The following is a 56,058-nucleotide window of genomic DNA, read 5'->3' as shown; positions in this document are numbered from 1 at the left end:
GACCTTTTTACTCTCTGGTGGAACGACTTAGACCTTTTTGAAGATCAACGAGCCGTTAGTACCGCCAAAGCCGAAGGAGTTACACAGCGTATACTCCATTCCGTTAACCTGACGAGCTTCGTGAGGCACAAAGTCCAGGTCGCAACCTTCATCCGGGTTATCCAGGTTGATGGTTGGCGGAACAGCCTGGTCGCGCAGCGCCAGGATAGAGAAAATGGACTCTACCGCGCCCGCAGCACCCAGCAAGTGGCCCGTCATGGATTTCGTCGAGCTGACCAGCACACGGCTTGCCGCATCGCCAAAGACAGATTTTACCGCCTGAGTTTCCGCTTTATCGCCTGCCGGCGTAGACGTACCGTGGGCGTTGACGTAACCAATCTGACCCGGCTCAATGGCAGCATCACGCAGCGCATTGACCATCGCCAGCGCGGCGCCCGCGCCGTTTTCCGGCGGTGACGTCATGTGATAAGCATCGCTGCTCATCCCGAAGCCAACGATTTCGGCATAAATTTTCGCGCCGCGCGCTTTTGCATGTTCGTACTCTTCCAGTACCACCATGCCCGCGCCATCGCCGAGAACAAAACCGTCACGCTCTTTATCCCACGGGCGGCTGGCCGCTTGCGGGTTATCATTACGTGTAGACAGCGCACGCGCTGCGCCAAAGCCACCGACACCCAGCGGCGTACTGGCTTTTTCCGCACCACCCGCTACCATCGCGTCCGCATCGCCGTATGCAATGATACGCGCGGCATGACCGATGTTATGTACGCCTGAGGTGCAGGCGGTAGCGATAGAGATGCTTGGCCCACGCAGGCCGTACATGATGGTCAGGTGACCTGCCACCATGTTAACAATCGTCGACGGAACAAAGAACGGGCTGATCTTACGCGGCCCACCGTTCACCAGGGAACTGTGGTTTTCTTCGATCAGTCCGAGACCGCCGATACCAGAGCCGATAGCGGCGCCAATACGGGCTGCGTTCTCTTCCGTTACTTCAAGGCCAGAATCCTGCATGGCCTGAACGCCAGCGACAATTCCATATTGAATGAAGGCATCCATCTTGCGCTGTTCTTTGCGCGAGATGATGTCGTCACAGTTAAAATCCTTTACTAAGCCAGCAAATTTCGTTGCATAGGCGCTAGTATCGAAATGGTCGATCAGGCTGATGCCACTCTGACCGGCAAGGAGAGCTTTCCAGGTAGACTCTACGGTATTGCCGACAGGAGACAACATGCCCAGTCCGGTCACAACTACACGACGCTTAGACACGTTTGTCCTCCAGGGAGGGAAAATGATTCTAGTGGGACAAAAAGATAAAACTCAGGCGGTCGAATGACCGCCTGGAGATGTTCACTTACGCCTGGTGACCGTTGATATAATCAATGGCAGCCTGAACGGTGGTGATTTTCTCAGCTTCTTCGTCCGGAATCTCAGTATCAAACTCTTCTTCCAGAGCCATTACCAGCTCAACGGTGTCAAGAGAATCTGCGCCCAGGTCTTCAACGAAAGAAGCATTGTTGGTAACTTCTTCCTGCTTAACGCCCAGCTGCTCGCCGATAATTTTCTTAACGCGTTCTTCGATAGTGCTCATACTCTTAAATTTCCTATCAAAACTCGCTTTCGCGATGGTTTTCGTAGTGTATAAAATGTTGAAAAATTTGCAACTAAATCCCGGCAGTTCTTACCACGATTTTACGTTATTTTGAGGCCAAGACCTACAATAACGCAAATATTTTTCGTGGTTAAACCATATACATTCCGCCGTTGACGTGCAGAGTCTCACCAGTGATGTAACTTGCTTCGTCAGAGGCTAAAAATGCAACCGCACTGGCGATTTCCTGAGCGCCGCCGAGGCGACCCGCAGGAACCTGCGCCAGAATACCCGCACGCTGATCATCAGACAGCGCACGCGTCATGTCCGTTTCAATAAAGCCCGGAGCCACAACATTGACAGTAATCCCACGCGACGCAACTTCACGCGCCAGTGATTTACTGAAGCCAATCAGACCCGCTTTCGCCGCAGCGTAGTTGGCCTGACCCGCATTTCCCATGGTACCAACCACAGAACCGATAGTGATAATACGTCCATGACGTTTTTTCATCATAGCGCGCATTACCGCTTTTGACAGACGGAAAACAGATGACAGATTGGTTTCGAGAATATCGTTCCACTCATCATCTTTCATTCGCATCAGCAGATTATCGCGAGTGATACCGGCATTATTGACCAGGATATCAACTTCACCAAATTCTGCGCGAATATTTTCCAGAACAGATTCAATAGATGCCGGATCGGTCACATTCAACATCAGACCTTTACCGTTCGCACCTAAGTATTCGCTAATGGCCTGAGCGCCATTTTCGCTGGTAGCAGTACCGATGACTTTCGCGCCACGGGCAACGAGCGTCTCAGCAATTGCGCGGCCAATGCCACGGCTTGCACCGGTAACCAGCGCGACTTTTCCTTCAAAACTCATGGTTTTCCTCTTTTATTGCTCAAGCGCCGCTGACAGTGCCGCCGGTTCGTTTAGCGCCGAGGCCGTCAGGGTGTCAACAATACGTTTAGTCAGACCAGTGAGGACTTTACCTGGACCCACTTCATAAAGGTGTTCAACACCTTGTGCTGCGATAAATTCTACACTCTTCGTCCACTGCACCGGGTTGTACAGCTGGCGTACCAGCGCATCACGGATAGCGTTAGCGTCGGTTTCACACTTCACGTCAACGTTATTCACAACCGGTACGGTCGGGGCATTGAAGGTGATTTTCGCTAATTCAACCGCCAGCTTATCCGCCGCAGGTTTCATCAGCGCACAGTGTGACGGCACGCTTACCGGCAGCGGCAGCGCACGTTTTGCGCCAGCGGCTTTACAGGCTGCGCCCGCACGTTCAACTGCGTCTTTATGCCCGGCGATAACCACCTGGCCCGGAGAGTTAAAGTTCACTGGAGAAACCACCTGGCCTTCAGCCGCCTCTTCACACGCTTTGGCGATGGACGCATCATCCAGACCGATGATCGCCGCCATTGCGCCGGTGCCTTCCGGCACAGCTTCCTGCATGAACTTGCCGCGCAGTTCAACCAGACGAACCGCGTCGGCGAAATCGATGACGCCAGCACATACCAGCGCGGAGTATTCCCCCAGGCTGTGTCCCGCCATCAGCGCAGGCGCTTTACCGCCCTGCTGCTGCCATACGCGATACAGCGCAACGGAAGCGGCCAGCAATGCTGGCTGAGTCTGCCAGGTCTTATTCAGTTCTTCCGCAGGCCCTTGCTGCGTCAGCGCCCACAGATCATAACCCAGCGCCGCAGAAGCTTCAGCAAAGGTTTCTTCTACGATCGGGTAGCTGGCTGCCATTTCAGACAACATCCCAACCGTCTGGGAACCCTGCCCCGGGAACACAAAAGCAAATTGCGTCATGTTTAAATCCTTATACTAGAAACGAACCAGCGCGGAGCCCCAGGTGAATCCACCCCCGAAGGCCTCAAGCAATACCAACTGCCCGGCTTTAATCCGCCCGTCGCGCACGGCTTCGTCCAGCGCGCACGGCACAGAGGCCGCAGAGGTGTTGCCGTGTCTGTCCAGCGTAACCACCACATTATCCATCGACATACCCAGCTTTTTCGCTGTCGCGCTGATGATGCGCAGGTTAGCCTGGTGCGGAACCAGCCAGTCCAGAGCGGAACGATCCAGATTATTCGCCGCCAGCGTCTCGTCAACGATGTGTGCCAGTTCAGTTACCGCCACTTTAAACACCTCGTTGCCCGCCATCGTCAGATAAATCGGATTTTCTGGATTGACGCGATCGGCGTTTGGCAGCGTCAGCAACTCACCGTAGCTGCCGTCTGCATGAAGATGCGTCGAAATAATGCCTGGTTCTTCGGATGCGCTCAGAACCGCTGCGCCCGCGCCGTCACCAAAGATAATGATCGTCCCGCGATCGGTGGGATCGCAGGTGCGCGCCAGGACATCGGAACCGATGACCAGCGCATATTTAACGGCGCCTGATTTTACATACTGATCGGCAACGCTTAACGCGTAGGTAAAACCGGCGCAGGCCGCTGCAACGTCAAACGCCGGGCAGCCTTTAATGCCCAGCATACTCTGAATCTGGCATGCTGCGCTTGGGAAAGCATGTGTTGCTGACGTGGTCGCCACCACAATCAAGCCAATCTGGTCTTTATTGATGCCCGCCATTTCAAGCGCGCGGTTTGCGGCTGTATAGCCCATCGTCGCGACTGTTTCGTTTGGCGCTGCAATATGGCGTTCACGGATGCCTGTACGCGTGACAATCCACTCGTCAGACGTCTCTACCATCTTTTCCAAATCGGCGTTAGTACGCACTTGTTCAGGCAGATAGCTGCCAGTACCAATAATCTTTGTATACATGTACGCTCAGTCACTTTTCGGTTATATACCACCGCGTGCAAACTGCTGGTATGTTGGTTGCGCTCAGGTTACACCGTTAATTGTGCACCCGTGAGTGTCCGTTTTTGCCACCTTCCAACAGTTCGAATCCGGCTGGGTATACAGATTCCAGGCGAGCGGCAATTCGCTGAGGAACTTGTCGCTGCACCGCCTGCACTGCCTGTTCAATCGCGACGGCAAATGCTCGCTGATTGGCCGCACCATGACTTTTAATCACCGTGCCACGCAATCCTAACAGACAGGCGCCATTATACTGGTCGGGGTTGAGGTGACTGAATCGCCTCGTCAGGCTTTTTTGTAACCAACGTTTTAATAACAGCAGCCACCACGACCGTTTTTTACTCTCACCCTGAGATTTCAGCAGTGAAAGGAACATCCTGACAACCCCTTCCATTGTCTTTAATGTGACATTACCTGTAAATCCATCACATACCAGCACATCAGTTTTTCCCGTCAATAATTCATTGGCTTCAAGATAACCAATGTAATTGATGGAAGGGACTGTTTTGAGCAACGCAGAGGCATCACGAATACTGTCGAGACCTTTGGTTTCTTCTTCACCAATATTGAGCAACGCCACGCGGGGATTGGTTATCCCAATCACCTCTTCCGCCATCACGGACCCCATCACGGCAAACTGCACCAACATGGTACTGTCACAATCGACGTTGGCGCCTAAATCCAGCACCACCGTTTTTCCTTTCTGCTGATGCGGTAAAACCGTCATCAACGCAGGACGCTCAATGCCCTCAAGGGGTTTGAGCAATAATTTCGCAAGTCCCATGAGCGCGCCCGTATTACCGGCGCTCACACAGGCTTCGGCTCGACCTTCTTTCACGAGCTCCAGGGCCACACGCATTGAGCTGCCGCGACTGGCGCGGATAGCCTGCGAAGGCCGGGCATCACTGGCAATAACTGACTGTGCAGGGATAATCTGCAGACGCGAACGTTGTTCAAAGTCAGCTTTGGCAAGTAATGGCGTGATGGTATCGGGATCCCCGACTAAAAGAAGTGTGAGTTGCGAATTAGAATTCAGTGCCTGCAGTGCTGCAGGCACTGTCACGGAAGGGCCGAAATCTCCCCCCATGACATCTAACGCCAGGGTTAGACGTGTCAAGGTATCGTCGCTGCCCGGTTTGGTGTTTCCCCGCTTACGCGGGGAAATCCTCACTAAGCTTCATCACGCTTGCGCGTGATTACTTAGCGATGACCTTACGGCCGCGGTAGTAACCGTCGGCAGTGATGTGGTGACGCAGGTGTTTTTCACCAGAAGTTTTGTCTACAGACAGGCTGGTGACTGCGGTCAGAGCGTCATGAGAACGACGCATGCCACGTTTGGAACGGGTTGGTTTATTCTGTTGTACGGCCATGGACCTTACTCCTCAATTACTTACGCTTTAAGCTGGCTAATACGGCAAATGGGTTTGGTTTTTGCGCTTCATCAGGCAGTTCACCAAAGACCATGTCCGCCTCGGACACTTCACAGTGTTCAGAATCATGCACCGGAACTACCGGCAAGGAGAGGATGATTTCATCTTCAACCATTGCAAGCAGATCGATTTCACCGAATTCGTTAACCTCAATCGGCTCATACGCTTCCGGGAGTGCTTCAGCCTGTTCGTCAGAACGAACCGGACTAAAACAATACGTTGTGTGAACCTGATGGGTAAACGGCTTCCCGCAACGCTGGCATTCGAGCGATACCGTCACCTTCGCATCACCCGTAATAACGGCGAGACGTTGGTTATCGATAGCGAACGACATGGAGCATTCCACATCACTGTCCACACTGACTACAGAATCGGCGACGCGCTCTACCAGATCAGAAGTATAGATACCTTCATAATCGAGGCGTTTTTGAGCCGTACGAACCGGATCAAGAGTCAGGGGTAATTTTACCTTTTGCATAGGGCGCGCATATTAACTTTGTAACGTCATAGAGTCAAAGAAAAAGGCAGCCTGCGGTTGCCTTTTGCCAATAATTCGCACACATTGCGGGTTACAGACTTATTTTCGCTCAAACCGTGACTGTATGTCATGCTTGAAGGACGAAGAGCATAGTTTAAGATGGCTCTCATTAATACGCTATATCTGAGGGAAAAAAATATGCCCCGTCTCATCCTTGCTTCTACCTCTCCCTGGCGTCGCGCGCTGCTCGAAAAACTGGCGATCCCTTTCGAGTGCGCGGCTCCCGAGGTTGACGAAACGCCTATGTCTGGCGAAGCGCCGCGCCATTTGGTCTCTCGCCTCGCACAGGCGAAAGCGCAATCGCTCGCCCACCGTTTCCCCGATCATCTGATTATTGGCTCCGATCAAATTTGCGTTCTGGATGGCGAAATTACCGGCAAACCGTTAACCGAAGAAAAAGCGCGCCAGCAATTAACCAAAGCCAGCGGTAATATTGTGACGTTTTATACCGGACTGGCGCTTTATAATTCTGCAACCGGACATTTACAAACGGAAGTCGAACCGTTTGATGTGCATTTCCGCCATTTAAGCGAAACAGAAATAGAGGACTATGTCCGCAAAGAGCGTCCATTGCATTGTGCCGGAAGTTTTAAAAGCGAAGGTCTTGGCATTGCCCTTTTCGAGCGCCTGGAGGGGCGAGATCCCAATACGCTTATTGGGCTACCGCTAATTGCGCTGTGCCAGATGCTGCGCCGGGAAGAGATGAACCCGCTGATGGCATAGTGGATGCGTCTGATGGCGACGCTAAAACATCTTATCAGGCCCACAGCGGAGCAATGCCCGTAGGCCTGATAAGCACAGCGCCATCAGGCGTAAAGATGCCGGATGATGACGTAAACGTCTTATCCGGCCTACAGGTTTAGCGCGATAATATCGCAACGCGCATCAGGCTTTGTTACGTAACACCTGAAGGCAATGCTTGAGTTGGTTATCCATCGGCGCTTCGATACGCATCACCTCGCCAGTCCCCGGATGAGTAAACTTCAGCGCAGCCGCGTGCAGAAAAAGCCGTGACAGCCCCGTTCCCGCAAGCTGCTTATCAAATTCGCGATCGCCGTAACGATCGTCAAACGCGATCGGATGGCCCGCATGCAGCGTATGCACACGAATCTGATGCGTACGTCCCGTCACCGGGCTACAGCGCACCAGCGTCGCAAACGCATAGCGCTCTTCAACTTTAAAGCGCGTTTCGGAGGGTTTTCCTTCCTGACTCACACGTACAATACGTTCGCCGCTTTGCAGAATATTCTTTAATAAAGGCGCCTGTACCGATTTAACATGCGACTGCCACTGGCCGCGAACCAGCGCCAGATAATCTTTCTGCATCCCCTTCTCACGCAGTTGCTCATGCAAAGAACGCAGCGCTGAGCGTTTTTTCGCAACCAGCAGTACGCCAGAGGTATCGCGGTCAAGACGATGCACCAGTTCCAGGAAACGCGCTTCTGGCCGCAACGCGCGCAGCCCCTCGATAACGCCGAAGCTCAACCCGCTTCCGCCATGCACCGCCGTGCCGGAAGGTTTGTTCAGCACCAGGATATGGTCATCTTCATACAAAATGACATCGGCCAGCGCCGCCACTTTTTGCAGATGCGGCGAAACGGCCTCTTCTTCGCGTTCGGCGACGCGTACCGGCGGAATACGCACTTCATCCCCGGCTTCGAGCTTATATTCCGGTTTGATGCGTTTTTTGTTCACCCGCACTTCGCCTTTACGCAAAATGCGGTAAATCATGCTTTTCGGTACGCCTTTGAGTTGCGTGCGCAAAAAGTTATCGATGCGTTGCCCCGCTTCGTCGGCAGTAATGGCAACTATTTTTACGGATGGAGTCTCAGTTTTCATGGGGGCCGATTCTAAATAGCCATAAGGATTAGCGCCACTCATTTTTCTATGCTTATATTTACTTCTATATCCTGTTACTCACGTTCAACATGACCAATTTGCTGGTTATTAAACCAATCGCCATGAGGAAGTGAAAAAACTGTGAGTAACCGGGTGATAAATGGTAAAAGTCATCTTGCTATAACAAGGTTAGCAGTGGAATAATGTAACCGTTTCCGTGTCGAACCTTGTTAAAACAAGAAATTTTACGGAATGACCCATTTTGCCAGACAGATCATCAACGCAGCAATGGCGTAAGACGTATTGATTTTTCAGGCAGTTAGCGGGCTGCGGGTTGCAGTCCTTACCGGTATATGTTCTATGTACTACGCGTTGCAGAAAGGCGGCAAATCTGGGAATCCCCAGGAGCTTATGCCCGGGTGAGCAGATAAAGCCAACGCATCTGCGGCGTGAAAGACGATGAACATAATGGAATCTTCTCTGGAGAGTAACTCCCAGGCTGTTCCCCTGATAATTGCGCTGTATTTCCGTATGAAATACAGGCAACCGACACTCTGCGCCTCTTTGAGCAGACGATAACCGTGAGGTTGGCGACGCGAATAGACACGAGGCCATCGGTTCACACCCGGAAAGGCATTACTATGCCCGCAGCTTAGTCGTCAATGTAAGAATAATGAGTAAGTTACGATGAAAAGAATGTTAATCAACGCAACTCAGCAGGAAGAGTTGCGTGTTGCCCTTGTAGATGGGCAGCGCCTGTACGACCTGGACATTGAGAGTCCAGGACACGAGCAGAAAAAAGCGAACATCTATAAAGGCAAAATTACCCGTATCGAACCGAGTCTGGAAGCGGCTTTTGTTGATTACGGCGCTGAACGTCACGGTTTCCTCCCGTTAAAAGAAATTGCCCGCGAATATTTCCCCGCCAACTACAACGCCCACGGCCGTCCAAACATTAAAGATGTGTTGCGCGAAGGTCAGGAAGTGATTGTTCAGATTGATAAAGAAGAACGCGGCAACAAAGGCGCTGCGCTGACGACGTTTATCAGTCTGGCAGGGAGCTATCTGGTTTTAATGCCGAACAACCCGCGCGCGGGCGGCATCTCCCGTCGCATTGAAGGCGACGATCGCACCGAATTAAAAGAAGCGCTGGCAAGCCTCGAACTGCCTGACGGCATGGGGCTTATCGTGCGTACCGCAGGCGTCGGCAAATCCGCCGAAGCGTTGCAGTGGGACCTGAGCTTCCGCCTGAAACACTGGGAAGCGATTCAGAAAGCCGCTGAAAGCCGCCCTGCTCCATTCCTGATCCATCAGGAAAGCAACGTTATCGTCCGCGCATTCCGTGACTACTTACGTCAGGATATCGGCGAAATTCTTATCGATAATCCGAAAGTGCTTGAGCTGGCGCGCCAGCACATCGCGGCGTTGGGTCGCCCGGATTTCAGCAGCAAGATTAAGCTTTACACCGGCGAGATTCCGCTGTTCAGCCACTACCAGATTGAGTCGCAAATTGAATCCGCCTTCCAGCGTGAAGTGCGTCTGCCTTCCGGCGGCTCTATCGTTATCGACACAACCGAAGCGTTAACCGCGATTGATATTAACTCCGCGCGTGCCACACGCGGCGGCGATATCGAAGAAACCGCGTTTAACACAAACCTGGAAGCGGCCGATGAAATTGCTCGCCAGTTGCGCTTGCGCGACCTCGGCGGCCTGATCGTTATCGACTTCATCGACATGACGCCAGTACGCCACCAGCGTGCGGTGGAAAACCGTCTGCGCGAAGCGGTACGTCAGGATCGTGCGCGTATCCAGATTAGCCATATTTCTCGTTTTGGCCTGCTGGAGATGTCCCGCCAGCGTCTCAGCCCGTCTCTGGGCGAGTCCAGCCATCACGTCTGCCCACGCTGTAGCGGCACCGGCACCGTCCGCGACAACGAATCGCTCTCCCTGTCTATTTTGCGTCTGATTGAAGAAGAAGCGCTGAAAGAGAATACCCAGGAAGTTCACGCCATTGTTCCGGTTCCGATCGCCTCTTACCTGCTTAACGAAAAGCGCACCGCGGTTAATGCTATTGAGACTCGTCAGGATGGCGTGCGCTGCGTGATCGTACCAAACGATCAGATGGAAACGCCGCACTACTCCGTTCTGCGCGTACGTAAAGGGGAAGAAACGCCAACTCTGAGCTACATGCTGCCGAAACTGCATGAAGAAGCGATGGCGTTGCCTTCTGAAGAAGAGTACGCCGAGCGTAAACGCCCTGAGCAGCCAGCACTGGCGACCTTCGCGATGCCGGAAGTGCCGCCTGCGCCGACGCCAGCAGAACCTGCGGTGAAAGCAGCGACGGCAGCACCGAAAGCCGTTGCCACTGCGCCTGCACAACCAGGTCTGCTTACCCGCTTCTTCGGCGCGCTGAAAAACATGTTCAGCGGCAGCGAAGTCGCTAAGCCGGTTGAACAACCTGCACCGAAAGCAGAGGAAAAACCGGAGCGTCAACAGGATCGTCGTAAGTCTCGCCAGAATAATCGCCGCGACCGTAACGATCGCCGTGACAACCGTGATAATCGCGACAACCGCGCTGAAGGCGGTGAAAACCGTGATGACAACCGTCGTAACCGTCGTCAGGCGCAGCAGCAGAACGCAGAAGCGCGTGACAACCGCCAGCAGTCTAACGACGTTGCCGATAAGGCGAAGTCCGGTGACGAGCAGCAGACGCCGCGTCGTGAACGCAACCGTCGTCGCAACGATGAAAAACGTCAGGCACAGCAAGAAGTCAAGGCGCTGAATCTGGATGAGCAACCGGCTCAGGAGACGGAACAGGAAGAACGCGTTCGTCAGGCGCAGCCTCGCCGTAAACAGCGTCAGCTGAGCCAGAAAGTTCGTTACACAGACTCCGCAACCTCTGAAGCAGAAGCTGTCGCAACGCCAGTCGTCGAAGACGCTGTCGCCACCCAGCCTGCTACGCAAAGCGCGCCTGCTCAGCGTACTGAACTGGCGAAAGTCGACCTGCCAGCGATCGCAGACGTTGCGCCAGCAGAGCAGGAAGAAAACGGCGAAGCGCGTGATAACGCAGGAATGCCGCGTCGCTCCCGTCGTTCTCCTCGCCACCTGCGCGTCAGCGGCCAGCGTCGTCGTCGCTACCGCGATGAGCGTTACCCGCTTCAATCGCCAATGCCGTTAACCGTCGCTTGCGCTTCACCGGAAATGGCGTCTGGCAAAGTGTGGATTCGCTACCCTGTCGCCCGTTCTCAGGATACGCAGGTTGAAGCACAGCGCGAAGAAGAGGCCGTACAAGCTCAGCCGGTTGCAGTAGAGCCGCAGGTCATCGCTGCCGCAGCCGAACAGGTTGTAGACGCACCGGTTCAAACTGAAACCGTTGTCGCTGAACCTCAGCCCGCTACTGTGGAAACAACGCATCCTGAAGTAATTGCCACCCCGGTTGAAGAACAACCTCAGGTGATTGCAGAGGCTGACGTCCCTGTTGCGCAGGAAGTCGCTGCACAAGCGGAACCTGTCGCTGACGTTCAGGAAACCACGACGGCTGAAGAATCCGCTGACGTTGTCATCGCCGAACCGGAAGAGATCGTTGAAGAGATCGTTAAAGAAACGGTTGAACCTGTCGTGGTTGCCGCTGAACCGGAAGAGATTGTCGCTGCGCCTGTCGCCGTTGCAGTTGCTGAAACCGTGTCAGAAAGCGCGGTAACCACCGGGGAGAAACCCGTCAGCCACGCCAGTGCGCCGATGACCCGCGCGCCTGCGCCGGAATATGTCCCGGAAGCGCCACATCACAGCGACTGGCAGCGCCCTGCCTTCATCTTTGAAGGTAAAGGTGCGGCAGGTGGTCATAGCGCAACGCATCAGGCCGCCGCACCAGCCACGCGCCCGCAGCCTGTAGAATAAGCTGAACGCAATGTTAAAGATAAGCCGACCTGCGGGTCGGCTTTTTTGTACCTGCAATCGGTGCCCGTTATCTGTTTTCCGGGCAAAAAAATGCCCGCTCCGGGGTGAAGGGAGCGGGCAGACAAAACATACCCAGTTTCATGATATGTTTCAAAACATGTGCTATCTGTTCAACTGAAACAGAGACATTCCTTGCATATCGCTAAACGCTTTATAGGACGCCTGTAACGCAGCCTGTTGCATTACATACGACGAGATAGCCGCGTTCCAGTCCACATCGACCAGATTACTCATCTGCTGTGCCTGACCCAGCGCGCGCTCGCTTCCCAATGAATCCAGGGAATCCAGCTCACTCAATTGCGTTCCCAGTTCCGCACGAACGGTCAGGACGTTATTAAGGGAGTTTTTCAGGCCACGGTTTGTTTTATCAATCGCCGCAGCAGCTTCCGCCTTCTTCACATCATCGTCAGCAACCGGCGTTTTCAGCGCTGCAATGGCTGTATCCAGCATCGCAAACAGGCTGGTTTCTGAAGCGCTGTTGTCGGGTTCCGGTACGGCATTACTGGTAATACGATTAAAAATCTGATCGCCCGTATGACCAATCACCATCGTACGCGAAGCATCAACCTGCTGGGTGATGTTTTCAGTGCCACCGCTATAGTCGCCATTTGCCTGATCAAACGGCGCTTTTTCAGTTTTATAGCCTGCGAAAATGTAACGACCGTTGCCGTCGGTGCTGTTGGCCAGATTCATTAACTGATCGCGAACCCCCTGTAGATCGCTCGCCAGCGAGGCGCGGTCATCATCGCTTAAGGTGCCGTTAGCGGCGTAAACGATTTTTTCCTGCGCAGTTTGAATTGCAGCTGTCACCTGACTTAGCACGTTTTCTTCCAGCGACACTTTCTGAGTGGCAAAGGTACGTGCCAGCGCATACTGACTGTTCTGAGCCTGGGCCTGAGCGAGTACGATAGCCTGAGAAGCGGCAATAGGATCGTCAGACGGATTAATCACGCGCTTACCGGTGGACATCTGCTCACCGTACTTCATCCATTCAGCCTGGGAATTGGTGATACCACGCATATTCTGCTGGTACATCATCTGGGTACTGATACGCATTTATCCTCCTCTCCCTTAGCGAATGCCCAACAGCGCATCAAACAGCGTATTCGCGGTTTGCAGCACCTGGGCGTTCGCCAGGTAGTACTGCTGATAGCGTTGCAGGTTGCCGTATTCTTCATCAAGGTTAACGCCGGAAATCGATTGCTGCTGGTTGTACAACTGCGTCACGACATTGCCCTGCGCCGTGCTGCTGGTTTTCAACGTGGCGGTTTTGTTCCCCACATCGCTGACCATCGTCGCATAAGCATCATTAAAGGACTTATTGCCTACCGTTTTCTGGGTTTGTAAATCCAGCAGCGCCTGACCGTTACGGTTATCGCTCCCACCCGCATCGGGATCGGAAGCCATCGCAATTTTGGATTCATCGGTCACCAGCACGTTCATGTTCACAATGGCATCGCTGACCGGTTTCAGGGTAAAGCTGTCATTCGCATTTGCCCCTGCCCCGACCGTCACTTCCAGCCCGTCAAACGTCAGTTTCCCGTTGGTTTCAACCGCCTTAAAGCTGGTGTTGTCTGACAAGCGCGTGACCTGCCAGTCCTGACCATCAAATACCAGCTTATAATTGGTAGCCTGTACCGCGGAACTGTCGGTGACTTCCGCAGACAAGGTTCCGCTACCCGTATTTTTCGCATTACTCAATACGGACGGTTTACCGATGGAAAAGAAGTCCTCGCCCTGATCGCCATTGGCATCATATCCCTGTTTATGCTGGGCATTAAACGCTTCGGCAAAGGCCAGCGCCAGCTGGTTGAGGGTATTGCGAGTCTGATCCAGATCCTGAGAGCGGAACGTCAGCAACCCGCCAAGCGAGCCGCTATTGAGCAATTTTTCCGGGATTTCAACGTTTCCGGCAGTCGCATCAACATAGGCGACCGTGGTGCGTGACGGATCGGCGCTGGACGGCACCGCTGCCAGTTGACGGGCGCTGCTGCCCTGCACCAGGGTATAGCCATTCGCCATCGTCAGGTTATAGGTGCCGCCGTCCTGGACGCTAACTTCCACACCGACAATCTGGTTCAGCTCACTCACCAGTTGGTCGCGCTGGTCGAGAAGATCGTTCGGTGAAGCGCCCGCGCCCACCCCGGTCAGACGGGAAATCTGATCGTTCAGGCTGGCGATTTGCTTCGCGTAATTGTTGATCTGCTCAACGCTGGAGCCAATGGCGATATTGACCTGCTTATCCTGATCGCGCAGGTACTGATCGGTCGTTTTAAACTGGTTTACCAGGCCGTCGGCTTTACCGATAAGCGCCTGACGCGCTGCCGGGTCTTCCGCGTTGCTGACCAGCGTTTGCAGGCTGGTGAAGAAACCTTGCAGAGAGGTCGAAATCGAGCTGGTGGTACTGGAGAGCAGGTTATCAATTTTCGACATTTGCTCATAACGCGTAGTCAAACCGCTGCTCTGATTCTGCGCCGCGCGTAACTGATTGGTAATAAAAGAATCATACTCACGCTGTACGCCAGAAACGTAGACGCCATTACCGACCCAACCGCCCGCTCCCAGCGTACTGTTGGCTTGCGCCATAATCGTCGTCTGTCGGGTGTATCCGGCAACGTTATAGCTGGAGATGTTATTACTGGCAGTATTTAACGCAGCCTGGGCTGCGCTAAGTCCGCTCATGGCGTTGTTAATTAAGCTGGACATGGAGGTTCCTTGTAATCCTTCAATACTGGTTATTATCGGCAGCAGGTTTCTGGACTTGAGCTATTTAAAAGAGATTGTCGAGATTCGCGCTGTACGTTTTACTCACCTTGTCGCTCATGGATTTCAGCTGTTGAATCATGCTGGTTAATTTACGCGCATAGTCAGGATCGGTCGCATAACCGGCGTTTTGTAACGCCTGTGCGCCCTGTTCAGCGGTAGATGCGGCGGTCACCGCGGCATAGCGCGGGTTACGGGTCAGCAGCCCCACATAATCCGATAGCGCCTCCAGATAGGAGCTATAAACACGGAATTTCGCTTTTACCTTCTTCGCTTCGCCGTTCTCATATTCGGTGGTAGTAATCTCTGTTACCGGCCCCTTCCAGTTTGACGAGGCCTTAATGCCAAACAGGTTAAAGCTCGGCTCGCCATTTTCACGGCGGATCTGTCGCTGACCCCATCCCGACTCCAGCGCCGCCTGCGCCAGAATCAGATGATGCGGCACGCCGCTTTGTTCACTTGCCAGGCGTGCCGGAAGCGAAAGCTGGGCCAGGAAGTCTTTGCTGTCGCCGGACAGCGGCTCATCATTATTTTCCGGCGCTTTTGGCATCGCCTTACGCACCAACTGTGTCAGCGCCTGATTTTGATAGCTGGTCACCGTTTCCAGAGGGAACTTCATTGGTACCTGCGGCGCTTCTTCCGCAGGCTGCGTCTGCCCCTCGGTCATCTGCCTGACCATCATCTCCGCCAGTCCCAACCCTTTACCGGCGGTCATCTGCTGCGCAATCTGCTGGTCATACATGCTGGTGTACAGTCGCGTTTGATCGCTGCTGAATATGCCGTCTTTCGGCAGCGCTTCACGCATGCTTTTCAGCATCATCTGCACAAACATCCCTTCAACCTGACGAGCGACCGGGCGGATATTCGCCGCCGGATCTTGCCCCGCTTTGGCTTTCAGCTCATTGAGCGATTGCGCATCCCAGGCCGCGCTGGCCAACAGTTTGCTGTCACCAATCATCAGATAATTTCCAGTTTGGCGCGCAGACAACCCGCGCTCTGCATGGATTGCAGGATGGACATCAGATCCATCGGCGTGGCGCCCAGCGCATTCAGCGCGCGGACGACGTTGTTCAGGTTGGCGCTGGAACGGACGCTTTGCAGCGAACCGCCGCTCTGACGTAAATCAATCTGCGTTTGTGGCGTGACGACCGTCTGCCCCCCGCCAAACGGCGTGTCCGGCTGGCTGACGTTCGCCTGGCGATTCACCGTTACGGACAAATTGCCTTGCGCGACGGCGCAGCTGTCCAGCGTCACTTCACGGTTCATCACCACGGAACCGGTACGGGAGTTAATCACCACCTTCGCGTCCTGTGGTGTGACGTTCACCTCCAGATTCTGGATATCCGCGAGGAAACGGACCTGCGAGCTGTTGCCGCTGGGTACGCGAACCTGAATCGTGCGCGCATCCAGCGCGGTCGCACTGCCATAGCCACGGGCGCGGTTGATGGTGTCAGTGATCTGCTGCGCCATTGCGAAGTCTTCGTTGTTCAGTTGCAGATTGAGGGTATTTCCGCCGCCAAACTGGCTGGGCAGCTCGCGTTCAATAATTGCGCCATTGGTGATACGCCCGCCATTGAGCTGGTTAACCTGTACGCTGCTGCCGCCCGCAGACGCCCCTGCGCCGCCGACTAAAATATTTCCCTGCGCCAGGGCATACACCTGGCTATCGACCCCTTTCAGCGGCGTCATCAGCAATGTACCGCCGCGCAGACTTTTCGCGTTCCCCATTGAGGACACCACCACGTCGATCGTTTGCCCCTGGCGACCGAATGCCGGAAATTGCGCAGTGACCATTACCGCCGCAACGTTTTTCAACTGCATATTGGTGCCCGTCGGGACGGTGATCCCCAACTGAGACAGCATGTTATTCAGCGTCTGGGTGGTAAAGGGCGTCTGGGTCGTCTGGTCGCCCGTCCCGTCCAGGCCGACCACCAGCCCGTAACCAATCAGCGAGTTTTCCCGCACCCCCTGCACGCTGGTCAGATCCCGAATACGATCGGCATGCGCCAGGGTGGTTGCCAGTATCAGTACAATTCCAACAAGAGATTTAAACACTGGAGACCTCGCTTACATCGGCGACAAGTTAAGGAAGAAACGTTGCAGCCAACCCATATTTTGCGCCTCGTTGATATAGCCGTTGCCGACATATTCAATGCGCGCATCCGCAACCTGTGTTGACGGAACGGAGTTGCTGCCGCTGATGGTGCGTGGGTTCACGACCCCGGAGAAGCGGATGAACTCAGTGCCCTGATTAATGGCGATCTGTTTTTCACCCACGACGTGTAAATTGCCATTTGCCAGTACCTGATCGACGGTCACGGTCAGCGTGCCGCTAAAGGTATTGCTGGCGTTCGCGCCGCCTTTACCGTTGAAGGAGTTCCCGCCAGAGGCTTCCATATCTGCACGCGCGTTGCCGAACAATCCCTGCAAATAACGAGGAACCGTATCAAAGCCGAAGTTGGTTTTACCGTCACGGCTGGCATTGGCGGAGGAGCTCTTACTGGCGCTGACGTTTTCCTGCAATACAATCGTCAGCGTATCGCCGATATTGCGTGGACGTCGGTCTTCAAACAGCGGCTGATAGCCATAGTTGATCGGCTGCGCAGACTGAAAAATGGAACCATTCGCCACCGGAGTCGGGCCCGGTATGGGCTGTGCAGTGGTCGCGCCCTGCACGAGCGGTGTGGAAGGTATCCAGGCACATCCTGTCAGTGAAACCACCAGCAGGGCCATAATCGGGTAATGGTGCGCAGCGTATTTTTGCATTGCCTTCATCTTCAAAATCAGTGTGCCGGTGAGGTTTCCCTCACCGGACGACACTTAGAGTTGCGTCAGTTTTTGCAGCATCTGATCGGTAGTCGATACCGCTTTGCTGTTAATTTCGTAAGCGCGCTGAACCTGGATCATATTCACCAGTTCTTCCGCCACGTTTACGTTAGAGGTTTCGACATAGCCCTGATACAGCAAACCCGCACCGTTAAGCCCTGGCGTACTCTCATTCGGCGCACCCGAGGATTGCGTTTCGGTGTACAGGTTTTCACCAATGCTTTCCAGACCCGTATCGTTCATGAACGTGGTCAGGTTAAGCTGCCCCACCTGTACCGGCGCGGCCTGCCCCTGCTGAGTTACGCTTACTACGCCATCGCGACCCACGGTGATGCTCAGCGAGTTCGCCGGAATGGTGATCGCTGGCTGTACCTGGAAGCCGCCCGCCGTGACCAGTTGGCCGTTCTGATCCACCTGGAAAGAACCGTCACGGGTATAAGCAGAAGTGCCATCCGGCAGCATCACCTGGAAGAAGCCCTGCCCTTTGATGGCGACATCTTTACTGTTGTTGGTCTGAGACAGGTTGCCCTGACTATGCAGACGCTCGGTGGCGACCGGGCGAACGCCCGTACCGATTTGCAGACCAGAAGGTAAGGTCGTCTGTTCTGACGACTGCGCGCCAGGCTGACGAATCGTCTGGTACAGCAGGTCTTCAAACACCGCGCGTTGACGCTTAAAACCATTGGTGCTGACGTTTGCCAGGTTGTTGGCAATCACATCCATGTTGGTTTGCTGCGCGTCCAGGCCGGTTTTGGCGATCCATAATGAACTGATCATAAAATGTCCTGTATTAACTCATCGACAGCAGTTGGTTAGCGCGCCCGGCATTGTCATCCACGCTGCTGATAACCTTCATCTGCATTTCAAAACGGCGGGCGTTAGCGATCATATCGCTCATGGCGGACACCGCATTCACGTTACTGCCCTCCAGTACGCCAGACATCACGCGAATGGACGGGTCAGCCTGCAACACCGGGCCACGCGCAGCCTGTGTCGCCGCGCTTAAACGGAACATACCGTCATCGCCGCGTTGCACTTCGCTGCCAAGCGCTTTCACCAGCTTCAGACGTCCTACCGGTGCGACGGTATTGGCCGGATCGCCAGGGTTAAGCGCAGAGATAGTCCCGTCTGCCGCGATGGTAATTTCTGAACCTTCAGGAACGGCAATCGGCCCGGCTTCACCGATAACCGGATGCCCCTGAATTGTCAGTTGTCCGGTTGGGTCCACCTGAATGCTGCCGTTACGGGTGTATCCCTCGTTACCATCAGCGGTCTGAACAACCAGCCAGCCATCCTGTTGCAGCGCCACATCCAGCGGGCGCGAGGTGTAATCCATCTGCCCGGGCGTCATATCGGCTCCCGGCGTGGACGCAGCCACCAGCGTACGCGTCGGTAAAGAGAGACCTTCCACCGGCACAGCGCGCAACGCATTAAGTTGCGCACGAAAACCAGGCGTGGAGGCGTTCGCCAGGTTGCTGGCCGTCACCGCTTGTTGATTAAGCGTCTGACTGGCCGCGCCCATGGCGGTATATATTGCGTGATCCATTAAGCCATCCCGTCAGGCGCTTAGCGCAGGTTAACCAGGGTGTTGAGGATCTGATCCTGGGTTTTGATGGTCTGCGCGTTTGACTGATAGTTACGCTGCGCGACGATCATATTCACCAGCTCTTTACTCAAATCCACGTTTGAGGATTCCAGCGCGCCGTTGGTCAACTTACCGAAGTTACCCGTACCCGCCGTACCAAGCAGCGCAACGCCTGAAGCCTGCGTCGCCGCCCAGACGTTATCGCCCTGAGAAGCCAGACCTTCATTGTTGGCGAAGTTAGCCAGCACGATCTGCCCCAGAACCTGCGTTTGTTCGTTGGAATAGTTACCCACTACGGTGCCGTCATCGTTGATCTGATAGCTCACCAGATCGCCCGGCTTATAGCCGTTCTGGTTGGTCGCGACGATATTGTTCGCACCGGTGTTCTGCTGCATAGAATTCAGGAAGCTCAGGGAGAAAGTAGCCGGTACCGCGCCGTTAATCGCTTCCGTAGTGATGTTAATTTGTGGCTGTGCGTTCGCAGGGCCTTCAATTAACGTGCCTGGATTACTCGAATCATCAATATAGTTATTAACGGAAGTCAGCGTACCGTTGCTGCTAAAATTCATTACCGCCGCTTTCGTAACCGCTGCTCCTGCAACGCTGGAGTCTTGGGTGTATACATCCCATTTATTGGCAGCAGTTTTGACATAATAAACGTTCATGTCATGGGCATTACCCTGGCTATCAAAGACCGTTATGGTGCCCTTTTTGTTGTAGGAATCCGCATCGCTCGGATCAAACGGTGACTTAGACGGCAGTTCATCCGTTGAGTTAAGGTTGATCTGCATAGACGCCGTGGTGGTCGCCTGTGCGGCCATCAGGGTGTTCGGGATGGTGATCGGGCCTGGGTTGGCACCCTGCTGGATCGTCGGCGGCGTTCCGGTTGCCGGATAGCCGGTCAGTTGCAGCCCCTGCATGTTAACCAGATTGCGGTTCTCATCCAGTTTGAACTGACCGTTACGGCTGTAGAAAACGGAGCCGTTGCTGTCTACCAGACGGAAGAAACCGTTCTGGCTAATCGCGACATCCAGGCCACGCCCGGTGTTGGTGGTAGTGCCGTCGGTAAAGTCCTGGGTAATCCCGGCGACTTTAACGCCCAGGCCCACTTTGGAGCCCGCGAACATATCAGCAAAAGACGCCGTACCGGATTTAAACCCGTAGGTGGCGGAGTTGGCGATGTTATTACCAATAACATCGAGGTTGGTCGCTGCTGCGTTCAGACCGCTGACCGCTTGAGAAAAGGCCATGACTTACTCCTGATAAGTGTAAAGGCTTAAATGATCTGCCGTACTTCGTCGAGTGTGGTGGTTCCGTAGGTCCCTAAATCCAGGGTATTACCGCTACTGTTGCGGATAACCCCCTGAACCAGCGCAAACTGAAGCGGTTGCGCCACAAGCTGCGTACTGCCGTTGCTGGCGGCGATCGCGACGTTATAGGAACCGTTTGGCGCGCTTGTGCCATCCTCCAACGTACCGTCCCAGGTAAAGGTATGAACGCCAGCCTTCAGCTCGCCGATATTGATCGTGCGCACCACCTTGCCGTCTTTGTCGGTAATGGTGGCGGTGACTTTATCCGCTGCCTGCTGCAACTCCACGCCAAACGGCGTCGTGGTGATGGTCGCGCCCTCTTCGGTGCCCGTACCGGCCAGAATGGTGGTGCCGGGGATCATGACGCCATGACCAATCAGGGTGCTGGCCTGTAGCGACTGGCTGTTGTCGATCTGCCCGGAAATCGCGCCCAGCGTGGTGTTCAGTTTTTCAATTCCGCTAACGGTGCTGATCTGCGCCAGTTGCGTGGTCAGCTCGTTGTTTTGCAGTGGGTTGGTCGGGTCCTGATTCTTCAACTGCGCGACCAGCAATGTCAGGAAGCTGCTTTGTAAATCACTCGCGCTGCTTCCCGTCAGCGAACTGCCACTGCTGGTGGATGCGACTCCCGAGTTGGTCGAGTCATTCATATTTACGGCAATAGACATACGCGCCTCCTTTACTGGCCTAATGTCAGCGTTTTAAGCATCATGCTTTTCACGGTATTAAGAACTTCGACGTTTGCCTGATAGCTGCGCGAGGCTGACATGGTGTTGACCATTTCACCGACCACGTCCACATTAGGCATTTTTACGTACCCATTGGCGTCCGCCAGCGGGTTGCCAGGCTCATACACCAGTTTGTCCGGCGCCTGACTTTCAATGACGTCCGCCACTTTTACCCCACCGGTTGCCGCCCCTGGTGCCGCGTCTACCTGAAAGACCACCTGTTTAGCGCGATACGGTTGACCGTCCGGCCCGGTGACGCTATCGGCGTTCGCCAGGTTACTGGCCGCCACGTTAAGACGTTTGGACTGCGCGGTGAGCGCCGACCCGGCAATATCAAAAATGTTTAACAGCGCCACGAATTAGTTTCCTCCCTGTAGCACATTCATCATGCCTTTGATTTGTCCACCCAACACGGTGAGGCCCGTCTGGTATTTCAGACTGTTATCCGCAAACTGCGTACGCTCGCGGTCCATATCGACGGTATTGCCATCAAGGGACGGCTGGTCAGGAATACGGTAGAGCAGATCCACCGAAGGAGACGCGACGGTCTGGGCCGGAATGTGTTGTGCAGAGGTGAGCTTCAACGCGATTCCGCCGGTTTCTTCCCGGCCACGCACCATGACTTTTTTGAGTTCGCTGGCGAAATCCATATCACGCGCCTGATACCCAGGGGTGTCGGCGTTAGCGATATTGGCGGCCAACACCTCCTGGCGTTGAGCGCGCAGATTCAGCGCTTCCTGTTGAAAACGTAAGGCGGCATCGAGCTTATCGAGCATATCTCCTCCGCAAATGACAAAATTCAGCCGACAGCTTAAATCCCATCACGCGCGCGTTATCGCCGGAATAAACGCAAAATGCGTCGCTATTTGTTGCGTTGATGCTTGTGGTACGCAGGTAGAATCCTGTCATTGCTTAAACTGGCGGGAAGTGACGATGCAAACGTTAAAACGTGGAATAGCGCTGCTGGCGCTGCTGTTCAGCCCCCTGACGATGGCCCAGGATCTGAATGTCCAGTTAACGGACTGGTTTTCTCAGCGTCTGGCAGGGTTCAGCGATGACGTCGTCGTCACGATCCGCACGTCGCCCAATCTGTTGCCGAATTGCGAACAGCCCGCGCTGAGCGTAACCGGAAGTGCGAAGTTATGGGGGCATGTGAACGTACTGGCGCGCTGCGCGAACGAAAAGCGCTACCTACAGGTAAATGTACAGGCAACGGGGAATTACGTTGTTGCCGCGGCCCCCGTCGCCCGTGGCGGTGCGCTTGGCCCGGCTAACATCACGCTAAAACGCGGACGGCTGGATCAGCTTCCCCCGCGAACCGTCCTGGACATCAACCAGATTCAGGACGCTGTCAGCTTGCGCGACCTCGTTCCCGGGCAGCCAATACAGCTCAGTATGTTGCGCCAGGCATGGCGGATAAAAGCCGGTCAGCGCGTTCTGGTGGTGGCGAGCGGCGACGGATTTAGCGTCAATGCGGAAGGCCAGGCATTGAACAATGCCGCCGTCGCGCAAAACGCGCGCGTACGCATGTTGTCAGGCCAGGTCGTGAGTGGAACCGTCGATCCTGATGGGAATATTCTTATTAATCTATAATGAGTTAAAGATTTTGTAGTGGCTGCCGATAAATAATCAACCAATGATGATAGCTGGCTGCTACAGCGTAACCCCTCGATGAGGATAAATAAATGAGCATTGACCGTACCTCACCTTTGAAGCCCGTTAGCACTGTCCAACCGCGCGAAACCAGCGATGCGCCGGTACAAAAAGCGCGTCAGGAAAAAGCGTCAACCACGACCAGTACCAGTGTGAAGTTAAGCGATGCTCAGGCGAAACTGATGCAACCCGGCACCGGCGATATCAATATGGAGCGCGTGGAAGCCCTGAAAACGGCGATTCGTAACGGTGAGTTGAAGATGGACACCGGTAAAATTGCAGACTCGCTGATCCGCGAGGCGCAGAGCTACTTACAGAGTAAATAAGCGTATGACTCGTCTGTCAGAAATTCTGGATCATATGACGGCTGTCCTCAATGACCTGAAAAAGGTGATGGATGCCGAGCAGCAGCAGCTCTCCGTAGGTCACATTAACGGTAGCCAGTTACAGCGTATTACAGAAGAAAAAAGCTCTTTACTGGCGACGCTGGATTATCTGGAGCAGCAGCGCCGTCTTGAACAAGATGCGCAGCGTAACGTTAATGATGATGTCGCCAGACGCTGGCAGGCGATTACGGAAAAAACGCAGCATTTACGCGATCTCAACCAACATAATGGTTGGCTGCTGGAAGGGCAGATTGAACGGAATCATCAGGCGCTCGACATGCTGAAACCGCATCAGGAACCGACGCTGTATGGCGCGAACGGTCAAACCGCCTCTCCCCACCGTGGTGGGAAAAAAATCTCTATCTGATTGCCGGATGGCGGCTACGCCTTATCCGGCCTACACGATCACAGAACAACTCGTATGCCCGGTAAGCGGCAGCGCCACCGGGCGATTTGCCGGATAGAGGCTCTATGCCGTCCGGCGAGTAAATTCCTTCACTTTAAAGCCCAACACCGCCAGCGCAGCGAAATAGGCGGCAATCCCCACAACCACAACCGCCATCAGTCGGGCCAGACGCCACAGCATTGTCCCTTCTGACCACTCAGGCATAATATGCAACATGCCAACCAGCGCGGCGGACATCACCAGCACGGAAATCACCAGGCGAGTCAGGAACCACGTCCAGCCCGGCTGCGGAGTAAAGATTTTCTGTTTGCGCAGTTGCCAGTATAGCAGCGACGCATTCAGACACGCCGCCAGACCAATAGACAGCGACAGACCGGCATGCTTCAACGGCCCGATAAACGCCAGGTTCATCAACTGAGTCATGATCAGCGTCACAATGGCGATTCTGACCGGCGTTTTGATATCCTGGCGCGAGTAAAATCCCGGAGCCAAAACTTTCACTACGATTAAACCAATCAGACCAACGGAATAGGCCACCAGCGCGCGCTGGGTCATCGACGCATCAAAGGCGGTGAATTTGCCGTACTGGAACAGCGATACCGTCAGCGGTTTGGCCAGAATGCCCAGCGCGACGGCGCTCGGCAACGCCAGCAGAAAACACAGACGCAGCCCCCAGTCCATCAGACGGCAATACTCATCATGATTGCCGCTGGCAAAACTTTTAGACAGCGAAGGCAGCAAAATGGTGCCCAGCGCCACGCCCAGAACCCCTGACGGAAACTCCATCAGTCGGTCAGCATAATACATCCAGGAGACCGAACCGGAAGCCAGAAACGAGGCGAAAATGGTGTTGATGATCAGAGATATCTGGCTTACCGAAACGCCGAGGATCGCCGGGCCCATTTGCTTCACAACGCGCATCGCGCCTGCGTCACGGAAATTGATGCGCGGCAATACCAGCATCCCAATTTTCTTCAGATGAGGAAGCTGGTAAACCAGTTGCAGCACGCCGCCCACCGTCACCGCCCAGGCCAGCGCCAGTACGGGAGGATTAAAATACGGCGCGGCAAACAGCGCAAAGCCGATCATACTGATGTTCAGAAATGTGGGCGCAAACGCAGGAATCGAGAAACGGTTCCAGGTGTTGAGGATCGCGCCCACCAGCGAGGCCAGCGAAATCAGCAGAATATACGGAAAGGTGATTTGCAGCAGTTTGGTGGTCAGGGCGAATTTATCAGCGGTATCAGCAAAACCCGGCGCGGTTACCATAATCACCCACGGCGCGGCGAGCATACCGGCCACCGTCACCACGGCTAACGCCAGGGTCAGCAGGCCGGAGACATAGGCGACAAAAACCCGGGTCGCCTCTTCGCCCTGCTTGCTCTTGTATTCTGCAAGGATCGGCACAAACGCCTGGGAAAATGCCCCTTCGGCAAAAATGCGCCGCAACAGATTCGGTAACTTGAATGCCACGAAAAAGGCGTCGGTCGCCATCCCTGCGCCAAAAATTCTGGCGACAATCGCGTCACGCGCAAAACCAAGCACGCGCGAAAACATGGTCATCGAGCTGACGGCAGCCAGCGATTTTAATAAATTCATCAGTGTTGTATTCCAGACCCTGGAGCAAAACCCTTGCATGGCCGACCGCAGGCCGGATAAAAGCGTTTACGCCGCCATCCGGTAATATCGCTGTGCCTGATAACCACGTAAAAACGTCTTATCAGGCCGACAGAACGATCCACGGTTTGCCATCATTCTCTGTCAGAAAGAGGTGTTATTTTGAGTTGGCATATAGTACCTGGATTATGATGAATTACTACAGCCAGATGTTACAGGGCGTTATTCGCTCATTGCCTCGCGCCAGAGTTTCTCTACGACGCGCTGCGCCAGAATCGCCTGTTCGCCCGCCGTTTCAGGAACCGTCTGATTTTGCACGCATTCAATAAAATGACGGGCGCATCCGGCAAATCCCCGTTGTTCCTGGGTTGTCTGCCAGCCCGGAATGGGTTTATGCACCACGCCCTGACCGCGTTCCTCGCGCCATTCGCGCATGTCCGTCACATCAAACAGGCCGCCGTCCGTCACCGCCTGCACACATTCACGCTGACTCCCGGCGCGACGGTGCATACTGGTGGTGATTTGCAACTGATCCGCCGAAAAATGGTGCTCAGCATACAGCATCTCGCCAAGATCGTTGGTCTGCAACGTGCCGCTGTTCAGTTGCGCCTTGCCGTCCGTCAGCCACAGCGCGGTGTCCACAACGTGCAGGTAGTCATCCAGCAGCGTGAAACGCAAATCATGCGGCCCGACGCTGTCCGTCCGGTGTTTATCCATACGGACAGAAGCGGCGGCGCCCAGTTGCGCTTTCAGATCACGGTAGAGCGGAGCGAAGCGTCGGTTAAACCCGACCATTAGCGTCAAATTTTTGCGCGCGGCCAACGCCACCAACCGTTCCGCATCGCGCAGATTTTCCGCCAGCGGTTTATCGACGCAGACATGAACCCCGGCATTGAGCAGTTCGCTTACCACCTCATAATGCGTCGCCGTGCTGGAGTGGACGAAAATGGCGTCGCAGGTTGACGCCAGCGCTGGCAACGACTCAACGTACGGCATCCGCCAGCTTTCACAAATGCGCAGCGCCTTATCCCGCGAAGGAGACCAGGCCCCCTGTAGCGTCCAGTCGCCGGATGCGCCCAGTACGGGCAACCAGGCTTTTTGGGCGATCCCCCCTAACCCAACAACACCGATACGTAATTTTTTCACGTTAGTCTCCCAGGTGCGCCAGGAGCGAATCGAGGCGCTGTTTCAGTTCCGCGACTTCGCCTTCCAGCGCCTCAACGCGCGCATGCAGATCGCCCGACGCCGCCTGCGGCGCGTCATCTGAACTCACCGGCTCATCGACTTCGCCGCAAAACAGGTGCATATACCGGCTTTCACGCTTACCCGGTTCGCGCGCCAGGCGCACTACGTAAGGGCCGTCGTCACGGGCGGCAAGCTGTTCCAGCGTCGATTCCACTTCTGCCATATCGCTGAATTCATACATGCGGGATGCACGGCTGCGCAGTTCACCTGGCGTCTGGGCGCCGCGCAACAGCAGCGTGGCGATCAGCGCCACCTCCGCCGGACTCAGTTTAAGATTGCCAAACTCGGAGTTGCAGAAGCGCTGTTCATATTTGGTGACGCGATTGCCGAAGCCGCTCACCGTTCGCAGAAAATGGCGTTTCACTAAGTTATCAAGCTGTTCCTGCACCTCATGTTCCGATAAGTTCATTACCGGTTCACGGTTGGTTTTTTGATTGCAGGCGGTAACCACGCCGTTAACCGAGAGCGGGTACTGCTCCGGTGTTGTCACCTGTTTTTCCAGCAGGCAGCCAATCACTCGCGCTTCAGTGGCGGTTAGTTCGTATTTCATCGTCCTCTCCTTAGCGACCGGGGGTCCATTCAGTCGTCGTCAACGCCGTCAGCACATGGTCGCGCCACTGTCCGTCAATCAACAGGTAATCTTTCGCATACCCTTCTTTTTCAAAGCCGAGTCGCGCCAGCAAGTCGCCGCTGCGCTTATTATGCGGCATATAGTTCGCCATAATACGGTGAATATGTTGCGTACGCTGCATATAGCGAATCGCCGAGGTTAAGGCCTCATACATCAGCCCCTGCCCCTGCCACTTTTGTGCGATGGAGTATCCCAGATAACAGGCGTGGAATGAGCCACGCACCACGTTAGAAAAATTGGCCACGCCGATGATCTCTTTCTCTTCCGGGTCGAGCAGCGCGAAATAGAACGCTGAACCCTGTTTATGAAACTCGGCGATCATGCTCAGACGCGCCTGCCAGCCCGAAGGATAGCAGTGGCTTTCATCACGAACGGGTTCCCAGGGTTTTAAAAAATGACGATTTTCCGCGTAATAATCGGCCAGACGCCAGGCATCACGCTCATGTACTAAACGCACAACCAGACGGTCGGTTGTTAAGCGTACTTTTGGCACGTTACTGCGATAGCCAAACATTCTATACTTACTCCTTCCCGTAACGTCTTCACACCCTGATAACGTTACTATACCTGCGCCTGTATGCTCTGTGAAAAGTGCAAATCGTCATTTTTTGGCTTATTCACACATTTTGATGAAAACTCTCTATCAAGATGGACTTTTGATAAAAAAATATTGTCCCGGCAAAGGTGGGAAAAAACGCGCCGACACCGCAGAATAGAAGGTGCTCACCTTTTAAACTCAACAGAATTCGAGTTGCAGGCCGGCGGCAAGCGAATCACTCCCTGAAAGCGCACAGAAATACGTGGCCGGGGAGCGCGAACGCCGCCGACGCGCCTGCGACGTGAAGGATGACGAGTGTCTTTCCCGGGAGGGGAAATGTCGCGTGTCTCGCAGGCCAGGAACCTGGGTAAATATTTCCTGCTCATCGATAATATGCTGGTCGTATTAGGCTTTTTCGTGGTGTTTCCACTGATCTCCATTCGCTTTGTCGACCAGATGGGCTGGGCGGCATTGATGGTCGGCATTGCGCTCGGACTGCGCCAGTTCATCCAGCAAGGGCTGGGCATTTTTGGCGGCGCGATTGCCGACCGTTTTGGCGCGAAGCCAATGATTGTTACCGGGATGCTTATGCGCGCAGCCGGATTCGCGACGATGGGGATCGCCCATGAGCCCTGGCTGCTCTGGTTTTCCTGCTTTCTTTCCGGGCTTGGCGGCACCCTTTTCGATCCGCCGCGCTCTGCGCTGGTCGTCAAGCTGATTCGCCCTGAACAACGCGGTCGTTTCTTTTCGCTGTTGATGATGCAGGACAGCGCGGGCGCCGTGACTGGCGCGCTATTGGGTAGCTGGTTGTTGCAGTATGACTTTCGTCTGGTATGCGCGACGGGGGCGGTACTGTTCGTTTTGTGCGCCGCGTTTAACGCCTGGCTGCTTCCGGCGTGGAAACTGTCAACGGTGAAAATCCCGGTACGCGAGGGCATGGGGCGCGTCATGGCGGACAAGCGGTTCGTGACTTACGTGCTGACCCTGGCGGGATACTACATGCTGGCCGTACAGGTAATGCTGATGCTGCCCATCATGGTCAATGACATCGCGGGATCACCGGCCGCCGTCAAGTGGATGTATGCGATCGAAGCCTGCCTCTCGCTGACGCTGCTCTACCCAATCGCCCGCTGGAGCGAGAAACGTTTTCGCCTCGAGCACCGACTGATGGCCGGACTGCTGCTGATGTCGCTCAGTATGTTGCCTGTCGGGCTGGTCGGTAATTTACAGCAGCTCTTCACGCTCATTTGCACGTTCTATATCGGTTCGGTCATTGCGGAACCGGCGCGTGAAACGCTCAGCGCCTCGCTGGCCGATGCGCGGGCGCGTGGCAGCTATATGGGCTTCAGTCGACTGGGTTTAGCCATTGGCGGCGCGATAGGGTATATCGGCGGAGGATGGTTGTTCGATATGGGGAAAGCGCTGCAACAGCCTGAACTGCCCTGGATGATGCTTGGGGTAATCGGAATCATGACCTTTCTTGCGCTCGGTTGGCAATTCAGCCACAAACGGACGCCACGCGGCATGCTGGAGCCAGGCGCCTGATTTGATACCTGCTTTCATCTCCTCCATACTGAAAGAGAACCGACAGTTAAATGGAGGAGAAACGTGAAGCTTTATATTTACGATCACTGCCCTTTCTGCATCAAAGCCCGCATGATTTTCGGCCTGAAAAATATTCCCGTTGAGCTAAACGTCCTGGCAAACGACGACGACGCAACGCCCACCCGCATGATCGGCAAAAAAATGGCGCCCATTTTGCAAAAGGACGACAGCCGTTATCTGCCCGAAAGTATGGATATCGTCCATTATGTGGACAACCTTGACGGCAAACCCTTGCTGATCGGAAAACAGAACCCCGCGATTGATGAGTGGCTACGCAAAGTTAACGGTTACGCCAATCGCCTGCTCCTTCCGCGTTTCGCAAAATCGGCATTTGATGAGTTTTCCACGCCATCGGCGCGGAAGTACTTCACCGAGAAAAAAGAGGCCATGATTGGCGACTTTGGCGAAAATCTGGCGCATTCCAGCGGGCTCATCAAAAACATCAGCGACGATCTGCGCGCGCTGGATAAATTGATTGTGCAGCCCAATGCCGTGAACGGTGAACTGTCTGAAGACGATATTCATTTGTTCCCGTTATTACGTAACCTGACGCTGGTCGCAGGCATAAACTGGCCAACCCGGGTCGCTGATTACCGTGATAACATGGCAAAACAGACGCAAATCAACCTGTTATCGTCTATGGCCCTCTAATGCTTGTGGGTGGAGGCGCCATGCCGCCACCCTTTCAGTTTTTTCTGCTGGTGCGCGGCGTGCTGGTGCCACATGCTGCTTTGTGTCAGGATTACGACACGGGCATCATGTTGAGGAACCCCATGAAAAAGATTGTCTTTGCCGCTGCATTGTTGGTTAGCGGCCTGTTGGTTGGCTGCAACCAACTCACGCAGTACACGGTAAGCGAGCAAGAAATTAATCAGGCGCTTGAAAAACGGAATAATTTTTCCAAAGACATTGGCTTACCGGGCATCGCGGATGCGCATATTGTACTGACGAATCTCAGCAGCCAGATTGGCCGGGAAGAGCCCAACAAAGTCACGCTAACCGGTGATGCGAACCTGGATATGAGCTCCCTGTTTGGCAGCCAGAAAGCCACCATGAAACTGAAGCTGAAAGCGCTACCGGTCTTTAACAAAGAAAAAGGCGCGATTTATCTGCAAGAAATGGAAGTGGTGGATGCAACCGTAACGCCGGAAAAAATGCAATCGGTGCTGCAAACGCTGATGCCTTACCTGAATCAGTCGTTGCGTAATTATTTTAATCAACAACCGGCCTACGTTTTGCGTGAAGACAGCAGCAAAGGCGAAGCGCTGGCGAAAAAATATGCCAAAGGCATAGAGGTTAAACCGGGCGAAATCATCATCCCGTTCACCGACTAACGCACCAGGGCGCATTTGCGCCCTTTTTTTTCGTGCAAACGAAAACGTTTCCGCTTATCCTTGGTTTCCGGCAAAAATGACTATCCCCCAGCCGGAGCATATTAATGACTGCACCATCCCAGGTTTTAAAGATCCGCCGCCCAGACGACTGGCACGTTCACCTTCGCGATGGCGACATGTTAAAAACTGTCGTGCCTTACACCAGTGAAATTTATGGCCGCGCGATAGTGATGCCGAACCTGGCGCCGCCTGTTACGACGGTCGATGCGGCCATCGCATACCGCCAGCGCATTCTTGATGCCGTTCCTGCCGGGCATGACTTTACCCCACTGATGACCTGCTACTTAACGGATACGCTTGATCCTGATGAGCTTGAGCGCGGATTCCGCGAAGGCGTCTTTACCGCAGCAAAACTCTATCCGGCCAACGCGACCACCAACTCCAGCCACGGCGTCACCTCTGTCGATACGATCATGCCGGTACTGGAGCGCATGGAAAAACTCGGCATGCCGTTGCTGGTACACGGCGAAGTTACCCATGCTGATATCGATATTTTTGACCGCGAAGCACGGTTTATTGAAACGGTGATGGAGCCGCTGCGCCAGCGTCTGACGGCGTTGAAGGTCGTGTTTGAGCACATTACCACCAAAGATGCCGCAGAGTACGTTCGCGACGGCAACGAGCTGTTAGCCGCCACCATCACGCCACAGCATCTGCTGTTTAATCGCAACCATATGCTGGTCGGCGGAATTCGCCCGCATCTGTATTGCCTGCCGATCCTCAAACGTAACGTCCACCAGCAGGCCTTGCGTGAACTGGTCGCCAGCGGATTTAGCCGCGCCTTCCTCGGTACCGACTCCGCGCCGCACGCCCGTCATCGGAAAGAAACCAGCTGCGGCTGCGCAGGCTGCTTTAATGCCCCGACGGCGCTTGGCAGCTACGCTACGGTCTTTGAAGAGATGAACGCCCTCGCGCATTTTGAAGCGTTCTGCTCACTCAATGGGCCACGGTTCTACGGCCTGCCGGTCAATGAAACCTACGTTGAACTGGTACGCGAAGAGCAGCTCGTCCCGGAAAGCATCACGCTTGCCGATGACTCACTGGTGCCCTTCCTGGGCGGCGAGCGCGTACGCTGGTCAGTAAAATAATAAAAAAAATGTGGCCAACTGTTGTAAGCCAGAAAGGTTAACTGTATAAATACACAGTATATTCAACAGGGGGCCATTATGCGTATTGAAGTCACTATAGCGAAAACGTCACCTTTGCCTGCTGGCGCGATTGACGCGCTGGCCGGTGAACTCTCCCGCCGTATCCATCACTCTTTTCCAGATAACGCGGGCAATGTTGTCGTCCGTTATGCCGCAGCCAACAATTTGTCGGTCATTGGCGCGACAAAAGAGGATAAAGAACGCATCAGCGAAATCCTACAGGAAACCTGGGAAAGCGCGGATGACTGGTTCGTCAATGAATAAAAAATGATATGCAGTAATGTTCGTTTTTGCCGGGTCGCCCCGGCTTTTTTATTTGCGCAACTGGTCGCTTTTTAATCCATTACTCAAAATAACTGCACAACATGCCAAAAAAATATGAATGACATGCTGTTTTATTGTGCACATAATTCTTAAAAAGAAGAAATTTATTCTGTCACCCTTTAAATTTCCAGTGAATAGCCTTATTTATTGATATACTGAAGTTGCTTCAGAAAAAAACACGCATTGAACCTCGAAAACCGTTGTCTTGTAACACGTATTAGGGGGCATAATGGAAAAGAATAATGAAGTCATTCAGACTCATCCGCTTGTAGGATGGGACATCAGCACCGTTGACAGCTATGATGCGCTGATGTTGCGTTTGCACTACCAGACCCCGAATCGCCCTGACCCTGATGGGACTGAAGTTGGTCAGACGCTCTGGTTAACCACCGATGTTGCCAGACAATTTATTTCGATATTAGAAGCAGGCATCGCCAAAATTGAATCTGGCGATTACCAGGAAAATGAGTATCGCCGTCATTAACGTGACGCGACCCCTCCACCCAAAGGCACCTTAAAAGGTGCCTTTATCGTTTCATACTCTCAATAATTCCACTGACAGAAAGTCGGCCGACAAACGCGCCGCCGCGACGGCAATCCGAAAGCATGACGAGTATAACTTGTATATCTCAATTCACTTATTTACCCTGCAATAATCGCGATAGCAGAGAGAAGCTGATGAAATACGACTTAATCATTATTGGCAGCGGTTCCGTCGGCGCCGCAGCCGGATATTATGCCACTCGCGCCGGACTGAAGGTTCTGATGACAGATGCCCATATGCCGCCACATCAACAGGGCAGCCATCACGGCGATACCCGGTTAATCCGCCACGCTTATGGCGAGGGTGAGAAATACGTTCCTCTGGTGCTGCGTGCGCAAACGTTATGGGAAGAGCTTTCAACGCATAATGAAGATCCCATCTTCGTCCGCTCCGGCGTCATAAACCTCGGCCCGGCGGACTCGCCATTTCTGGCGAACGTGGCGCATAGCGCACAGCAATGGCAGTTGAACGTTGAGCAACTGGATGCCGCCGCCATCATGGCGCGCTGGCCTGAAATTCGCGTCCCTGACAACTACATTGGCCTGTTCGAAACGGACTCCGGTTTTCTGCGCAGTGAACTGGCGATCAAAACCTGGGTTCGCCTTGCCGAAGAGGCTGGCTGTGCGCAGCTCTTTAACTGCCCCGTCACCGCCCTTCATCACGATAGCGACGGCGTTACCGTTGAAACCGCTGACGGCGAATACCGCGCGAAGAAAGTGTTGATCAGTGCCGGTACATGGGTACAGGCGCTGGTGCCGGAACTCCCCATCCAACCCGTTCGTAAAGTTTTTGCCTGGTATCAGGCTGACGGGCGCTACAGCATGAAAAATAACTTCCCGGCGTTCACTGGAGAACTCCCGAACGGCGATCAGTATTACGGTTTTCCCGCCGAAAACGACGCATTAAAAATAGGAAAACACAACGGTGGTCAGTTGATTCACTCACCGGAAGAGCGCAAGCCGTTTGCCGCCGTCGCCAGCGATGGTTCCGAAGCGTTCCCCTTCTTGCGCACTATCCTGCCCGGCATTGGCTGCTGCCTGAACGGCGCCGCCTGTACCTATGATAATTCCCCGGATGAAGATTTTATTATCGATACATTACCGGGACATGATAATACGCTGATCGTCACCGGTCTGAGCGGCCACGGCTTTAAGTTCGCCTCGGTATTAGGTGAGATTGCCGCCGATTTCGCGCAGGGTAAATCGCCGGCTTTTGACCTGACGCCATTCAAACTGAAGCGCTTTACGCAATAATGACCCAATGGCCTCGCAAACGGGGCCGTTTCTTTTTGAGGAGTCAGGCTGTGCGTCGTATTTTTCACTATCTGATCAATAATATTCGTGAGCATTTTATGCTCTACGTTATTTTATGGTCGCTGCTGGCCATCATGGACATTATTTATATCATGTTCTTTTAATTTATTTCAGCTGACAAAAATTGACAAAACCTGAGATTACTCTAACTTTCATTGTAATAATTTGACCAATAAGAAACCTCCCGCCCTCCTGCCCCATATAGATAAAACCGCTAATCACCTCGAATCTTCTGACGCACAATGACAAATTCAATCAATTTTATTGAAATAAAAACAAATATCGCCAGGATTGTTATTTATTAGTTGCATTAATGTCTCTAACAGGTCATTTTCATTCTCTCCTGAAATATCCATTGGTGTGTTTATGCAATTCAAAAATACTCCTCAGCGCTATGGCGCCATTTCTGTATTGCTTCACTGGCTGGTCGCCATTGTTGTATACGGCATGTTTGCCCTGGGTTTATGGATGGTGACGCTCAGCTATTACGATGGCTGGTATCACCAGGCGCCGGAATTGCATAAAAGTATCGGCATCCTGCTAATGATGGGGCTGGTTATACGTGTTTTCTGGCGTTTCGTCTCACCACCGCCAAAGGCGCTGAAAAGCTATTCACGCCTGACCCGTCTGGGTGCGGCGGTGGGCCACCTTGCGCTGTATCTTCTGCTCTTCGCCATTGTGATCAGCGGCTATCTGATCTCAACCGCCGACGGCAAACCGATCAGCGTGTTTGGGTGGTTTGACGTGCCCGCCACGCTGGCCGACGCGGGCGCTCAGGCCGATCTTGCCGGTAGTCTGCACCTGTGGCTGGCCTGGAGCGTTGTGATTTTGTCCGTTCTGCATGGGCTAATGGCCCTGAAGCACCATTTCATCGATAAAGACGACACCCTGAAGCGTATGCTGGGGAGATCGTCGCCTGACTATGGAGTTGAAAAATGAAAAAAAGCCTGCTGGGACTGACTTTTGCTTCCCTGTTATTCACCACTGGTTCTGCAATCGCGGCAGACTATAAAATTGATAAAGAGGGACAACACGCCTTCGTTAACTTCCGTATCCAGCACCTGGGTTACAGCTGGCTGTACGGGACGTTCAAAGATTTCGACGGAACATTTACCTTCGATGAAAAAAATCCGGCAGCGGATAAAGTGAACGTCACCATTAACACCAACAGCGTTGATACCAACCATGCGGAGCGTGATAAGCACCTGCGTAGCGCTGATTTCCTGAACGTGGCGAAATTCCCGCAGGCGACGTTTACCTCGACCAGCGTGAAAAAAGATGGCGACGAGCTGGATATCACCGGCGACCTGACGCTCAACGGCGTCACCAAACCAGTCACGCTGGAAGCGAAGCTGATCGGCCAGGGTGACGATCCGTGGGGCGGGAAGCGCGCGGGCTTTGAAGCGGAAGGTAAAATTAAGCTGAAAGACTTCAACATCACCACCGACCTCGGCCCTGCATCGCAGGAAGTCGATTTGATTATCTCGGTGGAAGGCGTACAGCAGAAGTAACGAATGCCGGATGGCGGCTTCGCCTTATCCGGCCTACAGCAACGCACATTGTAGACCCGGTAAGCGGAGCGCCTCCGGGCGTAATGCCGGATGGCGCTACGTTATTCCGCCGGGTCGGGAATGCCCAGTTGGGTATTCAGGCGGCCACGCGATTTATTGAAGATTTTATTGCCATTCTCACGGCCAGCACGGCGACGGCGCTGTTCCTCTTCCGGCAAACTGCTCTCTTCACAGCACAGCTCGCTACAGCAGCCTTTAAACTTCTCGGCGCAAGCCGGGCACTGAATAAACAGCAGATGGCAGCCATCATTTTTACAGTTGGTATGGCTGTCGCACGGTGCGCCGCACTGGTGACAATGCGCGATAACCTCATCAGAGATCCGCTCTCCCATACGCTCATCAAACACAAAATTCTTACCGATGAAACGCACCGGCAGTCCCTGCTCGCGCGCCTTACGCGCGTACTCAATGATGCCGCCTTCAATGTGCCACACTTTGTTAAAACCGTTATGCTTCATCCAGGCGCTGGCTTTTTCACAACGAATACCGCCCGTACAATACATGATGATTTTCTTGTCTCTATGCTCCTGCATCATTTCAACAGCTTTCGGCAACTGCTCGCGGAACGTGTCAGCCGGAATTTCCAGCGCATTTTCGAAATGCCCCACTTCATATTCGTAGTGGTTACGCATGTCGATAAACACGGCATCAGGATCGTCCAGCATGGCGTTCACTTCCGCCGCTTTCAGGTACTCGCCAACGTCGCTGGCATCAAAATTCGGATCGTCGATACCATCGGCCACAATCCGCTCGCGTACTTTCATACGCAGCACCCAGAAGGACTTACCGTCATCGTCCAGCGCAATATTCAGACGCAAGCCGTTTAATGCGGGATCAAACGCATACAGCTGCTCACGAAACGCCGCGACCTGACTTTGCGGCACGCTGATCTGTGCGTTAATGCCTTCACGCGCCAGATAAACGCGACCAAAAACATTCAGCGAGGTAAACATCTGGTACAACGCGTCGCGCGTGCTCTGCGGATCGACGATCGTGAAATATTTATAAAAAGAGATGGTCGTGCGCGGCTCCGTTTCAGCTAACATCCGGGCTTTAAGCGCATCGTTCGAAATGCGGTTGTGTAACACTGGCATGGTGTACGTATCCTGCAATCAGTAAAAATGAAATCGGGCGGCATCATAAAGCAAACATCGCCAATTTACATCCACACATTTTGCGCTACATTTCATTCTTCATACTAAGAAATTAACAACAATTGCCGCTTTTATCGTCGTTCTCCAACCACAAATTTTTGCTGTACACGAAAAAATGCGACAATACAGGGAATTGCTCGTTTACAGACAGGATAGAGATGACGAATTTACCTAAGTTCTCCGTTGCGCTACTGCATCCACGTTATTGGTTAACCTGGCTGGGTATTGGTGCTCTTTGGTTGGTCGTGCAATTGCCCTACCCGGTGATTTACAAACTGGGTTGTGCAATGGGACGTCTGGCGTTGCGTTTTATGAAGCGCCGCGCCCGCATCGCCTATCGTAATCTTGAATTGTGCTTTCCGCAGATGAGCGAGCAAGAACGCCACCAGATGGTGGTGAAGAACTTCGAGTCTGTCGGGATGGGCGTGATGGAAACCGGCATGGCCTGGTTCTGGTCCGACCGCCGTATTTCACGCTGGACAGATGTCAGCGGCGTTGAGCATATCCGCGACGTTCAGGCCCGGGAGCGAGGAATTCTGCTGGTTGGCCTGCACTTTCTGACGCTGGAGCTGGGCGCGCGCCAGTTTGGTTTGCAACAGCCTGGCATTGGCGTTTATCGTCCGAATGACAATCCGTTGCTTGACTGGCTACAGACCTGGGGACGTATGCGCTCCAACAAGTCGATGCTCGATCGCAAAGACCTGAAAGGCATGATCAAAGCGCTGAAAAAAGGTGAAGTGGTCTGGTATGCGCCGGATCATGACTATGGCCCGCGCGCCAGCGTGTTTGTCCCGCTGTTTGCCGTGGAACAGGCCGCCACCACGTCAGGAACCTGGATGCTCTCCCGGATGTCCAACGCCTGTCTGGTGCCGTTTGTTCCGCGTCGTAAACCCGATGGCAAAGGCTATGAGCTGATTCTTCTGCCGCCGGAATGCTCACCACCGCTGGATGACGCCGAAACCACCGCGGCCTGGATGAACACGATCGTAGAGAAATGCATCATGATGGCGCCCGAGCAATACATGTGGTTGCATCGCCGTTTCAAAACGCGTCCTGAAGGTATGCCCTCCCGTTACTGATTTATCAGGTGTAGCCGGGCGACGGTTGCACCTTCTCATCGCCTCTTTTAGCTTTAAAAGCTACTCACATTGCCGCCCTCAGCAGGCAGGCGCATAATAAGAGAGTATTGCCTTATTTTTATTCTGATGATAGCGCAAACAGCGCATCACACTGCGGATCGCTATGTCACCCTCTGATGTCCCCATAAACTGGAAACGCAATCTCACCGTAGCCTGGCTGGGCTGTTTTTTGACCGGCGCGGCGTTTAGCCTGGTGATGCCATTTTTACCTCTCTACGTTGAGCAGCTCGGCGTAACGGGCCACAGCGCGCTGAATATGTGGTCGGGGCTGGTTTTCAGTATCACCTTCCTGTTTTCCGCTATTGCCTCGCCTTTTTGGGGCGGGCTGGCCGATCGCAAAGGGCGAAAGATCATGCTGCTGCGCTCAGCCCTCGGCATGGCGATGGTTATGCTGCTGATGGGGCTGGCGCAGAACATCTGGCAGTTTCTGATCCTGCGCGCATTGTTAGGTCTGCTCGGCGGATTTGTGCCAAACGCAAATGCGCTTATCGCCACTCAGGTGCCGCGTAATAAGAGCGGCTGGGCGTTAGGAACGCTTTCTACTGGCGGCGTCAGCGGCGCGTTGCTCGGCCCTCTGGCGGGCGGATTACTTGCCGACCAGTACGGATTACGCCCTGTCTTCTTCATCACCGCCAGCGTGCTGTTGGTCTGTTTCTTACTGACGCTCTTTTTTATTCGCGAGCGTTTTCAGCCTGTCAGCAAAAAGGAGATGTTGCACGTCCGGGAGGTCGTTGGCTCACTAAAAAACCCAAAGCTGGTTTTGAGTCTGTTCGTCACCACGCTGATCATTCAGGTTGCAACCGGATCGATCGCGCCTATTCTGACGTTATATGTGCGAGAGCTAGCCGGTAACGTCAGCAATATCGCATTTATCAGCGGAATGATCGCCTCGGTGCCCGGCGTGGCGGCGTTGCTCAGCGCGCCCCGGCTCGGCAAACTGGGCGATCGCATTGGCCCCGAAAAGATCCTGATTACCGCCCTGATTATCTCTGTCCTGCTGCTGATCCCGATGTCATTCGTACAAACGCCCTGGCAGCTTGGCGTGCTGCGCTTTTTACTTGGCGCGGCGGACGGCGCCCTGCTCCCTGCCGTACAGACTCTGCTGGTCTATAACGCCAGCAATCAGATCGCCGGGCGCATCTTCAGTTACAACCAGTCATTTCGCGATATTGGCAACGTCACAGGCCCGTTAATGGGGGCGGCTATTTCTGCCAGCTACGGTTTTCGCGCCGTGTTTTGCGTCACCGCTGGCGTCGTGTTGTTCAACGCAATTTATTCGTGGAACAGCCTGCGGCGGCGCAGAGAGACCCTCGCGGCAAAATGATTTTTGCGCTTTCATACTTGCAAAACCGGAGAATCAGCTATTCTTTCCCTGAATACCTCATCAAATCAAAGGGAGACAGTGATGACTATGTACGCCACGCTGGAAGAAGCCATTGATGCAGCCCGTGAAGAGTTTCTGGCTGACAACCCGGAACTCGAACAAGATGAAGCCAATGTTCAACAACTCAATATCCAGAAATACGTGCTACAGGATGGCGACATCATGTGGCAAGCCGAGTTTTTTGCCGATGAAGGCGAAGAAGGCGAATGTCTGCCAATGCTGAGTGGCGAAGCGGCGCAAAGCGTCTTTGACGGCGATTATGATGAGATAGAGATTCGTCAGGAGTGGCTGGAAGAGAACACTCTGCATGAGTGGGATGACGGTGAATTTCAGCTCGAGCCGCCTCTGGATACCGAAGAAGGCCAGACTGCGGCGGATGAGTGGGATGAGCGTTAACTACTCATAAGGGCCGTGGTGTATATCCAGCGGCAGCAGCAGCGTATCAAAAACCAGTGAAAACGGCAGATCGAGAACCGTGACATAGCGCCACGCGGAATCCCGGACATCCCACTGCACGCCGGGATAGTATTGATTGCCGTGCCCTTGTCCGGGGATCGTCCTGCTAATGATGCTGCCGCACCCGCTCAGAAGTAGCGCCATTACGCCAACCACGATTATTCGCACCGGATACCTCATTCGTCGTTTTGTTCAGTATAAAAAAATACCGGCAGCAGGCCGGTATTTTCAGATAATTGTCAGCGCATATTTGTCGGCCTGATAAACGCCACGTTTATCAGACCGCTACGGCTTACTTCTTCTGCAACGCCAGTGGGTTCAGGTTGATACCCTGATAGTAGTTAACCCACGATGAATATCTTTCCGGTGAATTCCAGACTCGATAGTGTAAACGCGCCATCGTCACTGGATCGCTCAACAACACCAGACGGCGGTCGCGATTCAGTTTTTCCGGCGTTTCATTCAGCGCCTGCTCCACATGGCGGTCGCGCGCAATCTCCAGCACCTTACTGGCGCGGTGACGGGCCGTAGCCATCGCCGTAGCCAGTGCGTTAAACGACGGATTAAACACCGCGTGCATAAAGCCGTCATCCAGCGTGCGATTGCGGTTCATCGCCAGGTATTTGTCAGTATCCACGAGCACCTGCGGCGGGGAATACTCTTCCGGGATGAGGAACAGTTTCCAGCGTTTGGTGCGCAAGCCCACCGTTGAACGGCTGGAAACCACGGACACAAACGGCGACAGGATCAGCGAGAAGACAATCGGCGCCAGCCAGAACAGGAAACGTAAATCCAGCCAGGCCATGCCAACCGCCCATACCAGGCCGAGCAGCAACTGGGAACCGTGACGCATGAAGGCTTCACCCCACGGGGTAGAGTCATCGTCACGCTGCGGTGAATTCCAGACCACTTCCCAGCCGAGGAATGCGCTCACCACAAACACCGTGTGGAACAACATGCGTACCGGCGCCAGCAGCACAGAGAACAGCACTTCCAGCAGCAGCGACAGCGTTACGCGCACAAATCCGCCATACTCTTTTGTGCCCTTACACCAGATGAGCATAATACTCAGCAGCTTCGGCAGGAACAGCAGCACCATCGTGGATGCAAACAGCGCAATCGCCAGTTCGGGGCGCCACTGCGGCCAGACCGGGAACAGCTGGCGCGGTTGCAGGAAGTATTGCGGTTCGGTCAACGCATGAACTACCTGCAAAGCGGTGGAAAGCGCCAGGAACATAAACCACAGCGGCGCCGACAGGTAAGACATAACCCCCGTCAGGAACACCGCACGGTGAACCGGGTGCATCCCTTTCACCAGGAACAGGCGGAAGTTCATCAGGTTGCCATGACACCAGCGGCGGTCACGCTTAAGTTCATCCAGCAGGTTCGGCGGCAGTTCTTCATACGAACCCGGCAGGTCGTAGGCAATCCAGACGCCCCACCCTGCACGACGCATTAACGCCGCTTCCACGAAGTCATGCGAGAGGATGGAACCCGCGAACGATCCTTCGCCCGGCAGCGGCGCAAGCGCACAGTGTTCGATGAATGGCTTCACGCGAATAATCGCGTTGTGGCCCCAGTAATGCGACTCGCCTAGCTGCCAGAAGTGCAGCCCGGCGGTAAACAGCGGGCCGTACACGCGGGTAGCAAACTGCTGGCAACGCGCATACAGCGTATCCATACCGGACGCTTTCGGCGACGACTGGATGATTCCGGCATTCGGGTTCGCTTCCATCAGACGCACCAGGCCGCTCAGACACTCGCCGGTCATCACCGAGTCAGCGTCCAGCACCACCATGTAGCTGTACTGGTTGCCCCAGCGACGGCAGAAGTCATCGATATTGCCGCTTTTGCGCTTCACACGACGGCGGCGACGGCGATAGAAAATCTGTCCTTCGCCCTGCACTTCAGCAATCAGCTCCATCCACGCTTTTTGTTCCGCCACGCAGATATCGGGGTTGTAGCTATCGCTCAGGATATAGACGTCGAAATGCGCTGCGTTGCCGGTGGCTTTAACCGATTCCCACGTAGCGCGTAGCCCCGCGAACACGCGGTCAACGTCCTCGTTGCAGATAGGCATAATCAACGCGGTACGGTGCTCTGGATTCAGCGGCTCATTTCCCACCGTTGACGCCGAAATACTGTATTTATCGCGGCCAATCAGCAGTTGCAGGAAGCCCATAAGCGCGGTCCAGAACCCCGCAGACACCCAGCAGAACAGCACGGCGAACAGGATCAGGATGCCGGTTTGCAGCACATACGGCAGCAGTTGCATAAAGGAGACCCACAGATCCTGCCCGATCATGTCGGCAGGATTAATGAGCGCCCAGCCCTGATAAGGAAGAATGGTCTTCATATACCAGGTCGCAACCACCGTCTGCGCCAGCGTCAGCAGCAACAGGATGTAGCGGCGGATTGTCCCGACGGTACGCCATTTTTGCTCGTTCTCCTGCTCTTCTTTCGTCAGGCGGGAGAGATAACGCGGCGTCACGTCCCGGCCGCGCAAGCGGTCCCAGAAACGACCCAGCGGGTTGGTGCGCCAGGGATCGGGGAACATAGAAGAACGCGTCGCTTTCGGCATTGCCTGCAACTGATCGCGTCCCTCATCATCCTTAATCAGTTGCCCTTCGGCCAGCGAATCCGGCCAGGCCTGCTCAAGGCGCGCTTTAACAGATCCCTGCGGTGAATCGTCTTCTCGCGAGTAAGCTCGATGCTCAACATCCAGCGCCTCATGGACGGCGCGGATGTCCGTTTTCGGCAGCGCCGCTTTCTCAATGTCTGAAAGCGGCATTGCGTCAATATACTCAGTTGTCTTATTCATTGGCAGGTAACTGGTAGCTCCAGGTTTCACTCAACGGCTGATCGGCATTCACCAACGCAGCACGCATTTCAGTGGTTTTCTTCGCGTCTTTCACTTTTACGCGCAGCGTCAAACGCCAGCCTTTCGTCACCGGGTTATAACGCACTGAGTTCTCAACGATTTCGCCGTTATCGCCAATACTGGTTTGCGCCGTGACAGGGGTATCCTGCGGCAGCTTTTTCATATCTGTGCCGACAAAATCCACGACGAAGGCGATGGTGCCATCAGGCTGGCGAATCAGGTTAGACTGTTTGACATCGCCCGTAGAGCGACGCGTCTGCTGAACCCAGGCATTCTCCGGCGCATGAAGTTTCTCTTCATCGCGGGTAAACGTCATGGTGTACTTGAAGTTCATCTCTTTGCCTGCTTCAGGCAGTTGATCCGGCGTCCAGTAGGCCACGATGTTATCGTTAGTTTCATCGTTGGTCGGAATTTCCACCAGTTCGATTTTCCCTTTGCCCCACTCGCCTTTCGGCGTGATCCAGGCGCTTGGGCGCAGGTCATAGCGATCGTCTAAATCTTCAAAGCGCGAGAACTGGCGGCCGCGTTGCAGCAAGCCGAACCCTTGCGGGTTTTCCATCGCATAGCTGCTCACCGCAAGATGTTTCGGGTTATTCAGCGGGCGCCAGATCCATTCACCGTTGCCCGCATGGATAGACAACCCGTTAGAGTCGTGCAATTCCGGGCGATAGTTGGTTGCCGGAGACGGCTGGTTCGGCCCAAACAGGAACATGCTGGTTAACGGCGCAACGCCCAGTTTACCGACTTTATCACGCAGGTAGACTTTCGACTGAACGTCCACCACGGTGTCACGCCCAGGGATGATGACGAAGCGGTATGCCCCGGTCGCACGCGGGGAATCGAGCAACGCATAGATGGTCAAACGTTTGTCAGTCGGTTTTGGACGCTCAATCCAGAACTCGCGAAAGCGGGGAAATTCCTCACCGGAAGGCAGCGCGGTATCAATCGCCAGACCACGCGCGGAAAGACCATAGACCTGGCCTGCGCCAATGACGCGGAAATAGCTGGCACCGAGCATGCTGACGATTTCATCGTTTTTGTCTTTGCTGTTGATCGGGTACAGCACTTTGAACCCGGCGAAACCGAGGTCTTTGACGGTGTCTTTATCATGCTGAACATCGCCAAAATTGAAATAGTCCGGGTTGTATTTGATTCTTTTTACCGTCGTCGCGGTAACTTCGTTGATCCTGACCGGTGTGTCGAAGTACATACCCTGGTGGTAGAACTCGAGCTTGAATGGGGTCTTGATATTGCTCCAGTACGCTTTATCACGGTTAAACTGGATCTGCTGATAGTCCGCATATTTCATGTCGCGGAAAACGGAGGGCAAGTTACTTTTCGGCGCCTCATAGCCTTTACCGGCTAAGGATTGAGCTTGTTTTGCAACATCATCGATGGTGAACGCCCAACTCGACGATGTGTACAGCGTTAACATTACCGCCGCGCCCAACCAACGCATTTTCATCATTTGTCGTTTATGTTTCATAATAAGTAAGCACTTCCCCCTTTGTGTGCTTATATCGATCCGATCCATTTTAATGGATAATCAGGCAATCCGACAACTGAATCCCGGCTTTGTTCAGCGCGCTGGCTCATGGATTAAGCAGGTTTTGCTCCTGTTTTCACTTTGCGTGCTTATCCTGGAGACAGGTTGTTGGACTTCGTGTAGGGTTGCCCCCGAATGTAAACATTATTCGTCCCAGGGATAAGACGAAAAGTCTGAGAATATGTATCTATCTATGAATCCAGTACCTCCACAGCGTGAATATTTTCTTGACTCCATCCGCGCCTGGCTGATGTTGTTGGGGATCCCCTTTCATATCTCATTGATATATTCAAGCCATACCTGGCATATCAACAGCGCAGAGCCCTCATGGTGGCTGACCCTGTTTAACGATTTTGTCCACGCATTTCGCATGCAGGTCTTTTTTGTTATTTCCGGTTATTTTTCGTACATGTTATTCCTGCGTTATCCATTAAAACGTTGGTGGAAAGTGCGTGTTGAACGCGTAGGTATTCCTATGCTGACGGCCATTCCTTTACTCACCTTGCCGCAATTTATCATGCTGCAATTTGTCAAAGGGAAAACTGAGAACTGGCACACGCTTTCTTTGTATGAGAAATACAATACGCTGGCCTGGGAATTAATTTCTCATCTGTGGTTTTTATTAGTGCTTGTTGTATTAACAACCCTGAGCATGTGGGCATTCAGCCAAATCAAAAAAAGCGCGGAACGCACAACGAAGCCGTTATTCGCCGCCGTTTCGATGACCAAATTGACGCTTATCTTCTTTATCCTTGGCGTCGGTTACGCCGCGCTGAGACGCGCCATTTTTATCATTTATCCCTCTATTCTTAGCGATGGCATGTTCAATTTCGTCGTCATGCAAACGCTGTTTTATCTCCCTTTCTTTATCCTGGGCGCGCTGGCATTCATCAACCCGGCGCTGAAAGCGCTGTTTACCGTACCGTCACGCGGATGCACGCTGGCTGCGGCGCTCGCCTTCGTTGCCTACCTGCTGAACCAGCGTTATGGCAGCGGCGATGCCTGGATGTATGAAACAGAATACGTCATTACCATGCTGATGGGATTGTGGATGGTTAACGTGGTCTTTTCGCTGGGCCACCGTTTACTTAATTTCCAGTCCGCTCGCGTCACCTATTTTGTGAATGCATCGCTTTTCATCTATCTGGTGCATCATCCACTAACGCTGTTTTTCGGCGCGTATATTACGCCGCATATTACGTCGAATCTGCTGGGCTTTTTATGCGGGCTGGTCTTTGTTATCGGTATTGCGCTGGTCCTGTATGAACTGCATTTACGGGTTCCCGTACTGAAATTTTTATTTTCGGGCAAACCTGCGGTTAAACGTGATAACAGCAAGGCTGTCGCCAGTTAAGCTGCCCGCTGAAGGGCGTTAAAGCAGCCATTCGACGGGCAAGACAGACGCCAGTCGCACCAGAACCCGCTTCCAGAATCCTGTGGCGGGTTCTTTTTTCAGTACCACCTCGTCACGCAGGTGGCGATCAACCCAGTTAATTCTTCCCCAACGATCCAGCCGCAGTTGCCAGGCGTCATCACGCTGGCTCTGCATAAAACGGTTATGAATCAGCGTTGCCAGCGTTTCGCTTTCAATCACAAACCCCATTTCGGTATTGAGTAACGTCGATCGGGGATCGAAATTGAGCGAACCGATAAAAACCTTATTCCCGTCAATGCTGAAGGTCTTCGCATGCAGGCTGGAGCCTGAGTTACCGGTTAAACCACGATCGTGAAGTTCAGCCGCATGCCCGTTAGTGGGTTTAAGCTCATAGAGCTCAATGCCGTAGCGCAGAAGTTTTTTACGCCACCGCGCATAGCCCGCATGGACGACCGCCACATCGTTCGCCGCCAGTGAATTGGTAAGAATCGCGATCCTGACCCCTTTTCTCACCAGTTGCAGCAGTTGCGCGACGCCCGCCCGGGTGGGAACAAAATAGGCGGAAATAATGTCGATACGTTCCGTTGGCGACCCCATCACATCGAACAGGCGTTGCGGCAGAAGCGAATGACGCTGCGCTTTCCCCTCGCCTTTTAAAGGATCGTCGCTGAGCAGACGGGTTTTCGCCCATATCAGCGGTAAAGCGCCGCGATCAAGATGGGACATAAAGTGGCTGGTTTTCAGCTTATGCAAATAGCGGCGCGTAATGTCGTCGTTGTACCAGGAATCCGGTAAGTCAATGCGTCGGGTGATTTCCTGCTCAGACAGCGACAACACTTTTTGCAGCGTTGACACCGATTTGCAGTGCCAGTAACGTTCAAAATCATCCGCTACGTCTTTTACGACAGGGCCAATCGCCATCACGTCGAGATCGGAAAACAGCGGCTCTTCACCTGCGCCAAAATAGGCATCGCCAATATTCCGCCCGCCGACAATGGTGACTGCGCCATCTGCCGTATAGCTTTTATTATGCATACGCCGATTAAGCCGGGCAAAGTCGGTTAAATACCCCAGCGCACGCAGCATACGAAAAGAGAAAGGATTAAACAGGCGCACTTCGATATTGGGGTGGCTATCCAGCAGTTGCAGCGTATCATCAAGCCCCGGCGTGTTGTTATCATCCAGCAGCAGGCGAACATGAACGCCGCGCTTTGCCGCCGCCAATAATATCGAAAACAGCAGGCGCCCGGACATGTCGTCCTCCCAGATGTAATACTGCACATCCAGGGTGCGCTCAGCCATTTCCGTTAATCGATAGCGTGCGGCAAAGGCATCCAGGCTGTCATCCAGGGCGAGAATGCCGCATTCGCCGGGATGACGTTCACACAGCGGGGTAACAGCGCGCTCAAGTCGGGTCAACTCACTCATCACCTTGTTGGGTCAGTAATCGCTCGTAAAGTCGGGCAGTTTCTTCATCATAACAGACAAAGTATACCTGCTCAGGTAGCGCGTGGCGGGCAAGAAAATCCGCGACCGTATTGACCGCGATCTCTGCTGCGGCGGGGCGTGGGTAGCCGTAAGCGCCGGTGCTGATCGCCGGAAACGCGACAGACCGGTAGCCATTGGCCAGCACCAGTTGCAAACTGTTGAAATAGGCATCTTCCAGGAGCTGGGATTCGTTGTGATCGCCGCCACGCCAGACGGGCCCCACCGTATGGATCACCGCTTTCGCCGGCAGATTGCCTGCCAGAGTGATGACCGCGTGTCCTGCCGGGCACTCGCCCTGCTGCTGCCTGACTTTTTTGCAGGCTTCCAGTAGCGCCGGACCCGCTGCACGATGAATCGCGCCGTCGACGCCACCGCCCCCCAGTAATGAAGCGTTGGCGGCATTAACAATCACATCTACCGTGAGCTGGGTTATGTCGCCATGTTGTACATGAATACGCGATTTCATAGATCCCCCTTACCTTAACCTATAGCCTAAGTGTACAGCAGGGCTTTCAATGAAATCGCGTTTTTTAATCGAACGATTTTATCTCTGACGTGATGCGTTTATTGGTATTCAATACTCATAATCGCCAGACGTTGTTGCGGATCGAGATAGTTGACTCTCACGGATGCAATTTGTCGAAGGCTTTGCGGGGCGGTTGTAACCTGTTGCAGGGTAAAACGGTTAGTTTTCATCTGGCCATTATTCACGCATGTCATGTCAATATTTTGCTGCCGGGCACTGACCTCACAGGGAGGTTCGACAATCTGACCACGAAAATGAATAACGCCGCCGGTAGTGATTTGTTGAGCTGTAACAGAGGAAGAAAAGAGAATGCAGACGCCAAGGCCTGCTCCGAGGATATTTTTCGAACACAACGCAAACATACAATAGCTCCTCAATGATCAATCATACTTGAAGGATCGGAGTTTTCCTTCCACTGCGACGCTCGCGGTGAACGGAAACGACGTTGTTGCCTCTCTATAATTCATAGAACAGTAATCCATCCCCTGCCACAAACAATCACCAAATAAATCAAATGATTAAGATGATTTCTCAGGAGATGGCCATTGCTGCGACAAATGCAACGACTGCCCGTCGGAAACGGTAACGATAATTTTTACCGAGTCCTCCGGGGAAATATTTAAACTGAGTTTCGTTAAATCAATGGGTTGATTAGCGGGCAAAGAAAGGGTTGTTTTCTGCTGTGTACGGCTTTGCCCTCCTTTCCCATCACGAACGGCAAAAATTTGGACTTCGCACACGCAGGGTTTACTGAGCGTAACCTGGGGGACAATGGTGTAAATTTCACCTTGTTGCGTGGTATTAAATGTAATCTGGCTGGAGAGCGCGGCAAGGAGTAATAGCGTATTCATTATATCCTCACGAAAAAAACAGGGCTTTCGCCCTGTTTATTATGAGTACCCGACCTGAATCAGTACTGGTTAGCCGTGGCGTTGTTGCCGAAGCCGACCTGAGTAACCGATACCTGGGAGTCGGACGCAGTCTGGTTAACCAGCGCGCCGTTGCGGCCACCAAACTGGCTCACAACGATATCAGAGTTTTTGGCATTCCACTGATCGATAGTCGCGCTGTTTCTGTACCCATTCTGGGTCAGGTCAATGCCGCTGTTGTCAGCGCCCTGGCCTACGTCTGCGCCGTTACCATGACCATATTGTTTGATGGACAGATCTGATTTACGAGCATCGCTTTGCAGAGCAAGAGCAGAGTTTGCGCTACCGTACTGGAAAATACTCAGGGTAGATTCAGGGCCGGAATTATTACCGCCATTATTATGACCGCCGCCACCGCCCCACTGCGGAACAACACCTGCCAGAGCACTGCCAGAAACTACGATTGCTGCGAATGCTGCCACTTTTAAAAGTTTCATGGTAAACCCCCATCGGATTGATTTAAAAGTCGTCATGGTATTAACGTTGCGTAACGCGAATAGCCATGCGCGACTGTCTCTGCACTACAACTGCTGTTTTTTGCGTACCGTACTGCGTAATATCTGCTTTATTACCAGAACCTTTCTGAATAATCATTGCAGTATTACCATAAGAGCCTTGCGATATACTTGCATCATTGGCGTAACCCGCCTGATCAATATATGCAAGGTTATAAGCTCCTGACTGGTCAATCTTCGCTCGATTATTTCCGCCTTCTTGTGAAATAACAGATAAAAGTTTTGAGCCGTCCTGGCGTGTTTTTGCACTATTATAAGTGCCCTTTTGACCAATAATGGCTGCCTGATTAAATGAAGACTTGCTTAATTCATTTACCGCAAAATTATATTCCGCATTTGCCAGATCATAACTTGTCGCGGCTGCAATCCCAGGCGCACCCAGTATTGTTAACATCATAAATAACAATTTGTTTTTCATGTTGTCACCCTGGACCTGGTCGTACATTACGTTAATTTAAAAGCATTTCAATTTGACTGTTAACGCGATTCGTTTTTTGTTAACGCCGCGTTACGATGAAGAGTATGTCCGTGGAAACATTTTAAATAACTCACCCGCGAGTGGTATTTTGATATTCAGCGTCACACCAAAGTGCTAATTCACTGTTGACTCCACTGTTATTTACGAAAAATTTATTTTCTTATCTGTAGCGGGCTAAACATTTCTGCCAGTGAGAGGGAAAAACCGTTTTCTGCATATCATTATGAGTTTCTCCGGGCATCACACTGCATCGCCGTCACAACTCGTGACAAACATCATTTTTTTCTCACTAAAAATGTCCAGGCGGCCCTGAGTCGAACGTTTTAAAATTAACTTGTCAGACAAACTCAAAAATAATTTTAAATTATTATTTAAAATCAATCAGTTATTATAATTTGTATGATTTTTTAAATCTATGCAATAACAGCAACATGTACAACTTTTCTATCAAATCTAATCTCTAAAAAATCCACACATTAACATATAAATATATAATTTTACATTTTGTTACAAGTTTAACACTTGCTTTAAGGTTTGTAATGACTAGATTGAAATCAGTTGTAGTCCATCTGTTTTAATATTTTTACCCTTTTTGGGTCGATGTTTTATTTCTACACACAGCAGTGCAACATCTGTCAGTACTTCTGGTGCCTCGTATTTTAGCTGAGGCAGCTGTCAGATGTGCGACTAAAAAAAGTGGGGTTTCATCATGTTTAATGAAGTCCATAGTATTCATGGTCATACATTATTGTTGATCACAAAACCATCTTTGCAGGCCACTGCATTATTGCAGCATTTAAAGCAATCACTGGCTGTTACCGGAAAACTACATAATATTCAACGTTCTCTGGATGATATATCCGCCAGTTGCATTGTTTTACTGGATATGATGGAAGCGGATAAAAAAATTATCCATTACTGGCAAGACAATTTGAGTCGGAAAAACAACAATATCAAGACGTTATTGTTGAATACTCCCGACGACTATCCCTTCCGTGATATTGAAAACTGGCCACATATCAATGGCGTGTTTTACGCAACGGAGGATGAAGAACGTGTCGTTAACGGCTTGCAGGGGATCCTGCGAGGCGAATGCTATTTTTCGCAAAAGCTGGCCAGTTACCTGATCACTCATTCAGGGAACTACCGTTACAACAGCACGGAATCAGCGCTTCTCACTCATCGTGAAAAAGAGATCCTCAATAAACTGCGAATCGGCGCCTCAAACATTGAAATCGCCCGCTCGCTTTTTATCAGCGAGAATACGGTAAAAACACATCTTTATAATCTTTTCAAAAAGATAGCTGTTAAAAACCGTACTCAGGCGGTCTCGTGGGCAAACGATAACCTCAGGCGATAAAGCCATGAAACGCTATCTGACCTGGATTGTGGCAGCAGAATTACTGCTTGCCGCAGGGAATCTTCACGCTGCGGAAGTTGAAGTGGAAGTTCCCGGACTCTTAACTGACCATACCGTCTCATCAGTCGGCCACAATTTTTATCGCGCCTTCAGCGACAAATGGGAAAGTGAGTACACAGGCAATTTGACCATCAATGAAAGACCCAGTGCGCGTTGGGGAAGTTGGATCACGATAACGGTAAATCAGGACGTTATATTCCAGACTTTTTTATTCCCAACGAAAAGAGACTTCGAGCGAACCGTTGACTTCGCGCTGGCGCAAACTGAAGAAGCATTAAATCGTCGGCAAATAGATCAAACGCTATTAAGCACGAGTGATTTAGCGCGCGATGAATTCTAAAATATGATTTAGTCTGGAGGCTGCCATGCGTGTCAAACATGCAGTAGTTATGCTCATGCTTATTTCACCATTAAGTTGGGCCGGAAATATGACATTCCAGTTCCGAAATCCTAATTTTGGTGGAAACCCAAATAACGGCGCATTTTTATTAAATAGCGCTCAGGCACAAAACTCTTATAAGGACCCAAGTTATTACGACGACTTCGGGATTGAAACCCCGTCTGCACTGGATAACTTTACGCAGGCTATTCAATCGCAAATCCTTGGCGGATTGCTGACGAATATTAACACCGGCAAACCAGGCAGAATGGTGACCAATGATTTTATCATTGATATCGCCAACCGGGATGGGCAACTGCGACTTAATGTCACGGACAGGAAAACCGGGAAAACCTCGACGATTGAAGTGTCAGGTTTGCAAACACAGTCAACCGATTTCTAAGCCCCAGCTACCAAAGGACAATAATCATGCAGCGCTTACTTATTTTGGTTGCAGTATGTTTACTGAGCGGATGCTTAACCGCCCCGCCTAAAGAAGCCGCGAAACCGACATTAATGCCTCGTGCGCAAAGCTATAAAGATTTGACGCACCTGCCGATGCCAACGGGTAAGATTTTTGTCTCGGTTTATAATATTCAGGATGAAACGGGCCAGTTTAAACCTTATCCGGCGAGTAACTTCTCGACTGCCGTTCCGCAGAGCGCCACCGCGATGCTGGTAACCGCGCTGAAAGACTCCCGCTGGTTTATCCCGCTAGAGCGTCAGGGACTGCAAAACCTGCTGAACGAACGCAAAATTATTCGCGCAGCGCAGGAAAACGGCACGGTGGCTATCAATAACCGAATCCCGCTTCAGTCCCTCACCGCCGCGAATATCATGGTGGAAGGGTCGATTATCGGTTACGAAAGCAACGTGAAGTCAGGCGGGGTCGGCGCGCGGTACTTCGGTATCGGTGCGGATACGCAGTATCAGCTTGACCAGATTGCGGTAAACCTGCGCGTGGTTAACGTCAGCACCGGCGAGATCCTCTCTTCGGTCAATACCAGCAAGACCATCCTTTCCTATGAAGTGCAGGCCGGGGTGTTCCGCTTTATTGATTACCAGCGACTGCTGGAAGGTGAAATCGGCTACACCTCTAATGAACCGGTGATGCTGTGTCTGATGTCAGCGATTGAAACGGGCGTTATCTTCCTGATTAACGACGGGATCGATCGCGGCCTGTGGGATTTGCAGAACAAAGCGGAGCGTCAGAACGACATTCTGGTGAAATACCGCCACATGTCCGTACCGCCGGAATCCTGATATTTCGCCAACCGTAGAATGCCCGATGGCGCAGACTTATCGGGCCTACAACAGGCAGGATAAGTTTGCGCCATCAGGATTGACATCATATGAGCGTGGGGGAAACCTCACGCTTTTTTATTTGCTGACCGCCGTCGGCGAAGAATCTCTTACCCGACGAGACGCCAGCCACAGCCCGCTATTTTTCATCGCATAGCCAAACACGAGTCCCAGCGCCAGCGAAGGCAGAACCAGTCGCCAGTCCCCCTGCCCTGCAAACGTCGCGCATGCGCCGATAAAGGTGCCAGGCACAAAAGAAAGCAACAGCTGCTTCGCCTGAACGCACATCAAAAACGCGACGATTCCCGTCATAACGTAACTGACGATCTCCAGATGCGGAGCCAGCGCGCTGCCGTGAATAATCACCAGCGCCCACACCACGCCGCTCAGGAGCGTACATGCAGAAATCAATAACCCTTTCAGGCCGCCCTGCGGACAGGCGAAATAGGCCGTACAGCCCAGAAAACCCGCCCAGCTGAGCAGGCCAAGGGAAACGGCCACCCATCCCCAGATACCGGAGAGAATGCCCGTTGTGATTGCAATGGAGATAAGTATATTCATGCCGCGCATCATAGCAGAAAAGCGGCATACGAATGAGATCACGCACACATTTTATGCAAGACAATTAATCACGTTGCACAACAAGGTGACCATGATCACATTTACTCTTCAGCGCCTTCCTGTAACTCATCCCACATTGCGCCGATCGCATCGCGCGTCAACGGCGCCATCGTACGCCAGAATGGCGTCGCGGCATGGGCTTCCACTTTGCCAAGGAAAGTACCGCACCAGGGAAGCAGGTATTCAATAAACAGCGTTTCCAGCGCTTCGCTCTCATCTTCAGCAGACTGATCCTCCAGCCAGGAGGCGGCCAGCAGCAGCGTACCGATATGGTCGGCAGGGGTATCCGCCAACGGCATACCGCGAGCGGAAAGAAACGCGCGAACATCGGACTCCTTCGCCCCTTCCACCCAGGCGCTGCGATAAGGCGACACGGCGCACTCGTCGCCGACAAACAGCGCATTGTAGTCCGCCGCCAGTTGGGTCATGTCGCAACTTTTCTGCAACCGCGCCAGAAGCTCATCCTGCTCCAGCGGCCAGCTTGCCGACAATTTACCCTCGCGGATCAGCGTAAACAGAGGAACCAGCAGAGGGTCCTGCGGTTGGCGGTAATACAGCGATCCCAGCACACGACACAGGATAGAAAACTCATTCATTGATATATTCCAGTTATCAGCAATTAAAGTTCAGCAAACTCCGGGATCGGCGCCATACCGCGCGATTCCAGAAATCTCAGTAAGCGTCCTGGCGAAACGTTTAAAACACGTTCTTCCGGGAAATCCACTTCATCCAGGATCTTCCGGCATTCGGCAAATTCACCGAGTGTAAACGCAGTATGGGAATCCGACCCTAACGCCACCCATCCGCCAGCGTCACGCACGGCTGCGGCCACCGCGCGGCAATTATCTTCACTGCCTTTGCGCGAATGCAGGAATGACGAGTTATTGATTTCCAGCGCCACCTGGTATTTAGCCGCCGCCTGCGCAATCGCGGTGATATCGACAGGATACTTTGGGTTGCCCGGATGGCTGATAATATGCACATTTCCGCTGGCCATCGCGGCAATCATCGCCTGGGTATTGGTCTCTTTATCGTGCGGCGCGAAAACCGGTTCATGGAAACCGGCGATAATCACATCCAGCGAGTTCAGCATCGGGCCCGTGCAGTCAATCTCGCCATCGATATTCTTGATGTTGGCTTCAATACCGCGAAGAATGCCCACCCCGTCAACCAGACGCGGCCAGATACGCATGTTGATAAAGTGCCAGTGATGCGGAGCATCGGCCATATCCGGGCCGTGATCGGTAATGGCAAAGAGCTTAATACCTTTGCGTTTCGCTTCGGCAATATAATCGTGCAAGGTACTGTATGCGTGGGTGCTGGCGACGGTATGCATATGCAAGTCAACGGGATACATAACTCACTCCTGTAGTCGTTTTCCGACAAGGATAGCAGGTATCGTCGCCATTTATTAGTCGAAACCCGGCGCTAACCGGGTTGTCATCAGTAGCCGCGAACGCGATCGACCTGACCCGTCACGGATTCGCCGCGTTCCAGATGCGTAATGGTGCGCGAAATATAGTCCACGGCTTCCGCCGGGCGGGTGACGGCAGCAATGTGCGGCGTCATCGCCACGCGAGGGTGTTGCCAGAGCGGACTCTCTTTTGGCAGCGGCTCGCGACTGAAAACATCCAGCATCGCCCCTTTGAGTTTTTCGCTATTCAACGCGGCAAGCAGATCGTCCTCATTAACATGCACGCCACGCGCCAGGTTAAGCAGGTAAGCGCCATCCCGTAACTGATTGAGCAAGCCGGAATTAATAATGCCCACCGTCTCCGCCGTATTTGGCAGCAGGTTGATCAGCACCCTTGTTTGATTCAGGAATGCGCCTAACTCCTCAGCTCCCGCAAAACTCTCTACGCCAGGCCAGGATTTACGGCTACGGCTCCAGCAGCGAAGCGGGAATCCCCATGCCTGGAGCGCTTCAGCGACTTTGGCGCCCAGCACCCCCGCCCCCATAATACCGACGGTGAATTCATCGCGATCATATTCCGGCAGCGGCTGCCATGTTGACTGGTTTTTCAGCGCCTGATAATCATCGAAACGGCGGAACCAATGCAGCACCTGGCTCACGGCATACTCCTGCATTTGCAGGCCCATGCCGGTATCTTCCAGGCGGAACAACGGGATAGAGGCATCCAGCATTTCCGGGTGCGCTTTGAGCTTACTCAGAATGGAATCCACACCTGCGCCAAGCGCAAATACGGCTTTTAGCTTCCGTCCTTCGAGCATCTCCACCGGCGGATGCCACACGAGCGCATAATCCGCAGGTTCGTTATCACCGGGTTTCCATTCACGAATATTCGCGCCGGGAATCGCCTTTGCCAAAGCGTTAAGCCACCAGGCCGTATCGAAGGTCGGGTGATAGAACATTATCTCCATGTTGACTCCTGAGTGTTGTTGTGCGGAATTTACTCGCACTTATTATCATCATTTTCATAGGGATCATCAGCATAACAAATTTAGAGATGCTGGCAAAAAAAGCAGTTTCCGCTTATTTAAACTGCATGTTGATTGAAGTTTGTGTAATTGCACGATTTTTTAGAAAAGGTGATTGACGCCGGGGGCGTATTTCCCTAAATTAGCGCCCGTTCCAGCAACACTGGAACGACAATATGGTGAGGTGTCCGAGTGGCTGAAGGAGCACGCCTGGAAAGTGTGTATACGGCAACGTATCGGGGGTTCGAATC

General features: G+C 53.2%; 61 protein-coding genes. 23 read left to right on the top strand and 38 right to left on the bottom strand.

Translation table 11 applies throughout. From position 1 onward, the window contains the following. Positions 1-27: 27 nt before the first annotated feature. The 8 genes from fabF to yceD all read right to left on the bottom strand — a co-directional run bounded on the left by fabF (position 28) and on the right by yceD (position 6,335). On the bottom strand, positions 28-1,269 hold the full coding sequence (gene fabF, locus OGX84_RS00960; protein WP_058669004.1) for a beta-ketoacyl-ACP synthase II: 1,242 nt from the start codon (positions 1,267-1,269) through the stop codon (positions 28-30). An 85-nt stretch (positions 1,270-1,354) separates the two neighbouring features. Next, the gene (gene acpP, locus OGX84_RS00955; RefSeq protein ID WP_000103754.1) at positions 1,355-1,591 is read right to left on the bottom strand and encodes an acyl carrier protein; all 237 of its coding nucleotides are present in this window, start codon (positions 1,589-1,591) and stop codon (positions 1,355-1,357) included. A 151-nt stretch (positions 1,592-1,742) separates the two neighbouring features. Next, positions 1,743-2,477: a 3-oxoacyl-ACP reductase FabG gene (fabG, locus tag OGX84_RS00950; RefSeq protein ID WP_012132828.1), complete on the bottom strand. Its 735-nt coding sequence runs from the start codon at positions 2,475-2,477 to the stop codon at positions 1,743-1,745. A gap of 12 nt (positions 2,478-2,489) precedes the next feature. Beyond that, positions 2,490-3,419: an ACP S-malonyltransferase gene (fabD, locus tag OGX84_RS00945; protein ID WP_058669003.1), complete on the bottom strand. Its 930-nt coding sequence runs from the start codon at positions 3,417-3,419 to the stop codon at positions 2,490-2,492. Positions 3,420-3,434: 15 nt separating this feature from the next. After that, entirely contained in the window at positions 3,435-4,388 is a 954-nt protein-coding gene (gene fabH / locus OGX84_RS00940; protein ID WP_275166376.1) for a beta-ketoacyl-ACP synthase III, read from the bottom strand. 76 nt (positions 4,389-4,464) lie between these two features. After that, positions 4,465-5,544 carry a phosphate acyltransferase PlsX gene (gene plsX, locus OGX84_RS00935; protein ID WP_071818860.1) on the bottom strand — a complete coding sequence of 360 codons (1,080 nt, stop codon included), beginning with the start codon at positions 5,542-5,544 and terminating at the stop codon, positions 4,465-4,467. A 79-nt stretch (positions 5,545-5,623) separates the two neighbouring features. Next, a complete protein-coding gene (rpmF, locus tag OGX84_RS00930; RefSeq protein ID WP_000290727.1) occupies positions 5,624-5,797 on the bottom strand; it encodes a 50S ribosomal protein L32 in 174 nt (57 codons plus the stop codon). A gap of 16 nt (positions 5,798-5,813) precedes the next feature. Then, positions 5,814-6,335, bottom strand: a complete 522-nt coding sequence (gene yceD, locus OGX84_RS00925; RefSeq protein WP_012132832.1) for a 23S rRNA accumulation protein YceD — start codon at positions 6,333-6,335, stop codon at positions 5,814-5,816. Between the two features lie 198 nt (positions 6,336-6,533). Here yceD and OGX84_RS00920 point away from each other — a divergent pair, with 198 nt between their 5' ends. Then, positions 6,534-7,118 (top strand): Maf family protein, encoded by a 585-nt coding sequence (locus OGX84_RS00920; RefSeq protein ID WP_012132833.1) that lies wholly within the window; start codon positions 6,534-6,536, stop codon positions 7,116-7,118. A gap of 162 nt (positions 7,119-7,280) precedes the next feature. Here OGX84_RS00920 and rluC read toward each other — a convergent pair whose 3' ends face one another. Then, on the bottom strand, positions 7,281-8,234 hold the full coding sequence (gene rluC, locus OGX84_RS00915) for a 23S rRNA pseudouridine(955/2504/2580) synthase RluC (protein ID WP_012132836.1): 954 nt from the start codon (positions 8,232-8,234) through the stop codon (positions 7,281-7,283). A gap of 687 nt (positions 8,235-8,921) precedes the next feature. On the opposite strand from rluC, the gene rne reads away from it, so the two are divergent. Next, on the top strand, positions 8,922-12,131 hold the full coding sequence (gene rne, locus OGX84_RS00910) for a ribonuclease E (protein WP_286457227.1): 3,210 nt from the start codon (positions 8,922-8,924) through the stop codon (positions 12,129-12,131). A gap of 162 nt (positions 12,132-12,293) precedes the next feature. Here the strand turns inward: rne and flgL are convergent, their stop codons facing one another. The 11 genes from flgL to flgB all read right to left on the bottom strand — a co-directional run bounded on the left by flgL (position 12,294) and on the right by flgB (position 22,176). Beyond that, a complete protein-coding gene (flgL, locus tag OGX84_RS00905; protein ID WP_112002272.1) occupies positions 12,294-13,247 on the bottom strand; it encodes a flagellar hook-associated protein FlgL in 954 nt (317 codons plus the stop codon). A gap of 15 nt (positions 13,248-13,262) precedes the next feature. Then, positions 13,263-14,897, bottom strand: coding sequence for a flagellar hook-associated protein FlgK (gene flgK / locus OGX84_RS00900; protein ID WP_115609388.1), 1,635 nt, complete (start codon positions 14,895-14,897; stop codon positions 13,263-13,265). A gap of 64 nt (positions 14,898-14,961) precedes the next feature. Beyond that, positions 14,962-15,912 carry a flagellar assembly peptidoglycan hydrolase FlgJ gene (flgJ, locus tag OGX84_RS00895; RefSeq protein WP_047457531.1) on the bottom strand — a complete coding sequence of 317 codons (951 nt, stop codon included), beginning with the start codon at positions 15,910-15,912 and terminating at the stop codon, positions 14,962-14,964. Then, the gene (locus OGX84_RS00890; protein WP_012132841.1) at positions 15,912-17,009 is read right to left on the bottom strand and encodes a flagellar basal body P-ring protein FlgI; all 1,098 of its coding nucleotides are present in this window, start codon (positions 17,007-17,009) and stop codon (positions 15,912-15,914) included. Before OGX84_RS00890 ends, flgJ begins: the two co-directional genes overlap by 1 nt. A 12-nt stretch (positions 17,010-17,021) precedes the next feature. Then, positions 17,022-17,720 (bottom strand): flagellar basal body L-ring protein FlgH, encoded by a 699-nt coding sequence (gene flgH / locus OGX84_RS00885; protein WP_024130441.1) that lies wholly within the window; start codon positions 17,718-17,720, stop codon positions 17,022-17,024. 54 nt (positions 17,721-17,774) lie between these two features. Further along, complete coding sequence (gene flgG, locus OGX84_RS00880) at positions 17,775-18,557, bottom strand: flagellar basal-body rod protein FlgG (RefSeq protein ID WP_012132843.1); 783 nt, start codon at positions 18,555-18,557, stop codon at positions 17,775-17,777. Between the two features lie 13 nt (positions 18,558-18,570). Next, positions 18,571-19,326 (bottom strand): flagellar basal-body rod protein FlgF, encoded by a 756-nt coding sequence (gene flgF, locus OGX84_RS00875; RefSeq protein WP_012132844.1) that lies wholly within the window; start codon positions 19,324-19,326, stop codon positions 18,571-18,573. Between the two features lie 20 nt (positions 19,327-19,346). Then, a complete protein-coding gene (flgE, locus tag OGX84_RS00870) occupies positions 19,347-20,615 on the bottom strand; it encodes a flagellar hook protein FlgE (protein WP_286457226.1) in 1,269 nt (422 codons plus the stop codon). Between the two features lie 26 nt (positions 20,616-20,641). Continuing rightward, the gene (flgD, locus tag OGX84_RS00865; RefSeq protein ID WP_012132846.1) at positions 20,642-21,340 is read right to left on the bottom strand and encodes a flagellar hook assembly protein FlgD; all 699 of its coding nucleotides are present in this window, start codon (positions 21,338-21,340) and stop codon (positions 20,642-20,644) included. Positions 21,341-21,351: 11 nt separating this feature from the next. Further along, a complete protein-coding gene (gene flgC / locus OGX84_RS00860; protein WP_012132847.1) occupies positions 21,352-21,756 on the bottom strand; it encodes a flagellar basal body rod protein FlgC in 405 nt (134 codons plus the stop codon). A gap of 3 nt (positions 21,757-21,759) precedes the next feature. After that, on the bottom strand, positions 21,760-22,176 hold the full coding sequence (gene flgB, locus OGX84_RS00855; RefSeq protein WP_012132848.1) for a flagellar basal body rod protein FlgB: 417 nt from the start codon (positions 22,174-22,176) through the stop codon (positions 21,760-21,762). Between the two features lie 157 nt (positions 22,177-22,333). Here flgB and flgA point away from each other — a divergent pair, with 157 nt between their 5' ends. From flgA to flgN, 3 genes are all read left to right on the top strand, one after another. Continuing rightward, complete coding sequence (gene flgA / locus OGX84_RS00850) at positions 22,334-22,993, top strand: flagellar basal body P-ring formation chaperone FlgA (protein WP_112002273.1); 660 nt, start codon at positions 22,334-22,336, stop codon at positions 22,991-22,993. 92 nt (positions 22,994-23,085) lie between these two features. Next, positions 23,086-23,379: a flagellar biosynthesis anti-sigma factor FlgM gene (gene flgM, locus OGX84_RS00845; RefSeq protein ID WP_058668998.1), complete on the top strand. Its 294-nt coding sequence runs from the start codon at positions 23,086-23,088 to the stop codon at positions 23,377-23,379. 4 nt (positions 23,380-23,383) lie between these two features. Next, the gene (flgN, locus tag OGX84_RS00840; RefSeq protein WP_012132851.1) at positions 23,384-23,806 is read left to right on the top strand and encodes a flagella biosynthesis chaperone FlgN; all 423 of its coding nucleotides are present in this window, start codon (positions 23,384-23,386) and stop codon (positions 23,804-23,806) included. 102 nt (positions 23,807-23,908) lie between these two features. Here flgN and murJ read toward each other — a convergent pair whose 3' ends face one another. From murJ to rimJ, 4 genes are all read right to left on the bottom strand, one after another. Beyond that, positions 23,909-25,444, bottom strand: coding sequence for a murein biosynthesis integral membrane protein MurJ (gene murJ / locus OGX84_RS00835; RefSeq protein ID WP_049011711.1), 1,536 nt, complete (start codon positions 25,442-25,444; stop codon positions 23,909-23,911). A 240-nt stretch (positions 25,445-25,684) separates the two neighbouring features. Continuing rightward, the gene (locus OGX84_RS00830) at positions 25,685-26,608 is read right to left on the bottom strand and encodes a Gfo/Idh/MocA family protein (protein WP_112002274.1); all 924 of its coding nucleotides are present in this window, start codon (positions 26,606-26,608) and stop codon (positions 25,685-25,687) included. Position 26,609: 1 nt separating this feature from the next. After that, on the bottom strand, positions 26,610-27,257 hold the full coding sequence (locus OGX84_RS00825) for a YceH family protein (RefSeq protein ID WP_058668996.1): 648 nt from the start codon (positions 27,255-27,257) through the stop codon (positions 26,610-26,612). A gap of 10 nt (positions 27,258-27,267) precedes the next feature. Next, a complete protein-coding gene (gene rimJ, locus OGX84_RS00820; protein ID WP_024130443.1) occupies positions 27,268-27,852 on the bottom strand; it encodes a ribosomal protein S5-alanine N-acetyltransferase in 585 nt (194 codons plus the stop codon). Between the two features lie 360 nt (positions 27,853-28,212). On the opposite strand from rimJ, the gene mdtH reads away from it, so the two are divergent. The 10 genes from mdtH to OGX84_RS00770 all read left to right on the top strand — a co-directional run bounded on the left by mdtH (position 28,213) and on the right by OGX84_RS00770 (position 35,715). After that, a complete protein-coding gene (gene mdtH, locus OGX84_RS00815; RefSeq protein WP_112002275.1) occupies positions 28,213-29,421 on the top strand; it encodes a multidrug efflux MFS transporter MdtH in 1,209 nt (402 codons plus the stop codon). Between the two features lie 63 nt (positions 29,422-29,484). Further along, positions 29,485-30,132: a glutaredoxin 2 gene (gene grxB, locus OGX84_RS00810; protein WP_024130444.1), complete on the top strand. Its 648-nt coding sequence runs from the start codon at positions 29,485-29,487 to the stop codon at positions 30,130-30,132. A gap of 122 nt (positions 30,133-30,254) precedes the next feature. After that, on the top strand, positions 30,255-30,815 hold the full coding sequence (locus OGX84_RS00805) for a lipoprotein (protein ID WP_024130445.1): 561 nt from the start codon (positions 30,255-30,257) through the stop codon (positions 30,813-30,815). A 104-nt stretch (positions 30,816-30,919) separates the two neighbouring features. Then, positions 30,920-31,963 carry a dihydroorotase gene (gene pyrC, locus OGX84_RS00800; protein WP_058668995.1) on the top strand — a complete coding sequence of 348 codons (1,044 nt, stop codon included), beginning with the start codon at positions 30,920-30,922 and terminating at the stop codon, positions 31,961-31,963. A gap of 78 nt (positions 31,964-32,041) precedes the next feature. Beyond that, positions 32,042-32,287, top strand: coding sequence for a DNA damage-inducible protein I (gene dinI / locus OGX84_RS00795; RefSeq protein ID WP_012132864.1), 246 nt, complete (start codon positions 32,042-32,044; stop codon positions 32,285-32,287). 289 nt (positions 32,288-32,576) lie between these two features. Further along, positions 32,577-32,831, top strand: coding sequence for a biofilm formation regulator BssS (bssS, locus tag OGX84_RS00790; protein ID WP_012132867.1), 255 nt, complete (start codon positions 32,577-32,579; stop codon positions 32,829-32,831). 194 nt (positions 32,832-33,025) lie between these two features. Continuing rightward, the gene (gene solA, locus OGX84_RS00785; protein ID WP_112002276.1) at positions 33,026-34,144 is read left to right on the top strand and encodes an N-methyl-L-tryptophan oxidase; all 1,119 of its coding nucleotides are present in this window, start codon (positions 33,026-33,028) and stop codon (positions 34,142-34,144) included. A 50-nt stretch (positions 34,145-34,194) separates the two neighbouring features. Beyond that, positions 34,195-34,308 (top strand): YceO family protein, encoded by a 114-nt coding sequence (locus OGX84_RS00780; RefSeq protein WP_047457560.1) that lies wholly within the window; start codon positions 34,195-34,197, stop codon positions 34,306-34,308. A 262-nt stretch (positions 34,309-34,570) separates the two neighbouring features. After that, positions 34,571-35,143: a cytochrome b gene (locus OGX84_RS00775; protein ID WP_012132871.1), complete on the top strand. Its 573-nt coding sequence runs from the start codon at positions 34,571-34,573 to the stop codon at positions 35,141-35,143. After that, positions 35,140-35,715, top strand: a complete 576-nt coding sequence (locus tag OGX84_RS00770; protein ID WP_012132872.1) for a YceI family protein — start codon at positions 35,140-35,142, stop codon at positions 35,713-35,715. The genes OGX84_RS00775 and OGX84_RS00770 overlap by 4 nt, the downstream gene beginning before the upstream one ends. 101 nt (positions 35,716-35,816) lie before the next feature. On the opposite strand, the gene trhO is transcribed toward OGX84_RS00770, so the two are convergent. Beyond that, positions 35,817-36,869, bottom strand: coding sequence for an oxygen-dependent tRNA uridine(34) hydroxylase TrhO (gene trhO, locus OGX84_RS00765; protein ID WP_112002277.1), 1,053 nt, complete (start codon positions 36,867-36,869; stop codon positions 35,817-35,819). A gap of 218 nt (positions 36,870-37,087) precedes the next feature. Between trhO and OGX84_RS00760 the strand changes: the two genes are divergently transcribed. The 3 genes from OGX84_RS00760 to OGX84_RS00750 all read left to right on the top strand — a co-directional run bounded on the left by OGX84_RS00760 (position 37,088) and on the right by OGX84_RS00750 (position 39,848). Beyond that, complete coding sequence (locus tag OGX84_RS00760; protein ID WP_047457570.1) at positions 37,088-38,008, top strand: Kdo(2)-lipid IV(A) acyltransferase; 921 nt, start codon at positions 37,088-37,090, stop codon at positions 38,006-38,008. 163 nt (positions 38,009-38,171) lie between these two features. Continuing rightward, on the top strand, positions 38,172-39,392 hold the full coding sequence (mdtG, locus tag OGX84_RS00755) for a multidrug efflux MFS transporter MdtG (RefSeq protein WP_071258243.1): 1,221 nt from the start codon (positions 38,172-38,174) through the stop codon (positions 39,390-39,392). An 81-nt stretch (positions 39,393-39,473) separates the two neighbouring features. Beyond that, positions 39,474-39,848 (top strand): MysB family protein, encoded by a 375-nt coding sequence (locus tag OGX84_RS00750; protein WP_012132878.1) that lies wholly within the window; start codon positions 39,474-39,476, stop codon positions 39,846-39,848. Here OGX84_RS00750 and OGX84_RS00745 read toward each other — a convergent pair whose 3' ends face one another. The 3 genes from OGX84_RS00745 to mdoG form a co-directional block, all read right to left on the bottom strand. Then, positions 39,849-40,076: a YceK/YidQ family lipoprotein gene (locus OGX84_RS00745; RefSeq protein WP_024130446.1), complete on the bottom strand. Its 228-nt coding sequence runs from the start codon at positions 40,074-40,076 to the stop codon at positions 39,849-39,851. It abuts the gene before it with no gap. Positions 40,077-40,200: 124 nt separating this feature from the next. After that, positions 40,201-42,729, bottom strand: coding sequence for a glucans biosynthesis glucosyltransferase MdoH (gene mdoH / locus OGX84_RS00740; RefSeq protein ID WP_047457577.1), 2,529 nt, complete (start codon positions 42,727-42,729; stop codon positions 40,201-40,203). Then, positions 42,722-44,257 (bottom strand): glucans biosynthesis protein MdoG, encoded by a 1,536-nt coding sequence (gene mdoG / locus OGX84_RS00735; RefSeq protein ID WP_077956924.1) that lies wholly within the window; start codon positions 44,255-44,257, stop codon positions 42,722-42,724. The genes mdoH and mdoG overlap by 8 nt, the downstream gene beginning before the upstream one ends. A 271-nt stretch (positions 44,258-44,528) precedes the next feature. On the opposite strand from mdoG, the gene mdoC reads away from it, so the two are divergent. Next, positions 44,529-45,689: a glucans biosynthesis protein MdoC gene (gene mdoC, locus OGX84_RS00730; protein WP_012132882.1), complete on the top strand. Its 1,161-nt coding sequence runs from the start codon at positions 44,529-44,531 to the stop codon at positions 45,687-45,689. 18 nt (positions 45,690-45,707) lie between these two features. Here the strand turns inward: mdoC and OGX84_RS00725 are convergent, their stop codons facing one another. The 6 genes from OGX84_RS00725 to csgB all read right to left on the bottom strand — a co-directional run bounded on the left by OGX84_RS00725 (position 45,708) and on the right by csgB (position 49,586). Further along, positions 45,708-47,138, bottom strand: coding sequence for a phospholipase D family protein (locus tag OGX84_RS00725; protein ID WP_080975442.1), 1,431 nt, complete (start codon positions 47,136-47,138; stop codon positions 45,708-45,710). Next, on the bottom strand, positions 47,131-47,664 hold the full coding sequence (gene ymdB / locus OGX84_RS00720; RefSeq protein WP_047457580.1) for an O-acetyl-ADP-ribose deacetylase: 534 nt from the start codon (positions 47,662-47,664) through the stop codon (positions 47,131-47,133). The genes OGX84_RS00725 and ymdB overlap by 8 nt, the downstream gene beginning before the upstream one ends. Positions 47,665-47,762: 98 nt before the next feature. Beyond that, positions 47,763-48,086: a YmdA family protein gene (locus OGX84_RS00715; RefSeq protein WP_047457582.1), complete on the bottom strand. Its 324-nt coding sequence runs from the start codon at positions 48,084-48,086 to the stop codon at positions 47,763-47,765. Between the two features lie 156 nt (positions 48,087-48,242). Further along, entirely contained in the window at positions 48,243-48,575 is a 333-nt protein-coding gene (gene csgC / locus OGX84_RS00710; protein WP_024130449.1) for a curli assembly chaperone CsgC, read from the bottom strand. 59 nt (positions 48,576-48,634) lie between these two features. Next, positions 48,635-49,090 (bottom strand): curli major subunit CsgA, encoded by a 456-nt coding sequence (csgA, locus tag OGX84_RS00705; protein ID WP_024130450.1) that lies wholly within the window; start codon positions 49,088-49,090, stop codon positions 48,635-48,637. Positions 49,091-49,130: 40 nt separating this feature from the next. After that, positions 49,131-49,586: a curli minor subunit CsgB gene (gene csgB / locus OGX84_RS00700; RefSeq protein WP_047457584.1), complete on the bottom strand. Its 456-nt coding sequence runs from the start codon at positions 49,584-49,586 to the stop codon at positions 49,131-49,133. 769 nt (positions 49,587-50,355) lie between these two features. Here csgB and csgD point away from each other — a divergent pair. Genes csgD through csgG form a run of 4 tightly spaced genes read left to right on the top strand, consistent with a single transcriptional unit; the run spans position 50,356 to position 52,708 of the window. Then, positions 50,356-51,006 (top strand): biofilm master transcriptional regulator CsgD, encoded by a 651-nt coding sequence (gene csgD / locus OGX84_RS00695; RefSeq protein WP_012132891.1) that lies wholly within the window; start codon positions 50,356-50,358, stop codon positions 51,004-51,006. A gap of 4 nt (positions 51,007-51,010) precedes the next feature. Next, entirely contained in the window at positions 51,011-51,406 is a 396-nt protein-coding gene (csgE, locus tag OGX84_RS00690) for a curli production assembly/transport protein CsgE (RefSeq protein WP_012132892.1), read from the top strand. 25 nt (positions 51,407-51,431) lie between these two features. After that, on the top strand, positions 51,432-51,848 hold the full coding sequence (gene csgF / locus OGX84_RS00685; protein WP_012132893.1) for a curli production assembly/transport protein CsgF: 417 nt from the start codon (positions 51,432-51,434) through the stop codon (positions 51,846-51,848). 26 nt (positions 51,849-51,874) lie between these two features. Then, a complete protein-coding gene (gene csgG, locus OGX84_RS00680) occupies positions 51,875-52,708 on the top strand; it encodes a curli production assembly/transport protein CsgG (protein ID WP_024130452.1) in 834 nt (277 codons plus the stop codon). Positions 52,709-52,825: 117 nt separating this feature from the next. On the opposite strand, the gene OGX84_RS00675 is transcribed toward csgG, so the two are convergent. From OGX84_RS00675 to ghrA, 4 genes are all read right to left on the bottom strand, one after another. Further along, entirely contained in the window at positions 52,826-53,308 is a 483-nt protein-coding gene (locus OGX84_RS00675) for a DUF1097 domain-containing protein (RefSeq protein ID WP_024130453.1), read from the bottom strand. Between the two features lie 101 nt (positions 53,309-53,409). Further along, complete coding sequence (locus OGX84_RS00670) at positions 53,410-53,964, bottom strand: TorD/DmsD family molecular chaperone (protein WP_012132896.1); 555 nt, start codon at positions 53,962-53,964, stop codon at positions 53,410-53,412. 23 nt (positions 53,965-53,987) lie between these two features. Then, entirely contained in the window at positions 53,988-54,725 is a 738-nt protein-coding gene (locus OGX84_RS00665) for a phosphatase (protein ID WP_012132897.1), read from the bottom strand. An 86-nt stretch (positions 54,726-54,811) separates the two neighbouring features. Next, positions 54,812-55,750 carry a glyoxylate/hydroxypyruvate reductase GhrA gene (gene ghrA, locus OGX84_RS00660; protein WP_012132898.1) on the bottom strand — a complete coding sequence of 313 codons (939 nt, stop codon included), beginning with the start codon at positions 55,748-55,750 and terminating at the stop codon, positions 54,812-54,814. Between the last annotated feature and the right edge of the window lie 308 nt (positions 55,751-56,058).

Origin of the sequence: Citrobacter sp. CK202, from assembly GCF_030333225.1 — a bacterium.
GTDB classification, from domain to species: domain Bacteria; phylum Pseudomonadota; class Gammaproteobacteria; order Enterobacterales; family Enterobacteriaceae; genus Citrobacter_B; species Citrobacter_B koseri.
Note: the sequence above shows the minus strand (reverse complement) of the source record. Positions and strands in the feature narration are given on the sequence as shown.

What these genes read in the sequence shown, in the direction of transcription:
- OGX84_RS00675 (WP_024130453.1), bottom strand. Translation starts at nt 53,308, where the DNA reads ATGAATATACTTATCTCCATTGCAATCACAACGGGCATTCTCTCCGGT.
- flgD (WP_012132846.1), bottom strand. Translation starts at nt 21,340, where the DNA reads ATGTCTATTGCCGTAAATATGAATGACTCGACCAACTCGGGAGTCGCA.
- fabH (WP_275166376.1), bottom strand. Translation starts at nt 4,388, where the DNA reads ATGTATACAAAGATTATTGGTACTGGCAGCTATCTGCCTGAACAAGTG.
- flgN (WP_012132851.1), top strand. Translation starts at nt 23,384, where the DNA reads ATGACTCGTCTGTCAGAAATTCTGGATCATATGACGGCTGTCCTCAAT.
- mdtG (WP_071258243.1), top strand. Translation starts at nt 38,172, where the DNA reads ATGTCACCCTCTGATGTCCCCATAAACTGGAAACGCAATCTCACCGTA.
- rne (WP_286457227.1), top strand. Translation starts at nt 8,922, where the DNA reads ATGAAAAGAATGTTAATCAACGCAACTCAGCAGGAAGAGTTGCGTGTT.
- flgE (WP_286457226.1), bottom strand. Translation starts at nt 20,615, where the DNA reads ATGGCCTTTTCTCAAGCGGTCAGCGGTCTGAACGCAGCAGCGACCAAC.
- OGX84_RS00920 (WP_012132833.1), top strand. Translation starts at nt 6,534, where the DNA reads ATGCCCCGTCTCATCCTTGCTTCTACCTCTCCCTGGCGTCGCGCGCTG.
- csgD (WP_012132891.1), top strand. Translation starts at nt 50,356, where the DNA reads ATGTTTAATGAAGTCCATAGTATTCATGGTCATACATTATTGTTGATC.
- OGX84_RS00760 (WP_047457570.1), top strand. Translation starts at nt 37,088, where the DNA reads ATGACGAATTTACCTAAGTTCTCCGTTGCGCTACTGCATCCACGTTAT.
- mdoC (WP_012132882.1), top strand. Translation starts at nt 44,529, where the DNA reads ATGAATCCAGTACCTCCACAGCGTGAATATTTTCTTGACTCCATCCGC.
- fabD (WP_058669003.1), bottom strand. Translation starts at nt 3,419, where the DNA reads ATGACGCAATTTGCTTTTGTGTTCCCGGGGCAGGGTTCCCAGACGGTT.
- flgJ (WP_047457531.1), bottom strand. Translation starts at nt 15,912, where the DNA reads ATGATTGGTGACAGCAAACTGTTGGCCAGCGCGGCCTGGGATGCGCAA.
- pyrC (WP_058668995.1), top strand. Translation starts at nt 30,920, where the DNA reads ATGACTGCACCATCCCAGGTTTTAAAGATCCGCCGCCCAGACGACTGG.
- OGX84_RS00725 (WP_080975442.1), bottom strand. Translation starts at nt 47,138, where the DNA reads ATGAGTGAGTTGACCCGACTTGAGCGCGCTGTTACCCCGCTGTGTGAA.
- solA (WP_112002276.1), top strand. Translation starts at nt 33,026, where the DNA reads ATGAAATACGACTTAATCATTATTGGCAGCGGTTCCGTCGGCGCCGCA.
- csgF (WP_012132893.1), top strand. Translation starts at nt 51,432, where the DNA reads ATGCGTGTCAAACATGCAGTAGTTATGCTCATGCTTATTTCACCATTA.
- OGX84_RS00805 (WP_024130445.1), top strand. Translation starts at nt 30,255, where the DNA reads ATGAAAAAGATTGTCTTTGCCGCTGCATTGTTGGTTAGCGGCCTGTTG.
- mdtH (WP_112002275.1), top strand. Translation starts at nt 28,213, where the DNA reads ATGTCGCGTGTCTCGCAGGCCAGGAACCTGGGTAAATATTTCCTGCTC.
- flgH (WP_024130441.1), bottom strand. Translation starts at nt 17,720, where the DNA reads ATGCAAAAATACGCTGCGCACCATTACCCGATTATGGCCCTGCTGGTG.
- csgA (WP_024130450.1), bottom strand. Translation starts at nt 49,090, where the DNA reads ATGAAACTTTTAAAAGTGGCAGCATTCGCAGCAATCGTAGTTTCTGGC.
- ymdB (WP_047457580.1), bottom strand. Translation starts at nt 47,664, where the DNA reads ATGAAATCGCGTATTCATGTACAACATGGCGACATAACCCAGCTCACG.
- OGX84_RS00670 (WP_012132896.1), bottom strand. Translation starts at nt 53,964, where the DNA reads ATGAATGAGTTTTCTATCCTGTGTCGTGTGCTGGGATCGCTGTATTAC.
- mdoH (WP_047457577.1), bottom strand. Translation starts at nt 42,729, where the DNA reads ATGAATAAGACAACTGAGTATATTGACGCAATGCCGCTTTCAGACATT.
- flgB (WP_012132848.1), bottom strand. Translation starts at nt 22,176, where the DNA reads ATGCTCGATAAGCTCGATGCCGCCTTACGTTTTCAACAGGAAGCGCTG.
- csgB (WP_047457584.1), bottom strand. Translation starts at nt 49,586, where the DNA reads ATGAAAAACAAATTGTTATTTATGATGTTAACAATACTGGGTGCGCCT.
- yceD (WP_012132832.1), bottom strand. Translation starts at nt 6,335, where the DNA reads ATGCAAAAGGTAAAATTACCCCTGACTCTTGATCCGGTTCGTACGGCT.
- csgE (WP_012132892.1), top strand. Translation starts at nt 51,011, where the DNA reads ATGAAACGCTATCTGACCTGGATTGTGGCAGCAGAATTACTGCTTGCC.
- OGX84_RS00715 (WP_047457582.1), bottom strand. Translation starts at nt 48,086, where the DNA reads ATGTTTGCGTTGTGTTCGAAAAATATCCTCGGAGCAGGCCTTGGCGTC.
- rpmF (WP_000290727.1), bottom strand. Translation starts at nt 5,797, where the DNA reads ATGGCCGTACAACAGAATAAACCAACCCGTTCCAAACGTGGCATGCGT.
- trhO (WP_112002277.1), bottom strand. Translation starts at nt 36,869, where the DNA reads ATGCCAGTGTTACACAACCGCATTTCGAACGATGCGCTTAAAGCCCGG.
- flgL (WP_112002272.1), bottom strand. Translation starts at nt 13,247, where the DNA reads ATGCGTATCAGTACCCAGATGATGTACCAGCAGAATATGCGTGGTATC.
- acpP (WP_000103754.1), bottom strand. Translation starts at nt 1,591, where the DNA reads ATGAGCACTATCGAAGAACGCGTTAAGAAAATTATCGGCGAGCAGCTG.
- csgC (WP_024130449.1), bottom strand. Translation starts at nt 48,575, where the DNA reads ATGAATACGCTATTACTCCTTGCCGCGCTCTCCAGCCAGATTACATTT.
- fabG (WP_012132828.1), bottom strand. Translation starts at nt 2,477, where the DNA reads ATGAGTTTTGAAGGAAAAGTCGCGCTGGTTACCGGTGCAAGCCGTGGC.
- murJ (WP_049011711.1), bottom strand. Translation starts at nt 25,444, where the DNA reads ATGAATTTATTAAAATCGCTGGCTGCCGTCAGCTCGATGACCATGTTT.
- mdoG (WP_077956924.1), bottom strand. Translation starts at nt 44,257, where the DNA reads ATGATGAAAATGCGTTGGTTGGGCGCGGCGGTAATGTTAACGCTGTAC.
- flgG (WP_012132843.1), bottom strand. Translation starts at nt 18,557, where the DNA reads ATGATCAGTTCATTATGGATCGCCAAAACCGGCCTGGACGCGCAGCAA.
- OGX84_RS00750 (WP_012132878.1), top strand. Translation starts at nt 39,474, where the DNA reads ATGACTATGTACGCCACGCTGGAAGAAGCCATTGATGCAGCCCGTGAA.
- flgF (WP_012132844.1), bottom strand. Translation starts at nt 19,326, where the DNA reads ATGGATCACGCAATATATACCGCCATGGGCGCGGCCAGTCAGACGCTT.
- ghrA (WP_012132898.1), bottom strand. Translation starts at nt 55,750, where the DNA reads ATGGAGATAATGTTCTATCACCCGACCTTCGATACGGCCTGGTGGCTT.
- OGX84_RS00665 (WP_012132897.1), bottom strand. Translation starts at nt 54,725, where the DNA reads ATGTATCCCGTTGACTTGCATATGCATACCGTCGCCAGCACCCACGCA.
- rimJ (WP_024130443.1), bottom strand. Translation starts at nt 27,852, where the DNA reads ATGTTTGGCTATCGCAGTAACGTGCCAAAAGTACGCTTAACAACCGAC.
- flgM (WP_058668998.1), top strand. Translation starts at nt 23,086, where the DNA reads ATGAGCATTGACCGTACCTCACCTTTGAAGCCCGTTAGCACTGTCCAA.
- rluC (WP_012132836.1), bottom strand. Translation starts at nt 8,234, where the DNA reads ATGAAAACTGAGACTCCATCCGTAAAAATAGTTGCCATTACTGCCGAC.
- OGX84_RS00825 (WP_058668996.1), bottom strand. Translation starts at nt 27,257, where the DNA reads ATGAAATACGAACTAACCGCCACTGAAGCGCGAGTGATTGGCTGCCTG.
- flgK (WP_115609388.1), bottom strand. Translation starts at nt 14,897, where the DNA reads ATGTCCAGCTTAATTAACAACGCCATGAGCGGACTTAGCGCAGCCCAG.
- flgA (WP_112002273.1), top strand. Translation starts at nt 22,334, where the DNA reads ATGCAAACGTTAAAACGTGGAATAGCGCTGCTGGCGCTGCTGTTCAGC.
- bssS (WP_012132867.1), top strand. Translation starts at nt 32,577, where the DNA reads ATGGAAAAGAATAATGAAGTCATTCAGACTCATCCGCTTGTAGGATGG.
- OGX84_RS00775 (WP_012132871.1), top strand. Translation starts at nt 34,571, where the DNA reads ATGCAATTCAAAAATACTCCTCAGCGCTATGGCGCCATTTCTGTATTG.
- OGX84_RS00770 (WP_012132872.1), top strand. Translation starts at nt 35,140, where the DNA reads ATGAAAAAAAGCCTGCTGGGACTGACTTTTGCTTCCCTGTTATTCACC.
- csgG (WP_024130452.1), top strand. Translation starts at nt 51,875, where the DNA reads ATGCAGCGCTTACTTATTTTGGTTGCAGTATGTTTACTGAGCGGATGC.
- dinI (WP_012132864.1), top strand. Translation starts at nt 32,042, where the DNA reads ATGCGTATTGAAGTCACTATAGCGAAAACGTCACCTTTGCCTGCTGGC.